General features: G+C 67.2%; 54 protein-coding genes, 4 tRNA genes and 1 other RNA gene (2 of these 59 cut by a window edge). 26 read left to right on the plus strand and 33 right to left on the minus strand.

Translation table 11 applies throughout. The features are described 5' to 3' along the window. Positions 1 to 653, minus strand: partial view of a glutamine synthetase family protein gene (locus L5G33_RS12880; protein ID WP_236998576.1) — the 5' portion only. Its footprint begins 685 nt before the window's first position; only the first 653 of its 1,338 coding nucleotides appear in the window; it begins with the start codon at positions 651 to 653; its stop codon lies beyond the left edge, outside the window. A 218-nt stretch (positions 654 to 871) separates the two neighbouring features. Here L5G33_RS12880 and panB point away from each other — a divergent pair, with 218 nt between their 5' ends. From panB to L5G33_RS12895, 3 genes are read left to right on the plus strand one after another with little or no spacing between them, the layout of a single operon-like run. Beyond that, positions 872 to 1,714, plus strand: coding sequence for a 3-methyl-2-oxobutanoate hydroxymethyltransferase (gene panB, locus L5G33_RS12885; protein ID WP_236998577.1), 843 nt, complete (start codon positions 872 to 874; stop codon positions 1,712 to 1,714). Positions 1,715 to 1,766: 52 nt separating this feature from the next. Beyond that, on the plus strand, positions 1,767 to 2,723 hold the full coding sequence (pip, locus tag L5G33_RS12890; protein ID WP_236998578.1) for a prolyl aminopeptidase: 957 nt from the start codon (positions 1,767 to 1,769) through the stop codon (positions 2,721 to 2,723). A 19-nt stretch (positions 2,724 to 2,742) separates the two neighbouring features. Then, positions 2,743 to 4,239 carry a CYTH and CHAD domain-containing protein gene (locus tag L5G33_RS12895; protein ID WP_236998579.1) on the plus strand — a complete coding sequence of 499 codons (1,497 nt, stop codon included), beginning with the start codon at positions 2,743 to 2,745 and terminating at the stop codon, positions 4,237 to 4,239. Here the strand turns inward: L5G33_RS12895 and L5G33_RS12900 are convergent. From L5G33_RS12900 to cobC, 6 genes are all read right to left on the minus strand, one after another. After that, entirely contained in the window at positions 4,224 to 5,663 is a 1,440-nt protein-coding gene (locus tag L5G33_RS12900) for a ribonuclease catalytic domain-containing protein (protein ID WP_236998580.1), read from the minus strand. The two genes, L5G33_RS12895 and L5G33_RS12900, sit on opposite strands and share 16 nt — an antisense overlap. A 31-nt stretch (positions 5,664 to 5,694) precedes the next feature. Continuing rightward, positions 5,695 to 6,110: RNase P RNA component class A (gene rnpB, locus L5G33_RS12905), an RNA gene on the minus strand. Between the two features lie 51 nt (positions 6,111 to 6,161). Further along, positions 6,162 to 6,830 carry a histidine phosphatase family protein gene (locus L5G33_RS12910; protein WP_236998581.1) on the minus strand — a complete coding sequence of 223 codons (669 nt, stop codon included), beginning with the start codon at positions 6,828 to 6,830 and terminating at the stop codon, positions 6,162 to 6,164. Further along, positions 6,827 to 7,585: a zinc ribbon domain-containing protein gene (locus tag L5G33_RS12915; protein WP_236998582.1), complete on the minus strand. Its 759-nt coding sequence runs from the start codon at positions 7,583 to 7,585 to the stop codon at positions 6,827 to 6,829. The genes L5G33_RS12910 and L5G33_RS12915 overlap by 4 nt, the downstream gene beginning before the upstream one ends. Positions 7,586 to 7,598: 13 nt before the next feature. Then, positions 7,599 to 8,723 carry a Nif3-like dinuclear metal center hexameric protein gene (locus tag L5G33_RS12920; protein ID WP_236998583.1) on the minus strand — a complete coding sequence of 375 codons (1,125 nt, stop codon included), beginning with the start codon at positions 8,721 to 8,723 and terminating at the stop codon, positions 7,599 to 7,601. Beyond that, positions 8,720 to 9,796, minus strand: a complete 1,077-nt coding sequence (cobC, locus tag L5G33_RS12925; protein ID WP_236998584.1) for an Rv2231c family histidinol phosphate aminotransferase CobC — start codon at positions 9,794 to 9,796, stop codon at positions 8,720 to 8,722. Before cobC ends, L5G33_RS12920 begins: the two co-directional genes overlap by 4 nt. A gap of 30 nt (positions 9,797 to 9,826) precedes the next feature. Here cobC and L5G33_RS12930 point away from each other — a divergent pair, with 30 nt between their 5' ends. The 3 genes from L5G33_RS12930 to L5G33_RS12940 are packed head-to-tail and all read left to right on the plus strand — an operon-like array spanning position 9,827 to position 12,006. Next, positions 9,827 to 10,525 (plus strand): HAD hydrolase-like protein, encoded by a 699-nt coding sequence (locus tag L5G33_RS12930; protein WP_236998585.1) that lies wholly within the window; start codon positions 9,827 to 9,829, stop codon positions 10,523 to 10,525. Beyond that, positions 10,518 to 11,021, plus strand: coding sequence for a low molecular weight protein-tyrosine-phosphatase (locus tag L5G33_RS12935; protein WP_308191573.1), 504 nt, complete (start codon positions 10,518 to 10,520; stop codon positions 11,019 to 11,021). The genes L5G33_RS12930 and L5G33_RS12935 overlap by 8 nt, the downstream gene beginning before the upstream one ends. Before the next feature lie 16 nt (positions 11,022 to 11,037). Further along, the gene (locus L5G33_RS12940; protein ID WP_236998586.1) at positions 11,038 to 12,006 is read left to right on the plus strand and encodes an SURF1 family cytochrome oxidase biogenesis protein; all 969 of its coding nucleotides are present in this window, start codon (positions 11,038 to 11,040) and stop codon (positions 12,004 to 12,006) included. Here the strand turns inward: L5G33_RS12940 and L5G33_RS12945 are convergent. Then, on the minus strand, positions 11,994 to 12,920 hold the full coding sequence (locus L5G33_RS12945) for a cobalamin biosynthesis protein (protein WP_236998587.1): 927 nt from the start codon (positions 12,918 to 12,920) through the stop codon (positions 11,994 to 11,996). The two genes, L5G33_RS12940 and L5G33_RS12945, sit on opposite strands and share 13 nt — an antisense overlap. A 37-nt stretch (positions 12,921 to 12,957) precedes the next feature. On the opposite strand from L5G33_RS12945, the gene L5G33_RS12950 reads away from it, so the two are divergent. After that, positions 12,958 to 13,773, plus strand: coding sequence for a spermidine synthase (locus L5G33_RS12950; protein WP_236998588.1), 816 nt, complete (start codon positions 12,958 to 12,960; stop codon positions 13,771 to 13,773). Between the two features lie 12 nt (positions 13,774 to 13,785). Here the strand turns inward: L5G33_RS12950 and L5G33_RS12955 are convergent, their stop codons facing one another. After that, positions 13,786 to 14,598, minus strand: coding sequence for a maleylpyruvate isomerase family mycothiol-dependent enzyme (locus L5G33_RS12955; protein WP_236998589.1), 813 nt, complete (start codon positions 14,596 to 14,598; stop codon positions 13,786 to 13,788). Between the two features lie 114 nt (positions 14,599 to 14,712). On the opposite strand from L5G33_RS12955, the gene L5G33_RS12960 reads away from it, so the two are divergent. Next, positions 14,713 to 14,784, plus strand: a tRNA-Val gene (locus tag L5G33_RS12960). Positions 14,785 to 14,935: 151 nt separating this feature from the next. Here L5G33_RS12960 and L5G33_RS12965 read toward each other — a convergent pair. From L5G33_RS12965 to L5G33_RS12975, 3 genes are all read right to left on the minus strand, one after another. Next, on the minus strand, positions 14,936 to 15,208 hold the full coding sequence (locus L5G33_RS12965) for a hypothetical protein (protein WP_236998590.1): 273 nt from the start codon (positions 15,206 to 15,208) through the stop codon (positions 14,936 to 14,938). A gap of 70 nt (positions 15,209 to 15,278) precedes the next feature. Beyond that, the gene (locus L5G33_RS12970) at positions 15,279 to 15,482 is read right to left on the minus strand and encodes a cold-shock protein (RefSeq protein WP_236998591.1); all 204 of its coding nucleotides are present in this window, start codon (positions 15,480 to 15,482) and stop codon (positions 15,279 to 15,281) included. Between the two features lie 135 nt (positions 15,483 to 15,617). Next, positions 15,618 to 15,688: transfer RNA gene (locus L5G33_RS12975), tRNA-Cys, on the minus strand. Between the two features lie 157 nt (positions 15,689 to 15,845). Here L5G33_RS12975 and L5G33_RS12980 point away from each other — a divergent pair. Beyond that, complete coding sequence (locus L5G33_RS12980; RefSeq protein ID WP_236998592.1) at positions 15,846 to 16,721, plus strand: GDSL-type esterase/lipase family protein; 876 nt, start codon at positions 15,846 to 15,848, stop codon at positions 16,719 to 16,721. Positions 16,722 to 16,934: 213 nt separating this feature from the next. Continuing rightward, positions 16,935 to 19,418, plus strand: a complete 2,484-nt coding sequence (locus tag L5G33_RS12985; RefSeq protein ID WP_236998593.1) for an acyltransferase family protein — start codon at positions 16,935 to 16,937, stop codon at positions 19,416 to 19,418. A 14-nt stretch (positions 19,419 to 19,432) separates the two neighbouring features. Here L5G33_RS12985 and L5G33_RS12990 read toward each other — a convergent pair whose 3' ends face one another. From L5G33_RS12990 to L5G33_RS13000, 3 genes are all read right to left on the minus strand, one after another. After that, positions 19,433 to 19,921 (minus strand): peroxiredoxin, encoded by a 489-nt coding sequence (locus tag L5G33_RS12990; RefSeq protein WP_236998594.1) that lies wholly within the window; start codon positions 19,919 to 19,921, stop codon positions 19,433 to 19,435. Next, positions 19,918 to 20,337: a DUF3052 domain-containing protein gene (locus tag L5G33_RS12995; protein ID WP_236998595.1), complete on the minus strand. Its 420-nt coding sequence runs from the start codon at positions 20,335 to 20,337 to the stop codon at positions 19,918 to 19,920. Before L5G33_RS12995 ends, L5G33_RS12990 begins: the two co-directional genes overlap by 4 nt. A gap of 144 nt (positions 20,338 to 20,481) precedes the next feature. Then, positions 20,482 to 20,994: an Rv2240c family protein gene (locus L5G33_RS13000; RefSeq protein ID WP_236998596.1), complete on the minus strand. Its 513-nt coding sequence runs from the start codon at positions 20,992 to 20,994 to the stop codon at positions 20,482 to 20,484. A gap of 224 nt (positions 20,995 to 21,218) precedes the next feature. Here L5G33_RS13000 and aceE point away from each other — a divergent pair, with 224 nt between their 5' ends. The 7 genes from aceE to L5G33_RS13035 all read left to right on the plus strand — a co-directional run bounded on the left by aceE (position 21,219) and on the right by L5G33_RS13035 (position 30,433). Further along, positions 21,219 to 23,993 carry a pyruvate dehydrogenase (acetyl-transferring), homodimeric type gene (aceE, locus tag L5G33_RS13005; protein ID WP_236998597.1) on the plus strand — a complete coding sequence of 925 codons (2,775 nt, stop codon included), beginning with the start codon at positions 21,219 to 21,221 and terminating at the stop codon, positions 23,991 to 23,993. A gap of 126 nt (positions 23,994 to 24,119) precedes the next feature. Then, the gene (locus L5G33_RS13010; protein ID WP_236998598.1) at positions 24,120 to 25,388 is read left to right on the plus strand and encodes a PucR family transcriptional regulator; all 1,269 of its coding nucleotides are present in this window, start codon (positions 24,120 to 24,122) and stop codon (positions 25,386 to 25,388) included. A gap of 194 nt (positions 25,389 to 25,582) precedes the next feature. Then, positions 25,583 to 26,494 carry an ACP S-malonyltransferase gene (locus tag L5G33_RS13015; protein ID WP_236998599.1) on the plus strand — a complete coding sequence of 304 codons (912 nt, stop codon included), beginning with the start codon at positions 25,583 to 25,585 and terminating at the stop codon, positions 26,492 to 26,494. 110 nt (positions 26,495 to 26,604) lie between these two features. Beyond that, the gene (gene acpM, locus L5G33_RS13020; RefSeq protein WP_236998600.1) at positions 26,605 to 26,907 is read left to right on the plus strand and encodes a meromycolate extension acyl carrier protein AcpM; all 303 of its coding nucleotides are present in this window, start codon (positions 26,605 to 26,607) and stop codon (positions 26,905 to 26,907) included. After that, positions 26,907 to 28,172 carry a KasA/KasB family beta-ketoacyl-ACP synthase gene (locus L5G33_RS13025; RefSeq protein WP_236998601.1) on the plus strand — a complete coding sequence of 422 codons (1,266 nt, stop codon included), beginning with the start codon at positions 26,907 to 26,909 and terminating at the stop codon, positions 28,170 to 28,172. The genes acpM and L5G33_RS13025 overlap by 1 nt, the downstream gene beginning before the upstream one ends. Before the next feature lie 26 nt (positions 28,173 to 28,198). Beyond that, positions 28,199 to 29,650 carry an acyl-CoA carboxylase subunit beta gene (locus tag L5G33_RS13030; RefSeq protein WP_236998602.1) on the plus strand — a complete coding sequence of 484 codons (1,452 nt, stop codon included), beginning with the start codon at positions 28,199 to 28,201 and terminating at the stop codon, positions 29,648 to 29,650. A 261-nt stretch (positions 29,651 to 29,911) separates the two neighbouring features. Further along, complete coding sequence (locus tag L5G33_RS13035; protein WP_236998603.1) at positions 29,912 to 30,433, plus strand: DUF3145 domain-containing protein; 522 nt, start codon at positions 29,912 to 29,914, stop codon at positions 30,431 to 30,433. A gap of 13 nt (positions 30,434 to 30,446) precedes the next feature. Here the strand turns inward: L5G33_RS13035 and L5G33_RS13040 are convergent, their stop codons facing one another. The 5 genes from L5G33_RS13040 to L5G33_RS13060 all read right to left on the minus strand — a co-directional run bounded on the left by L5G33_RS13040 (position 30,447) and on the right by L5G33_RS13060 (position 35,431). Then, on the minus strand, positions 30,447 to 30,809 hold the full coding sequence (locus L5G33_RS13040) for a hypothetical protein (RefSeq protein WP_236998604.1): 363 nt from the start codon (positions 30,807 to 30,809) through the stop codon (positions 30,447 to 30,449). Positions 30,810 to 30,826: 17 nt separating this feature from the next. After that, positions 30,827 to 31,639 (minus strand): serine hydrolase domain-containing protein, encoded by an 813-nt coding sequence (locus L5G33_RS13045; protein WP_236998605.1) that lies wholly within the window; start codon positions 31,637 to 31,639, stop codon positions 30,827 to 30,829. Positions 31,640 to 31,661: 22 nt separating this feature from the next. Beyond that, positions 31,662 to 32,792, minus strand: a complete 1,131-nt coding sequence (locus tag L5G33_RS13050) for an NDMA-dependent alcohol dehydrogenase (RefSeq protein WP_236998606.1) — start codon at positions 32,790 to 32,792, stop codon at positions 31,662 to 31,664. 161 nt (positions 32,793 to 32,953) lie between these two features. Then, positions 32,954 to 34,552, minus strand: coding sequence for a fatty-acid--CoA ligase FadD5 (fadD5, locus tag L5G33_RS13055; protein WP_236998607.1), 1,599 nt, complete (start codon positions 34,550 to 34,552; stop codon positions 32,954 to 32,956). A gap of 81 nt (positions 34,553 to 34,633) precedes the next feature. After that, on the minus strand, positions 34,634 to 35,431 hold the full coding sequence (locus tag L5G33_RS13060; protein WP_236998608.1) for an enoyl-CoA hydratase-related protein: 798 nt from the start codon (positions 35,429 to 35,431) through the stop codon (positions 34,634 to 34,636). Between the two features lie 178 nt (positions 35,432 to 35,609). Here L5G33_RS13060 and L5G33_RS13065 point away from each other — a divergent pair, with 178 nt between their 5' ends. Then, a complete protein-coding gene (locus L5G33_RS13065; RefSeq protein WP_236998609.1) occupies positions 35,610 to 36,812 on the plus strand; it encodes a TetR/AcrR family transcriptional regulator in 1,203 nt (400 codons plus the stop codon). A gap of 16 nt (positions 36,813 to 36,828) precedes the next feature. On the opposite strand, the gene L5G33_RS13070 is transcribed toward L5G33_RS13065, so the two are convergent. Then, positions 36,829 to 37,494: an Rv1363c family protein gene (locus tag L5G33_RS13070; RefSeq protein WP_236998610.1), complete on the minus strand. Its 666-nt coding sequence runs from the start codon at positions 37,492 to 37,494 to the stop codon at positions 36,829 to 36,831. A 137-nt stretch (positions 37,495 to 37,631) separates the two neighbouring features. Between L5G33_RS13070 and L5G33_RS13075 the strand changes: the two genes are divergently transcribed. The 3 genes from L5G33_RS13075 to L5G33_RS13085 all read left to right on the plus strand — a co-directional run bounded on the left by L5G33_RS13075 (position 37,632) and on the right by L5G33_RS13085 (position 39,336). Continuing rightward, positions 37,632 to 37,703: transfer RNA gene (locus tag L5G33_RS13075), tRNA-Asn, on the plus strand. A 315-nt stretch (positions 37,704 to 38,018) separates the two neighbouring features. Next, positions 38,019 to 38,546, plus strand: a complete 528-nt coding sequence (locus L5G33_RS13080; protein WP_236998611.1) for an Ltp family lipoprotein — start codon at positions 38,019 to 38,021, stop codon at positions 38,544 to 38,546. Positions 38,547 to 38,841: 295 nt separating this feature from the next. Next, on the plus strand, positions 38,842 to 39,336 hold the full coding sequence (locus tag L5G33_RS13085) for an FBP domain-containing protein (protein ID WP_236998612.1): 495 nt from the start codon (positions 38,842 to 38,844) through the stop codon (positions 39,334 to 39,336). Between the two features lie 15 nt (positions 39,337 to 39,351). On the opposite strand, the gene L5G33_RS13090 is transcribed toward L5G33_RS13085, so the two are convergent. Next, the gene (locus L5G33_RS13090; protein WP_236998613.1) at positions 39,352 to 40,482 is read right to left on the minus strand and encodes a flavin-containing monooxygenase; all 1,131 of its coding nucleotides are present in this window, start codon (positions 40,480 to 40,482) and stop codon (positions 39,352 to 39,354) included. Positions 40,483 to 40,553: 71 nt separating this feature from the next. Here L5G33_RS13090 and L5G33_RS13095 point away from each other — a divergent pair, with 71 nt between their 5' ends. Both L5G33_RS13095 and L5G33_RS13100 read left to right on the plus strand, forming a co-directional pair. Continuing rightward, complete coding sequence (locus L5G33_RS13095) at positions 40,554 to 41,144, plus strand: TetR/AcrR family transcriptional regulator (protein ID WP_236998614.1); 591 nt, start codon at positions 40,554 to 40,556, stop codon at positions 41,142 to 41,144. Then, positions 41,141 to 42,838, plus strand: a complete 1,698-nt coding sequence (locus tag L5G33_RS13100; protein ID WP_236998615.1) for an MDR family MFS transporter — start codon at positions 41,141 to 41,143, stop codon at positions 42,836 to 42,838. Before L5G33_RS13095 ends, L5G33_RS13100 begins: the two co-directional genes overlap by 4 nt. Positions 42,839 to 42,870: 32 nt before the next feature. Here L5G33_RS13100 and L5G33_RS13105 read toward each other — a convergent pair whose 3' ends face one another. The 7 genes from L5G33_RS13105 to dnaG form a co-directional block, all read right to left on the minus strand. Further along, positions 42,871 to 44,247, minus strand: a complete 1,377-nt coding sequence (locus L5G33_RS13105) for an ABC transporter permease (protein WP_236998616.1) — start codon at positions 44,245 to 44,247, stop codon at positions 42,871 to 42,873. Next, positions 44,244 to 45,002, minus strand: coding sequence for an ABC transporter ATP-binding protein (locus tag L5G33_RS13110; RefSeq protein WP_236998617.1), 759 nt, complete (start codon positions 45,000 to 45,002; stop codon positions 44,244 to 44,246). Before L5G33_RS13110 ends, L5G33_RS13105 begins: the two co-directional genes overlap by 4 nt. Positions 45,003 to 45,119: 117 nt before the next feature. After that, on the minus strand, positions 45,120 to 45,764 hold the full coding sequence (locus L5G33_RS13115) for a response regulator transcription factor (RefSeq protein WP_236998618.1): 645 nt from the start codon (positions 45,762 to 45,764) through the stop codon (positions 45,120 to 45,122). Beyond that, the gene (locus L5G33_RS13120; protein ID WP_236998619.1) at positions 45,761 to 46,930 is read right to left on the minus strand and encodes a sensor histidine kinase; all 1,170 of its coding nucleotides are present in this window, start codon (positions 46,928 to 46,930) and stop codon (positions 45,761 to 45,763) included. Before L5G33_RS13120 ends, L5G33_RS13115 begins: the two co-directional genes overlap by 4 nt. A gap of 1 nt (position 46,931) precedes the next feature. After that, positions 46,932 to 47,006, minus strand: a tRNA-Ile gene (locus tag L5G33_RS13125). A gap of 9 nt (positions 47,007 to 47,015) precedes the next feature. Continuing rightward, positions 47,016 to 49,034 (minus strand): OPT family oligopeptide transporter, encoded by a 2,019-nt coding sequence (locus tag L5G33_RS13130; RefSeq protein ID WP_236998620.1) that lies wholly within the window; start codon positions 49,032 to 49,034, stop codon positions 47,016 to 47,018. Between the two features lie 135 nt (positions 49,035 to 49,169). Then, on the minus strand, positions 49,170 to 51,062 hold the full coding sequence (gene dnaG / locus L5G33_RS13135; RefSeq protein ID WP_236998621.1) for a DNA primase: 1,893 nt from the start codon (positions 51,060 to 51,062) through the stop codon (positions 49,170 to 49,172). 125 nt (positions 51,063 to 51,187) lie between these two features. On the opposite strand from dnaG, the gene L5G33_RS19300 reads away from it, so the two are divergent. Next, positions 51,188 to 51,484 (plus strand): DUF4262 domain-containing protein, encoded by a 297-nt coding sequence (locus L5G33_RS19300; RefSeq protein ID WP_265742869.1) that lies wholly within the window; start codon positions 51,188 to 51,190, stop codon positions 51,482 to 51,484. Next, positions 51,481 to 51,669: a DUF4262 domain-containing protein gene (locus L5G33_RS19305; RefSeq protein ID WP_265742871.1), complete on the plus strand. Its 189-nt coding sequence runs from the start codon at positions 51,481 to 51,483 to the stop codon at positions 51,667 to 51,669. The genes L5G33_RS19300 and L5G33_RS19305 overlap by 4 nt, the downstream gene beginning before the upstream one ends. Here the strand turns inward: L5G33_RS19305 and L5G33_RS13145 are convergent. The 4 genes from L5G33_RS13145 to L5G33_RS13160 are packed head-to-tail and all read right to left on the minus strand — an operon-like array spanning position 51,647 to position 56,322. Then, a complete protein-coding gene (locus L5G33_RS13145) occupies positions 51,647 to 52,633 on the minus strand; it encodes a FecCD family ABC transporter permease (RefSeq protein ID WP_236998622.1) in 987 nt (328 codons plus the stop codon). The two genes, L5G33_RS19305 and L5G33_RS13145, sit on opposite strands and share 23 nt — an antisense overlap. Next, a complete protein-coding gene (locus tag L5G33_RS13150) occupies positions 52,630 to 53,634 on the minus strand; it encodes a FecCD family ABC transporter permease (protein ID WP_236998623.1) in 1,005 nt (334 codons plus the stop codon). Before L5G33_RS13150 ends, L5G33_RS13145 begins: the two co-directional genes overlap by 4 nt. After that, the gene (locus tag L5G33_RS13155) at positions 53,631 to 55,325 is read right to left on the minus strand and encodes a siderophore-interacting protein (RefSeq protein ID WP_236998624.1); all 1,695 of its coding nucleotides are present in this window, start codon (positions 55,323 to 55,325) and stop codon (positions 53,631 to 53,633) included. The genes L5G33_RS13150 and L5G33_RS13155 overlap by 4 nt, the downstream gene beginning before the upstream one ends. A 4-nt stretch (positions 55,326 to 55,329) precedes the next feature. Continuing rightward, a complete protein-coding gene (locus L5G33_RS13160) occupies positions 55,330 to 56,322 on the minus strand; it encodes an ABC transporter substrate-binding protein (protein ID WP_236998625.1) in 993 nt (330 codons plus the stop codon). A 151-nt stretch (positions 56,323 to 56,473) separates the two neighbouring features. On the opposite strand from L5G33_RS13160, the gene L5G33_RS13165 reads away from it, so the two are divergent. Then, positions 56,474 to 57,073: the 5' portion of an AraC family transcriptional regulator gene (locus L5G33_RS13165; protein WP_236998626.1), read on the plus strand. 123 nt of this gene lie beyond the right edge of the window; 600 of the gene's 723 nt are visible here — the first part of the coding sequence; it begins with the start codon at positions 56,474 to 56,476; its stop codon lies off the right edge, out of view.

The following is a 57,073-nucleotide window of genomic DNA, read 5'->3' on the forward strand; positions in this document are numbered from 1 at the left end:
TTCACCAGATAGCGGAACGTCATCACGTTGTCGGCCATCGACAGCGCGTCGGCGTACCGCAGGTCGATCTCCTGTTGACCGGGCGCGGCCTCGTGGTGGGAGAACTCGACGGAGATCCCCATCGATTCGAGTGCGTCGATCGCATGCCGACGGAAGTTCGGGGCCGAGTGGTGGAACGTCTGATCGAAGTAGCCGCCGCCGTCCGCCGGGATCGGTGGCGTGCCGTCGTCCGGAGTGTCCTTGAGGAGGAAGAATTCGATCTCCGGGTGGACGTAGCAGGTGAATCCCTGGTCAGCTGCCTTGTTCAGCTGGCGACGCAGGACGTTGCGCGGGTCGGCCCACGACGGTGTCCCGTCAGGCATCGCGATGTCGCAGAAGATGCGCGCGGAATAGTTCTTCTCGTCGCTCGTCCACGGCAGCACCTGGAACGTCGACGGGTCGGGTTTGGCGACGGTGTCGGCCTCGGACACCCGGGAGAGTCCTTCGATCGCCGAACCGTCGAAGCCGATGCCTTCGGCGAACGCGCCTTCGAGTTCGGCCGGCGCGATCGCCACCGACTTCAGATAACCGAGAATGTCGGTGAACCACAGCCGGACGAAGCGGATATCGCGCTCCTCGAGGGTGCGCAGCACGAATTCCTGTTGGCGATCCATACCCGAACCTTAGTGCTCCGCAGTTACGCCCGTGTTACACCGTCCAGTTCGTGTCGCCGCGGCGCGTCAGGCCACTCGCTGTGACTAACGCCACCGACCAGCCCCTGCCGGTCCTGCCGCGACGGTGGAAGAATCGAGGTCGTCCACACCAACCCGGGTACCCGCGCCATGCGGGACTCGAGGCAGAAATGAGGCAAGTCATGTCGGAGAATCAAGTCGTGTCGGAAAACTCCGTCTACGGATCCAGCTCCACCCCGTCGTCGCCGCGCCGTCCGGTCCGCATTCAGCATCTCGCGAAGTGGAAAACCGAAGGCCACAAGTGGGCGATGCTCACCGCGTACGACTACTCCACCGCCCGCATCTTCGACGACGCCGAGATCCCCGTCTTGTTGATCGGCGACTCTGCGGCCAACGTCGTCTACGGGTACGACACCACGATCCCGATCACCCTCGACGAGCTCATCCCGCTCGCGCGTGCGGTGGTCCGCGGCGCGCCGCACGCGCTCGTCGTCGCCGATCTCCCGTTCGGCACATACGAGGCGAGCCCGCAGCAGGCTCTCGAGTCGGCGGTGCGGATGTTCAAGGAGTCGGGCGCGCACGCGATCAAGATCGAGGGCGGGGAACGCATCGCGCCGCAGATCGCCGCGCTCACCGCTGCAGGCATCCCGGTAATGGCGCACATCGGTTTCACACCGCAGAGCGTCAACGGTCTGGGCGGCTACCGGGTCCAGGGCCGCGGAGACGCCGCCGACCAGTTGATCGCCGACGCGATCGCCGTCCAGGAGGCAGGCGCGTTCTCTGTCGTCATGGAGATGGTGCCGGCCGACGTCGCCGGACAGATCACCCGCAAGCTCACCATCTCGACTGTCGGGATCGGGGCGGGCAACGAGACCGACGCTCAAGTCCTCGTCTGGCAGGACGCCGCGGGTTACACGCACGGCAAGACCGCCAAGTTCGTCAAGCGGTACGCGTCGCTCGGCGACGCGTTGGGCGCGGCAGCACGTCAGTACGCGAGCGAGGTCGCGTCGTCCTCGTTCCCCGGGCCCGAGCACTCGTACTGACGGCACACGCACACTGATGACTCACGCACACTGATGATTAGGGGTTGGGCGCATGCGCACGTTGTATCCAGCGATCGAGCCGTATGCGTCCGACCATCTGTCAGTCGGGGACGGACAGGAGATCTACTGGGAGACCACCGGTAACCCCGACGGGAAGCCGGTGGTCTTCGTGCACGGCGGTCCCGGCGGCGGTACAACGGCGGATCAACGCCGATTCTTCGACCCTGCGCGGTACCGGATCGTGTTGTTCGATCAGCGAGGGTGTGGGAAGTCGCGCCCCCACATCAGCGACGGCGCCGACCTGTCGGTCAACACGACCGACCATCTGATCGCCGACATGGAGTCGTTGCGTACGCATCTCGGCATCGACCGCTGGCAGGTGTTCGGCGGCTCGTGGGGGTCGACGCTCGGTCTGGCGTACGCGCAACGGCACCCCGACCGTGTCACCGAACTCGTGTTACGCGGCATCTTCCTGCTGCGGCGCAGCGAGATCGACTGGTACTACAACGGCGGCGCCGCGAACATCTTCCCCGACGTGTGGGAACGCTATCTCGAACCGATCCCCGACGACGAACGCGACAGCGACCTCGTCGCCGTCTACCACCGACTGTTGAACGGCGACGACCCGCAGGTCGCGCAGCGCGCGGCGAGCGCGTGGGCCGACTGGGAGGGACGGACGAGCCACCTCGCACCACGCCCCGCGTCGGGCGACGGCGGACCGTGGGATCTGGCGTTCGCCACCATCGAGAACCACTACTTCACCCACCACGGATTTCTCGACGACGGACAACTCCTGCGTGACATCGCGACCATCGACCACATTCCGGCGGTGATCGTGCAGGGCCGTTACGACGTCGTGTGCCCGATGCGTAGCGCGTGGGATCTACACCGCGCGTGGCCGTCCGCCGACCTCCACATCGTCGACGACGCCGGTCACGCGTCGTTCGAGCCCGGCATCGTCCACCACCTGGTGGCAGCGACCGACCGTTTCGCACAACCCGCAGGCTGAGCACAGGAGCATTGACGCCATGAGCGCCCACGAGTCTCTCGAGATCGAGTTGAAGTTCGACGTGGACGCGGGCCTGCCCGCGCCCGAACTGGCGGGGCTCGTCGCCGACGGGAGTGTCGGAACTCCGCAGACGTACCTGCTCGAAGCCACCTATTACGACACCGCCGACACGGTCCTCGCCCGCAACCGCACCACTCTGCGGCGCCGAGCCGGAGGCGTCGACGACGGATGGCACCTCAAACGTCCGTCGACGGTGAAATCGGCCCGTCGAGAGCTCGGTGTCTCGTTTGACGACGCAGTATTTGACGGCGGTGTTCCGACGGTGCTGCGCGATCAGGTGGCGTCGATCGTCCGGCTCGGTGAGCTCGTCCCAATCGCGACGATCACCACCGACCGCACGATGACGAGCGTGTTCGACGCCGACGGTCGTGAACTCGCAGTGTTCTGCGAGGACCTCGTCTCCGCGGAGTCGCTGCTGCCCGGCGGCGGCGTCGAACGCTGGGCCGAGTGGGAGTTTGAGCTGGTCGACGGCGACGGACCGCTCCTCGCCCGGGCGAAGGCGTACCTGCGGGAGGCGGGCGCGCGGAAGGCATCGAGCGTGTCGAAGCTCGCGCGGGCGATCGGTCCGCTGCCCGCCGCCACCGAATCCCGCGCGGTCGAATCCCGCAGCGTCGGCCGCAAGGCGACCGCTCTGGACCTCGTCGTGTTCGATCTGGCGACGCACCGCGACACTCTCGTCGCCTACGATCCGCTGGTCCGCGAAGACGCCCCGGACGCGGTACATCAGATGCGGGTGGCCGCACGGAAACTCCGGTCGATCCTCACCTCGTATCCGCAGGTCCTCGCGCAGGGTGCGGCCGATCCGGTCTCGACTGAGCTCAAGCTTCTCGGTGGGGTTCTCGGCGACGCCCGAGACCTGGAGGTCTCGTTGGAGACCAACGAGCTGATGCTGGCGCGCGAGAACGCTCCGGCCGATCTGCGGGAAGCTCTCATCGAAAACGAGCGCATCCGCCGCGAGCGGGCGGTCCGGTCGATGCGTTTCGCGTTGTCGACCGACCGGTACCTGACGCTGTTGGACGATCTCGACGCACTGATCGCCGATCCGACGCCCGGGCTCGATGCGGACAGCCCGGCCCGCGACGTGGCGGCCGAAGCGATCGCCGCGTCGTACCGACGGCTCCGCCGTGCCCAGAAGGCGCTGCGCGACTTCGACGCGTGGTCGCCGGAATGGGTGGAGCAACTGCACACGATCCGCAAGCGTGCCAAGGCAGCCCGCTACACCGCCGAGTCGGCGTCCACCTTGCGCCGGTCGTCGTTCAAGGAGATCGGCTCGTACGCGAAGGCGGTCCAGACCCATCTCGGTGTCTTCCACGACACCGTCGTCAACCGGACGCGACTGGCCGAGGTCGCCGAACACACACCGCTGAGCCCCGCCGCCCTCTTTGTACTCGGTCGCCTCGACGCTCGCGAAGAGGCCCGCGGCCGCAAAGCGGTCAAGGCCTACCGCAAGCTCTGAGCGGCGGACGCGACTGCGCGGAAACCGATCGCCGCGCTCTCGGTGTCAGCGACGGTCACCTCGACGGTGCAGGCGGCGCCTGCTGCGGGAGCGTCGGCGCACGGACCGACGATCGCGGGCGCGGAGACGAACACCTCGGCGGGCCGTTCGCCGTTCGGGTCACGCATGACGACGGCGTCGAATCGGGCGCCGATCTGGTCGGCGAGGACGACCGCCTCGGTGAGGTCGACGCTGCGACGTTCAGCGGTGGACGCACGCTGGTCCGACGAGGCCATCGTCTTACGCAGCGAGCCGAGCGCGGTTGCCACCCAGTCGGGGACGTCGCGGCCGCTTGTGACGGCGAGGCACACTTCGGTCACGTACCGGTCACCGAGCCGCCGTAACGGCGCCGTGGCGTGCGCGTAGACGCCGCCCACGCCGGCGTGCACGACGTCGGCGTCCCGATAGTCGGTGCCCGGCTCGAGCGACAGATAGCCGGATCCGCGCATGAGGCGAGAGCCGACCGTCATCAACGCGAGGGTCGTCGGCGCGTCGGCAGGCAGGGCAGCAAGGAACTCTCCCGGCGACGCTCCGTCCGCCCATGTGACGCCGAGATGCTGTGCGGCGGCACGGAGTTCAGTGATCGCCTGATCGGAGGCCGGTGGCACCGTCCGCAACAGACCAATCCCCGCTTTGCGCTGGATGTCGCCTGCGCACATGCCGACGAGCAGGGAGACCTGGGCGTTCCAGTCGTCAGCTGGGGTGCGCGGCGCCATCTGCAACGTCCACGCGCGACCGCCTTCGTGCGGCACGATCTCTTGATCCGGCAGGTCGAGTTGGACGGCGCCGCGCTGCAGCGACCAGTCGCGTCGGGTCCGCCCGAACGCGGGTAGCGCGGCGATCGACGGGTGCAGGGTGCCTGCGTCGTAGGCGGTCATGACGTCCGTGTAATCGAACCGTTCCCGGGAGCGGATGGTCGCTCGTTCGACGTCGACGGCGATCACGTCGCCGGAGCCGTCGACTCGGACGGTCCACAGCACCGCGGGACGGACCTGGTCGGGCAGCAGGGATCCGATGCCTTCGGACAGCGGCCGCGGATGGAGCGGGACGCTGCCGTCGGGAAAGTACATCGTCTGGCCGCGTTCGTGACTCTCGGTGTCGATCGCACCGCCGGGTTGGACGAGCGCGGCGACATCCGCGATCGCGTAGTGCACGAGGAATCCGTCGCCGTCGGCCACCACGTGGAGTGCTTGGTCCAGGTCTTTGGAGCCGGGCGGGTCGATGGTGACGAACTCGATGGCAGTGCGGTCGACACGTCCATCGCCGAACCGGTCCGCGGCGCTCTGGGCCTCCGCGGTCGCCTCCGGCGGGAAGTCGGCGGTGAGATCGAGTTCGCGGCGAATGCGGTCGAAGTCGAGGGTCGGGGCGAACACTCTGCGCTGCATGCCCCTGAATGTAGCGCTCCCCCGGTGTGCGCGAACGAGCCGACGTGTAAGCCGGATCCTGTCCCGGTCCGTCGAGGACCGGTGGCGACCATCCATCTGGACACACCGTCGCCGGGTGCCTCAAGCGGCCAACCCGCGAGTTCGGACGAGCAATCCTCGAACACTCGCGCACCCGCACCGGCTCGCGGTGCGGACTTCGGCCTTGCTCCGGGTGGGGTTTACCGAGCCGTCACGGTCGCCCGTGTCGCTGGTGCGCTCTTACCGCACCGTTTCACCCTTACCGTCCCGCGGACGGGACGGCGGTCTGTTCTCTGTGGCACTGTCCCGCGGGTTACCCCGGGTTGCCGTTAGCAACCACCCTGCTGCTGTGGAGTCCGGACTTTCCTCGGCTGTCGGCCTGCGCAGTGGTCTGCGTGGTCCCGTCGCCGCGGCCGCCCGGTCGGCTCGTTCGCCGTTCGAGAATACCGCCTTCGGGTCCGTCGAGCGAAGTCGAGACGGCTACTGCAGGTGCGCCGTATCGTTCACCAGCCGAACCACGGACCCGCCGTCCGGGTAGAACTCGACGATCGAGTACGAGGCGAGATCCAGATGCAGGCGAAACAACAGTTCTGGGCCAACGCCGAGCGCACCGCGCAAAAACGTCTTGATCGGCGTCACATGGCTGACGGCCAGGATCGTCCGCCCGGCATACTGGTCGACGAGGTCGTCGCGGACCTGTCCGATACGCTCACCGACCTGCGCGAAACTCTCCCCGTTCGGCGGGGTGACGCTCACGTCACTCAACCACCGACGATGCAGTCGTCCGTCGTTCTCGGCGGCTTCGGAGAACGTCAACCCCTCCCAGTCGCCGAAGTCAGTCTCGATCAGACCGTCGTGGACGGTCACGTCGAGCCCGAGGACGCGGGCCGCGAACTCGGCGGTAGCACGCGCTCGCGTCAACGGCGACGACACGATGGCGTCGATCTGCCCGAACGGCGCGGCAGCGAGCCGTGTGGCGGCAGCAGCCGCCTGCTCGAGGCCGATGTCGCTGAGGGCCGGGTCGCCGTGACCGGAGTAGCGACGTTCCACCGAGAGCGGCGTCTGCCCGTGACGCAGCAGCACGAGGCGAGTCGGCGGTGCGGTCTGGCCGTGCCAATCCGGGCTGCCACCGGCTGCTGATCTGCTCACTCCGGGCGTCCCTGTCCCGGGAGCCCGGAGTGGTTCGTCCGCACCATGATCGCGCCGCACTCCTCGCAGCGAAGTACCTCGTCCTCGTCGGCTGCGGCGATCCGCGAAAGGGTGCGCGGGTCGAGTTCCATGCGGCACGCACCGCAGCGGCGCGCCTGCACGAGGCCCGCACCGACCTGGCCGCGGCCACGGAGACCTTCGTAGATGCCGACGAGATCGGCGTCGATCGACGCCGTCAACGCGGTGCGCCGCTCCGCGAGGTCGGCGGTCCGGGCATTGACGGCCGCTGCGCTCTTGTCGCGTTTCGCGACGAGTTCGAGTTCGTTCTCGGTCAACGTCAGCAGGGTGGCCTCGGCGCGGTCGGCCTCGGTAGCCGTCGCCTCCTGCTGTTCCATCAGTTCGAGCATCTCGCCTTCGAGGTCGTCGCGGCGGCGCTCAAGCGATTCGAGTTCACGCTGGAGTTCGGCGACCGCCTTGTGCCCCACCGTGCCCGCGTCGATGGACGCCTTGTCCCGTGCGACGTGCTCGGTCATGCCGGCGAGTTCACGCTCGAACTTCTCGTAGACCGCCGCGAGATCGTCGACGGCGACCCGCGATGACGCGACGTCCTCGCGAGCGGCGTCGAGCCTGGTCGCCAGGTCGGCGAGTTCGGCGTCCTCGGGCAGGTTCTTTCGGCCGTGCGCGGTCTTGGCGAGCTCCGCGTCGAGATCGGCGAGGTCGAGCAGCATTCGCTGCGCGGCGGCAGAGGCTTTCATTGGCACACTCCTGTCACACGGGTCGTCGGGCGACGACGCCGAAAGGGTCGGTAGGCGGCGCGAAGACACTCGTCTCGCAGCCGAAATCGCTGAGCAGTGCGGCGGCCTGGGCGCACCACGGAAACTCGGTCGACCAGTGGCCCGCGTCGACGAGGGCTGGGCCGCCGTCACGTCGTGCTTCGTCCACCACGTGGTGGCGGAGGTCGCCCGTCACGTAGGCGTCCACGCCCGCGCGGGCCGCGGCCGATACGAGCGAGTCGCCCGCGCCGCCGCACACGGCGACGGTCTCGATCATGGCTGACGGGTCGCCCGAGGCACGCACCGGCCAGGCCGACTTCGGAAGCGACGCGTCGACGTGGGCGACGAACTCGTCCAACCGCATCGGTGCCGGGAGCCGTCCGATCCGGCCGAGTCCGAGGTCGCTGTCGACGGGCGCCTGCTCGAAGACGTCGAAGGCGGGTTCCTCGTACGGGTGCGACGAACGGAGTGCGGCGAGGACGGCTGAGCGCGCACGTCGCGGCGCGACGATCTCGACGCGTTCCTCGTCGACGCGGGTCAGTTCGCCGACACCGCCGATCGCCGGGGACGCGTTCCCCACCGGCACGAACTGTCCGGTGCCGACCACTCCCCACCGGCAGTCGCGGTAGTCGCCGACCGCGCCCGCGCCGACCGCGAACATCGCTTCACTCACCTGGTCGACGTTGGCTTCGGGAACCATCACGACCCACTTGTCGAGGGGCGGAGCCGGTTCGGTATCGAGGGGGGCCGTGTCGGAGAGCCCGATCGCGTCGGCGAGTGCGTCCGACACGCCGGGGCGGGCCTTGTCGGCGTTCGTGTGCGCCGAGTACAAGCCGCACCCCGCGCGGATCAGGCGGTGCACGAGCCGGCCCTTCGCCGTGTCGACGCCGACGCTGGTCACCCCGCGCATCAACAGCGGGTGGTGCGCCAACACGAGCCGGGCCCCGGTGTCGACGGCTTCGTCGACGACGGCGTCGGTCACGTCGACACACACCAGCACCTTGTCTGCGGCTTCGGAAGGGTCACCGCAGACCAGGCCGACCGCGTCCCACGATTCGGCGAGCCGAGGCGGATACGCGTGCTCCAGTCGGGCGATCACGTCCGCGAGCGTACGAGTCATCTCGTCGGGGCTCCTGTCTCGAGTCGGTTCTTCACATCTTGCATGGCGTCGACGAGCGCGTCGCACACTTCACGCGGACGCACCGCCAGCCGCAGGTGGTCGCCGGTCAACCCGTGAAAGTTGGCACAGCTGCGCACGGAGAATCCTCGTGCGGCGAGCTCGTCTTTCCACCACCACGCGTCCGGCACCCGCACCAGCACGTACGGGGCGCGCGGATCGGCTTCCGGCGTCAACCCGATCGCCGCGAGCCGTTCGAGGAGGTGAAGTCGTTCGGCGGCCACCGCGTGCGCCTGACCGCGGGCGTACTCCTGCCCGTCGGGCCCGAGGCACGCGGCGAGCGCGGCGAGCGTCAATGTCCCGACCGCCCAGTGTCGCCGCCCAGCCGTCATCGCGGCGATGAGTTCCGGTGCCGCCAACAGGTATCCGGCGCGCAGCCCGGCCAGCCCGTAGGTCTTGGTGATCGACCGCACGACGATCACATCGTCGGCAGGCACTCGGGCGACCGACTCGGGCTCGAGGCGGTCGCCAGCGAGTGTGAGGTCGGCGAACGCCTCGTCGACAACGACGAGCCGGCCCGGACGTCGCAGCGCGAGCACGTCCGCGGCCGGGTGCAGCACCGAGGTCGGGTTGGTCGGATTGCCGAGCACAACCATGTCGGCGTCGTCGGGCACCGCCGCGTCGGCGAGCAGCCACGGCACGGTCGGCGTGACGTGGCTGATCCGCGCGCCCGACGCTGCGAGCACGCGTTCGGGCTCGGTGAACGAGGGCTGGATCAACGCGACGTGGCGGGGCGCCAGGCCGGCAAGCAGTTCGAACCCCTCCGCAGCACCGCCGAGGAGCAGCACCTCGTCGGGGCTACGCCGATGCAGGTCAGCGGCCCGCCGGACGACGTCTTGCGTCTCCACCGCGGACGGGTACGCCGCAAGGTCGGCGATTCGCCCGTGTAACGCCCGCGCGACGAACTCGGGCGGTCCCGGACGGACGTTGACCGCGAAGTCGACGAGCCCCGCCTGTACGTCGGCGTCACCGTGCCGACCACGGTCGTACAGGTGGGCGGGCACGTCGACTGTCATGATGGTCCAGCCTACGTGCACGATGGAAGCATGATTCCGGCCCCGACCCCCACGATGACGGACACGGTTCTGCTGTTCGACCTCGACGGCACCATCACCGACAGCTACCCGGGGATCAGCCGTTCGTTCCTGTATGCGCTCGACGTCCTCGGCGAACCCGCTCCGCCGGCCGAGTTCCTGCAGACGATCGTCGGTCCGCCGCTGGTCGAGTCAATGCGTGCGCTCGGATACGACGAGGCGACGTCGGCGGCCGGGGTACGCGCGTATCGCGCCCGCTACGACGTGACCGGCTGGCTCGAGAACTCGGTGTACGACGGGATGGCCGAACTGCTGGCCGACCTGGCGGACGACGGTCGCACGTTGGCGCTCGCGACGAGCAAGAACGAACAGATCGCCCGCAACATCGTCGACCATTTCGGTTTGACCTCGTATTTCACGTTCGTCGGAGGCGCAGACGATGGCGCGGGCCGGATCGGCAAAGAGGCTGTGGTGAGGCATGTTCTCGGCGCCCTCGACATCACTGGCGAGACCGAACGGGTGCTGATGATCGGCGACCGGTCGCACGACGTCGACGGTGCGGCGGCATGCCGGGTCCCCGCGCTCGGCGTCCGGTGGGGTTACGCTCACGCAGGAGAGTTGGAGGCCGCCCTCGATCGTGCGGGCGCCCCGGGACAGAACGAGCGGATCGTCGAGACGGTTCCGCAACTGCGAAAGGTACTCGGTGTCTGACAACGCGGGAGCTTCGGCTGCAGGCCGCGTCCTGCACATCTGTTTCGTCTGCTCGGGCAACATTTGCCGGTCCCCGATGGCGGCGTCGATCTTCACGCACGCCGTCGAACAGGCCGGACTGTCCGACCGGGTCCGCGTGACGAGTGCGGGAACCGGCGGCTGGCACGTCGGCGATCCCGCAGACAACCGTGCCCGCACCGAACTGTTGGCGCACGGCTACTCGGATGCGCACGTGGCGTCCGGGTTGACACCCGACCACCTGTCGGCTGATCTGCTCGTGGCCGCCGACCGAGGGCACGTGGCGGAGTTGGAGCGCAAACGTCTCGGCGACCGGGTCCGACTCCTGCGCAGCTTCGATCCCGACGCCGACGGGGAGGACGTTCCCGACCCGTACTACGGGACGCCGGACGACTTCGAGCTGGTGCGCGAACAGGTGGAGGCGGCGATCCCCGGCCTGCTCGCGTGGACCGACGAGACGCTGGCCACTCGCGACTGAGACGTATCCTGAGTATGTGCGCGTCCTTCGTTCGTTCCTCAAGCCCGGATGGCTACTGCTCCTACTGTTCGTAGTGGCATTCGCGGCGGCCTGTTTCGCGATTCTCGCGCCGTGGCAGCTCGGGAAGAACAGCGACACCGAACACCGGAACGACCTGATCCGTGCCGCAGTCGACACCGACGCGGTCCCGATCGATCAGCTGGCTCCGCCGGGGCGGCCCCTCGACCCGAACAACGAGTGGCACGAGGTGACGCTGCGCGGGCGGTATCTGCCCGACGATCAGGTGATGCTGCGCTTCCGCTACTCGCAGGAACGGCCCGCGGTGGAAGCGTTGACGCCGTTCCGGATCTCCGGCTCGGACCGGGTGATCCTGGTGAACCGCGGCATCGTTGCGAACAGCGAGAACGGTCAGGTCAACGTTCCGGCGACGCCGTCGGACGAGGTGACGATCGCGGCTCGGCTCCGCAAGTCCGAGGGCACCAGTCCCGGCAAGGAGCCGCGAGCAGAAGGCGGCCAGTCGACGGCGTACACGATCGACACCGCGCAACTGTCGCGTCTCACCGGGTTGATGATGGATCCGTACTACCTGCAGTTGTCGCCGAACCAGCCGGGATCGCTGGACGAGATCGAACTGCCGCAGCTCGAGTCGGGCCCGTTCCTCTCCTACGGTCTGCAGTGGTTGGCGTTCGGTGTGATGGTTCCGCTCGGTGCCGCCTACTTCATCTACAGCGAGGTCAAGGCCCGGCGCGCTCGCCGCGGGGCGGACAACGGTGACGGGGACCAGGACGAGGTCGCCGTCGTCGAGGCTCCTCCGGCGACGAGTCGGTCCGAACGTGACCGCGTCCGGCAGAGCCTCCGCGAAGTGGGCTCCCGGTCGGGTAACGACGTCGACATCACCTCCGGCGGTCAGATCGGCGACGGTTCCGCGTCCACCGCTGCCGACGACGCCGTCAGGACGAAACTCGCCCAGCGCTACGGCAAGTGACGTCGTCCTTCTCCGACGATGATTCGCAAGGCGACCGCGGCCAACGCGCTCGCGCGTTGCACGCGCCGTGACAGCGTGACCGCTGCCCGCAGGTCGGCGGCGCGGGGTCCGGGCCCGGCCCCGAGTCGCGGTCGGTCCTCTACGCCGTGCGGGTACTCGGTCCGCCCGCCGAGGCCGATCCCCAGCGCTCCGGCGAACGCCGCCTCCACGACGCCCGCGTTCGGGCTGGGGTGCTGCCCGGCGTAGCGGCGGACGGCGATCCACGCGTCACGCGGTCGGCCCGAGATCACACCGACCAGAGCGGCCGTCGCGCGGGCCGGCGCGTAGTTCGCGGCGTCGTCGAGCCGCGCGGACGCCCACCCGAATCGCAGATACTTCTCCGACCGGTACCCGACCATGGCGTCGAGTGTGTTCGCCGCGCGGTATCCGAGCAGCCCCGGCGCTCCGGCGATGGCGCCCCAGAACAGCGGTGCGACGGCCGCGTCGGACGTGTTCTCGGCGATCGATTCCACTGCGGCACGGCAGATCCCGGCTTCGTCGAGTCGTGTCGTGTCCCGTCCGACGAGGCCTGCGACCCGAGTTCTGGCGCCGTCGACGTCACCTGCGTCGAGTGCGTCGGCGATCTCGTCGCCGATCCGGCACAGGGACGTCCCGCCCAGCGCGCTGAACGCCGCCGCCGTCGTCCCTGCGGAGCCGAGACGACGGGCGAGTACGCCTGCCAGCACACCGATGCCGATCCACCACCCCGCGAACACCGCGCCGCGTACTCGATCGTCGCGGTAGAGGACCTTCTCCGACGCTGCGACGCCACTCCCGAACACGGCGACGGGATGACCTCGCTGCGGGTCGCCGAACAGCGCGTCGAACAGAGTTCCGGCAGCGAGCCCGGCGGTGTCGGCATTGCGGTGGCGCATCGGGTGATCGTATCGATCGCCGATATGATCGGTCCTCATGGCCGCCTCCCGCCCGACGCCCGAACCCGGCGTCTTCGACATCTCAACCGGCACAGCCGAACTAGTGCACAGTGTGGACGGCGGCTGGCTGCTGTCGATCAACGGGGCGCAGAGCAGCCACATCGACCCGGACCGGCCGGACCAGCTCGACTTCGAGTACATGCGGCAGGCGTCCGCCGCCATCGCCGACAAGTACCGTGATCCCGCGACGCCGCTGCGCGTCCTGCATCTCGGGGCGGCCGCGTGTGCGCTCCCCCGGTATCTGTCGCACGTGTACCCGCAGTCCCGGCACGTCGCCGTGGAGATCGACGCTGAACTGGCCCGCCTCGCCCGTGAATGGTTCGACCTGCCGCGTGCTCCCCGACTGCGCATCCGGGTCGGCGACGCACGCGAGGTCACGGAGAGTCTCCGCGAGCAGACGCGCGACGTGGTGGTGCGTGACGCGTTCAGCGGCAGCGTGACTCCGGAACATCTGACGACGGTCGAGTTCACCCGTGCGGTTCAGCGAGTGCTGGTGCCGGGCGGACTCTACATCGCGAACTGCGGCGGTCGCCGAGATCTGGCGTCGGTGCGTTCGGAGGTGTCGACGATCGCGGATGTCTTCGCGAACGTCGAGCTGATCTCCGACCCGGCGATGTTCAAGGGGCGGCGCAGTGGGAACGTCGTCGTCGTAGCCGGCGACGGCGCGCTGCCCGACTCAGCCGACCTGGAGCGGGCTCTGCGATCGGATCCCGAGCCGTCCAGGCTGATGACCGGTCGCGACGCCACCGCGTTCGGATCCGGCAAAGTCCGGCACGATGAGTCGCCCGCGTAGGCGGCGGGTCGTTCAGATCATATAGTGCAGGGTGTCGACGATCGCTGAGCCGAGCGCGACGTCACCGTCGATGTGGACGGTGGCCTGCGCCGCTCGGGGTCGGCCGCCGGCGAGTCGCGTGTAGTCGGCGACGGTGGTCCGCAGCGTGACGTCGGCGGGGCCGTCCAGCGCCGGGACGAGGGCAGCGCGGTCATCAACGGCGACGTGCACCCGTGTCGGCACGAGACCGGTGAACTCGAAGGCGACGCGGGTCCCCTTCGGCGCTGCTGCCTTCTTGCCGACCAGGTAGGGCATCACGGCAGCCATCTCGTCCAATGCGAAGCCGGCAGGCACCGGATCGCTCGGTTCGTCGAGGCCGAGCGCGTCGCGGAGGTCGAGTTCGTGCACCCAGCTGTCATAGGTACGCACTCGCATGAACCGCCCGTATGTTTCGGGGCCGACCGGCGTAACGGCGTCGGCGTTCCACTCGTCGTCGCCCATCGCTGTCAGGTCGGCGATGCGTTTCGCGGTCACCGCCCGGTAGTCGGCCATGACCTCGGCCCGGGTACGGGTTCGATAGTGGTCGAGCCAGTGTTCGTTGAGTTCGCCGATTGGGTTCTTCACGTGATCGAGTCCGGCGACGTCGCGGCCTGCGTCGGGTTCTTTGCCGTCGAGCATGTTCTCGGTTCCGACGATGTGTGCGACGACGTCGCCGACAGTCCATCCCGGTAGGCCCGACTCCGCCGACCAGTCCACGTCCGACAGCCCGCTGACGAGGTGATCGATCGCCCGCCACTCCGCAGCCAGCGCGTCGATGATCGGAGCCTTCTCGACTCGAGTCTTCACACGATTCCCTCTCGCTAGTACACGACCCACTGAGTCTACGAACACCGGTTTGGGCATGCCACCGCCGAGAAGATATTGTTCACTCCGAGCCGTTGCTCGCACGACGACGGCCCGGCGCGTATAGCTCAGCGGTAGAGCTCTGGTCTTACACACCAGCGGTCAGGGGTTCAAATCCCTTTGCGCGCACCTTTCGATGGCCGATCGCCACGCCAGTCTCGCCGGTGAGGCTGGTGATCGTCCCTCCCCGCCGGACTACCCTCGACCACTCGAACCAAACGAGCGCCGATCTCGCGGTGGGAGACTTGGGAGCGCAAACCTACACCGCTCAGCGGAGACGTCACCGTGACGGTGTCGTAGGCGCTGAGCGGTGTAGGTTTGCGACTTCGGTCCCTGCGGCTTCGATCACTGCGAGGACACCCTCGACTCCGTGCGGACGCGTGCTGGCCGCGTACAACTGGGTCGCGACACTGAGCTGGTAAATCGTGGCGCGGCTCAGTCCGAGGGAGACGATCGCGTCGCGTTCGAGGGCCTCGATCTGCGAGAGGGTGTGGCGGCCGAACGCGCGGCACACCGGTGGCGGCTGATCGACTTCGACATGTGGGGAGATCATCCCCGCACATAAACGAGACCGCCCCCGATCCGTGAACGGATCGGGGGCGGTCTACGCGTAAGCTTTGGGTTTAGAGCGCGCTCACGTTCGTCGCCTGGGGGCCCTTGGCCCCTGCCTCGAGGTCGAACTCGACGCGCTGCGACTCCTCCAGGTTACGGAAGCCGTTACCTGAGATCGAAGAGTAGTGGACGAACACGTCGTCACTACCGGAGTCGGGAGCGATGAAGCCGAAGCCCTTTTCGCTGTTGAACCACTTGACGGTTCCTTGTGCCATGCTGATTACTGCTTCCTTCAGAGAGCGGGGACAAAACCTGTCTCCCACACGTATATGGTCTCACACTTTCGCCGCTACCGGTATTCCACCGGCCGACCAGGCGCGCCGCGCGGACTCGCGGCGCGCTGGACTCCGAGCGGATGGCGGGATTCGAACCCACGTAGACGGTTTTGCAGACCGCTGCTTAGCCTCTCAGCCACACCCGCATGTTGACGGCTCCCACTCTGTCCCGACGCCGCTGGCCGCGTCGAGGGTTTGACGCAGCGTCGCGCAAATCACCGCGCCACTCGAGCGTCCCGTGACCGTTCCGCAACCTGCCAACAGTTGAAACGGGAGTGACTGCTGTTGTCTACTGTGAATATTGTGACTACTGGGAATTGGAACCGCACTGCCCGACGCCACTCGACCTGGCGTCGACGCGTCGTCGCATCGGTGAGCACTGTCGGCGTCGCCGCTGCGCTCGCCACCGCGAGCACCGGACAGGCCGCCGCGGAGCCGACGATCGGCGAACTCATGGACAGCGCAGGTTCTGTACTGCAGGAGCTCCCGATCGATCCGAACGGCTCGATCGACCTGTCGTCACTGTTCAACCTGCTCGGCCCGCAGACGCCCGGAACCCCCGGCACACCGAAGACTCCGACCGGCGAGCGCCGCACCTCCTGCACCCAGGTGGTGCAGATCGGCGACTCGACGTCCATCGGCATCGACAGCGCGTCCAAAGTCTCCGTCGAGGGCGACCGGTTGACCCCGCAGTATCAGCGCGTCGGCGTCGAGAGGGTCACGCTCGACGCAGGGGGCGGCCGCTCCATCGTCGAGAAGGTCGACGGCGAGCCCAACGCGGTCGACGCCATCGACTCCCAACTCGCTCGCGGCAACCGAGGCTGCTGGGTCATCGCGACGGGCGTCAACGACGCCGCGAACATCGCCGTCGGATCGAAGGTCAAAGCCGACGAGCGCATCGACCGCGTCATGAAGAAGCTTGACGGGCAAAACGTCCTGTGGCCGACCGTCATGACCAGCGATCCGAGCAACGCCGCGTATGCGCCCAAGAACATGACCGCGTTCAACGACGCGCTCAAACGAGCAGCCGCCAGGTACCCAAACCTCAAGATCTACGATTTCGCCGCCGAATCGCAGCCGTCCTGGCACACCGACGACGGGATCCACTTCAACGCGACCGGGACTGCTCAACGGAACCGCCTGTTCGCGACCGCACTCGCGACCGCCTTCGGCGACTGACGTCGCCGCGAACACGCCGCAACCAAAGCCGGCGAGTCAGAGCGCCCGGGTCATACGGACGCACGACGTGTCGGACGCACTCTGAGCGGTGCCTATGATGGACGATCGGTGCCGTCGCGGTGACGCGGCCGAAGACCTGTACCGACGTCGTCATCGAGCGGTTGTCGGCGGCACCGCGCAACGGTCCGCAGCGACAAGGGGTACCTTCCGCCAATGCCACGTCCTACCCACGGTCAGTCGACGTATCTGCCTGGCCTCGACGGCATCCGCGCGGTAGCCGTCATCCTCGTTCTGCTGTATCACCTGCAGGTCCCGGGCTTCGGCGGCGGACTCCTGGGCGTCGGCGTCTTCTTCACCCTCAGTGGCTTCCTCATCACGTCGCTGCTGATCGCGGCACGCGAACGAACCGGCGGCCTCGGATTGAAGACCTTCTGGATCAGGCGCGCACGGCGTCTGTTTCCCGCCGTCGCCCTCGTGCTCGCGGCGACCATCGCGACCACAGCCATCTTCGTTCCGGACAAACTCGGCACGTACACCGGGCAGGCGCTCTCGGCATTGTTCTACGTGAACAACTGGCAGACCATCGCATCCGACACCTCGTACTTCGACCGCTTCGGCGGCCCCAGTCCACTGAGCCACATGTGGTCGCTGTCGATCGAGGAACAGTTGTACATCGTGTGGCCGCTGGTGCTGGCACTGTTCTACCTCACGCTGCGCCGCCGCTGGCTGATGAGCCAGGTGACGCTGCTCCTCGCGCTCGGTTCGTTCTATCTGCTCGCCACACTCGCCGAGGCCGGCTTCGACAACACGCGCGCCTACGAGGGCACCGACACCCGCGCGGGCGGACTGCTGTTGGGTGCCGTCCTCGCCTTCTGGTGGCCCGCACGCGCGCACCGAGCGACGCACAACCAACGGTGCTTGATAGACGCCCTCGGCATCGCCGGACTCGGCACGATCCTCTATCTCAGCACGACGACGACCGACAGTTCGCAGAGCCTGTACTCCTGGGGTATCGCCGTCCTGACCGTCGCTACGATGGGCGTTCTCACAGCCGCAGTCACACCCTCGACGTTCATCGCGACCCTCCTGTCGACACAGCCGTTCCGGTGGATAGGCGAACGCTCGTACGGCATCTACCTCTGGCACATGCCGCTCGTCGCGTTCCTCCCCAGCGTCGTTCGGGGAGACTCCGCAGTGGTCAGTTCCATCGTGGTCGTATCCGCGACGCTGGTCTTGGCGTCGCTGTCATGGCGGTACGTCGAAGACCCGATCCGCCGATACGGTTTCCGCGCCGCCCTCACCACTCCCCGACTCCCGGAGGACACCTTGCGCGCTGCACTCCTGACAACGCTGATCTCCATGTTCACTGGCATCGCCCGCGTGCTGGACAGGCTGCGCCGCCGCATCACCCCAGAACCCCTTAACCCAGAACCCGTCACCGAGCAGCCCGTCACCGACGAGCCTGCACCCGAACTCGAGGCCGACGCTGACCCGGCTCCGCTCGCCGAACCCGCGACCGCCTGGGACGATCCCCACCGCGCCCAGCTCGAACCGGCTCCTTTGCGCGAGGAACCGGTCGACGTCGCCGCGACCCGCATCGTCGAAGAGCCCGTCGACCTGTCCCCGGCCGAACCCGCGGCCCCGGGCGGGTCGATCGAACCGTTGGCTGCGGACACACGCCGCTTCGCCGCACCGACGGAGATCACCGTCCTGCAGTCCGCACCGAGCGTGCTGAACCTTCCACCCGCGCCCCAGGCCTACTCCGCCATCGGACCCGACTCGGCCACGGCCCTCGAGCGGGTGCCTGCCGTCGGCGAGTCCACCCACCGCACGCGACGCTCCTCCCCTGCCCGCGCCGTCATGGCGACCCTCATGGTGGTGGGGCTCGCGATCGGCGCGATGGTCGGCGTCTCCTACCTCAATCCCGATCTCCCCGTCGTGTCAGCGCTCTACCGACCCGACACCGGAGGCAGCGGCGTCGACGACGGGGTCGACGACGCACTCAACCCCGACCGGTACGGTCCGACGATGCCCGCGGCGCAACGCCGGACGAAGTGCTCCACCGTCATCCACGTCGGCGACTCGACATCCATCGGCATGAACGACGTCGGCATGCAGCCGAACCCCGTGTTGCGGCTGTCCGGCCGGTATCGCGAGTACGGCGCGGATAGGTACGTCTCCGACGTCGTGGGCGGGCGTTCCAGCATGGAGCGCCTCAACGGCGAACCGAATGCGACCGAGTCGATCACCAGCGACCTCGCCCGCGGCCTACGCGGCTGCTGGGTCGTCGCGATGGGTATCAACGACACCGCCAACGTCGAAGTCGGCGGCCAGGGGCCGGTCGACATGCGAATCGACAATCTGATGAAACCGCTGGCCGGCCAACCCGTGATGTGGCCGACCATCGCGACCAACGCGCTGAACGAGAATCCCGCCTACGACAACGAGGCCATGCGCAACTTCAACCGCGCACTCGTCCGGGCATGCGAGCGCTACCCGAACCTGCGGGTGTACGACCGGGCGGGCGAACTGCATCAGGACTGGTTCCTCGACGGCGTGCACTACACCCAAGCCGGCTACGTCGAACGCGCTCGCCGCTTCGCGGTAGCGCTCGCCACCGTGTATCCGGCGACGGATCTGCCGCCTGCCGGCTGCGTCCTCAGGTCGACGGACGCGGTCGTCGCCCCGCACCACTGACACCCGGCGGACAGTCAGCTGCGCGTGGCCAGGGCGGCCGTCCACGTCTCTTCGGTGCGGGCTTCGCCCGGACCGACCATCGCCGCATAGCGGACGAGTCCGTCGCGACCGACGAGGAACGTGCCCCGGTTGGCGTAGCCACGCCGCTCGTCGAGCACGCCGAAACTCCGGGCGACGTCGCCGTGCGGCCAGAAGTCCGACAGGATCGGGAACAGGTAACCTTGCGCCGACGACCAGACCTTATGGGTGGGCGGCGGGCCGACGGAGACCGCGACTGTCGTCAGAGTATCGTCGGCGAACCGTGGCAGATTGTCGCGGATGTGCCCGAGTTCGCCCTCACAGGTTCCGGTGAACGCCAGCGGGAAGAAGACGACGAGCACGTCGCCCTTCTCCCGCAACCCAGACAGGGACACGCGACGATTGTTCTGATCGCGCAAATCGAAGTCCGGTGCGACCGAGCCGACCGGTACGGGACCGGCGACAGCGATCTCGGGACTGGTCATGCCTTCTTGCCCGGCCTGGCCTTCGGCGTCACCAACCGTGCACCGGACCAATCGTCCAAGTTGATGACGGATGTCTGAGTGAGGCCTGCCGTCGGGGCTGCTTCGGCGATGACTGCCGGATCGACGTGCCCGTCGAGACCAGTCTTCGGCGAGAGGACCCAGATGAATCCGCCTTCGGCGAGAGGTCCGATCGCGTCCATCAGCGCGTCCACCAGGTCACCGTCGTCGTCACGCCACCAGAGGATCACCGCGTCGACGACGTCGATCGCATCCTCGTCGAGCATCTCGGCGTCGATCACGTCCTCGATGGCGGCCCGCAGGTCGTCGTCGGTGTCTTCGTCCCATCCCCGTTCCTGGATCACCATTTCTTTGGTGAATCCAAGCTTGCTCGCCTTGTCGTCCGTGGCGGCTACCACCGCGTGCATCCTCCCGATCGCTGAAATATTCCAAGTCCCGCCGAAGCGAACCGTAGGTCAAGCGTAGAGGGTCCAGCCGCTTACCGACAGTAGACACACAAGTTCGGACCAACCGCCCGGCCGCGAGGCACCCGACCGGACCCGTCACGCGGTCGGCAGATACTCTGCGCACCGGTCGAGCGCGGCCGTGCGTTTGTCGTCCCACTCCTTGGATGCGCGGTTCAGCCCGGCGCGCTGCTCCCGCTCGATGCGTTCGGCGAGTTGCTCCGAGGTGTCGACGAAGTCCGACACGTCCTCGACGAGGTCCGCGGGCGTCGCAGGCGAGATCGTTTCACGCACCACACCGGCCCCCGTATCGAGAGTCTCGACGGCCCAACGGTCCTCGGACCCGACCTCGGCGTACGACTGCGTCTTGTTGAGCACCTTCATGAAGGTGTTGTAGTCGCGGACCATGACGCCCGCCGACGTGATGACCTGACGACACACCTGGATGGCGGCCACCTTCTCCACTTCCGGGCGCTCGGCGGACGGCACGTTCGACGACGCGGATCCCGAGGACGACTCCTGCGTGTCGGAGCCCGAATCGGAGCAGCCGACGAGAAGTGTTGCGGCAGCGACCAACGCAAGACCGACGACTATTGAACGAACGCCGTTCATGCGACTCCCCCTCGCGTGGACACGGATGCGTTGAGGTTACCGCAGAGTAGAACGTGTGACTCGGCACATCCGTTTCTTCGACTCGTGATTTGGGGCACGATAGTGGTGACAGTACGCCAGAATCCTTGCGTACTCGAAAACGAATCGGACCGTCACCACCCCGACGGTCATGTACATGCGCGCCGCCGACACTTGCAGTGCGCCAGAGGAAGATTGGTGGATAAGTGACTGACCTGACCACGAGCACACCGAACGCCGGAACGCGGTCGAGCCGCGTAAAGGTGATCCGCGACGGTGTGGCGTCGTATCTGGCTGACAGCGACCCGTCGGAGACCGACGAGTGGCTCGAATCGTTCGATGCGATGCTGAGCAATGCAGGCCCAGAACGGGCCCGCTATCTCATGCTCCGCATGCTCGAGCGTGCCGACGACAAACGTGTCCCCCTCCCCCAGCTGACGTCGACGGACTACGTCAACACGATTCCGACCGATCTCGAACCAGACTTTCCTGGCGACGAGGACATGGAGCGACGTTTCCGCGCCTACATCCGCTGGAACGCGGCGGTCATGGTGCACCGCGCGCAGCGACCCGGCATCGGAGTCGGCGGCCACATCTCGACCTACGCGTCGTCGGCATCGCTGTACGAGGTCGGTTTCAACCACTTCTTCCGCGGACTGGATCATCCCGGCGGCGGCGACCAACTGTTCATCCAGGGACACGCCTCCCCCGGCATCTATGCTCGCGCCTTCCTCGAAGGACGCATCGACGAGCACCGCATGGACGGCTTCCGTCAGGAGCACAGCCACGCGGGCATGGGTGGCGGCCTGCCGTCGTATCCGCATCCACGGCTGATGCCCGAGTTCTGGCAGTTCCCGACGGTCTCCATGGGCCTCGGCCCGATGAACGCCATCTACCAGGCGCGATTCAACCAGTACCTGCACCTCAACGGGATCAAGGACACCTCGCAGCAGCACGTGTGGGCGTTCCTCGGCGACGGCGAGATGGATGAAGCGGAATCGCGAGGCCTCGCGCAGGTCGCCGCATCCGACCACCTCGACAATCTGACGTTCGTCGTCAACTGCAACCTGCAGCGACTCGACGGCCCGGTCCGCGGCAACGGAAAGATCATCCAGGAACTGGAGTCGTTCTTCCGCGGTTCGGGCTGGAACGTCATCAAGGTCGTCTGGGGCCGAGAGTGGGACGCTCTGCTCAACGCCGACCAGGACGGCGCGCTGGTCAACCTGATGAACAGGACCTCCGACGGCGACTACCAGACGTACCGCGCCAACGACGGCGGCTACATCCGTGACAACTTCTTCGGCCGGGACCCCCGGACCAAGGAGCTCGTCAAGGACTACAGCGACCAGGACATCTGGAACCTCAAGCGCGGCGGCCACGACTACCGCAAGATCTTCGCGGCCTACCAGGCCGCGCTGAACCACAAGGGCCAGCCGACGGTCATCTTGGCGCACACGATCAAGGGCTACACGCTCGGCGGTCATTTCGAGGGGCGCAACGCGACCCACCAGATGAAGAAGATGACCCTCGACGACCTGAAGGCGTTCCGCGACACGACGCACGTCCCGATCTCGGACGCAGAGCTCGAAGCCGACCCGTACCTGCCGCCGTACTACCACCCGGGTGCCGACTCGCCGGAGCTCCAGTACCTGGTGGACCGCCGACGCGAACTCGGCGGGTTCCTCCCTCGTCGCCACCTGACTCCGGCGCCACTGAAACCCGACACGTCGCGAGCGATCAAGGCCGTCTCGGGCGGATCGGGCAAGCAGGAGGTCGCCACCACGATGGCGCTCGTCCGCATCTTCAAGGAACTGATGCGTGACGAGGAGATCGGCAAGCGGATCGTGCCGATCATCCCCGACGAGGCTCGCACGTTCGGCATGGACTCGTGGTTCCCGACGCTGAAGATTTACAACCCGAACGGCCAGCACTACCGGTCGGTCGACGCGGAGCTCATGCTGGCCTACAAGGAGGCCGAGAACGGCCGGATCATGCACGAGGGCATCAACGAGGCGGGTTCCACCGCGTGCTTCACCGCCGTCGGCACCTCGTACGCGACACACAACGAGCCGATGATTCCGCTGTACATCTTCTATTCGATGTTCGGCTTCCAGCGCACCGGCGACGGACTGTGGGCCGCCGCCGATCAGATGGCCAACGGGTTCGTGATCGGTGCGACTGCCGGCCGTACGACGCTGACAGGTGAGGGCCTGCAACACGCGGACGGCCATTCACATCTGCTTGCCGCGACCAACCCGGGCGTCGTCGCATACGACCCCGCGTTCGCGTACGAGCTCGCGCACATCGTCGACGACGGCCTGCGACGCATGTACGGACCCGCTCCGGAGAAGGTGTACTACTACATCACCGTCTACAACGAGCCGATCCACCAGCCTGCCGAGCCCGCCGATCTCGATGTGGCGGGCGTCTTGAAGGGGATCTATCTCTCCCGCCCGGCCGAGCAGGAACGCGAGCTGCGCGCCGGGATTCTCGCGTCCGGCGTGACGATGAACGACGCCATCCGAGCGCAGGAGCTTCTCGCCGAGGACTGGAACGTCGCAGCCGACGTCTACTCGGTGACGTCGTGGAACGAGCTCGCGCGCGACGGAATCGCTTGCGACCGTGAAGAACTGCGTGAAGGCACGATTCGAACCCCGTACGTGACCGATGTGCTGAGTCAGCGCGCCGGTCCGTTCGTGGCGGCGTCGGACTACATGCGTGGTGTACAGGAACAGATCCGCGCGTACGTGCCGGGCACCTACCTGACGCTCGGCGCGGACGGTTTCGGATTCTCCGACACTCGTTCGGCCGCTCGCCGGTATTTCAACATCGATGCGGCGTCTATCGCCGTCGGCGTGCTCGTCGCACTCGCGCGCGACGGCAAGATCGACCGTTCGGTCGCCACGGACGCCGCCGCGAAGTATCAGATCACCGACCCGATGGCCGCCCCGGTATCGACTGCGGACCCCGGCGTGGCGTAATCCACGAGCAGATGAGAATCCTCTGAAGGGCCGGTCGACTCGCCGACCGGCCCTTCCGGGCTAGATTGGGGCTGTACCCCGAACTAGATTGACCCGAACTAGATTGGCCCAGAGTAAATTGACACTGTGTCCGACCAGCCGCTGAAGTCCACCCGCGCGACCGACGTCTTCGCCGACAAGGGTGCGCATGTGCCCGCTCCTGCGACGGTGCACGATGCGCTGCCCGACACGCTGCTGCGCCGGATGAAGCAATACAGCGGCCGACTCGCGACCGAGGCCGTGCACTCGATGTCCGACCAACTCCCCTACTTCAGCGAGTTGGATGCGGCGCAGCGCGCGAGCGTCCAACTCGTCGTGCAGACGGCCGTCGTCAACTTCGTCGAGTGGATCCAAGACCCGGAGGGCAACGTGAAGTTCACGGTGCAGGCCTTCCAAGTGGTCCCACAGGATCTGGCCCGCCGTATCACGCTGCTGCAGACCGTCGAGATGGTTCGCGTGGCGATGGAGTTCTTCGAGAAGTGGCTCCCGCTCCTGGCGCGCAACGACGCACAGCTGCGTGCGCTCACCGAGTCCGTGCTCCGATACGGTCGCGAGATCGGATTCGCCGCGGCTGCGATCTATGCGGCGGCTGCCGAGTCGCGGGGCGCCTGGGACTCGCGCATGGAGGCGCTCGTCGTGGACGCCGTGGTCCGCGGCGACGACGACGCACAACTCCTCTCCCGAGCAGCGGCATTGAACTGGCCGAGCGACTCGCCTGCGACGGTCATCGTGGGAACGCCTCCTCCGGAACAGAACGTCTCGGTTCCGCTCGCCGTCCACACGACCGCGAAACAGTACGACCGCGCGACGCTGTCCGTCGTTCAGGGCAGCACGCTGGTGGCCATCGTCGGCGGCTCGCTGCGGCCGACCGACCGTTTCCTCACCGACCTCTTGGAGCATTTCGCCGAGGGGCCCGTCGTCATCGGTCCGACGACGCCTAATCTGACGGCGGCGCACGCCTCCGCTGTCGAAGCCCTCGCAGGGGTACGCGCCGTCAATGGATGGCCAAGCGCTCCGCGTCCTGTCCACAGCTCGGATCTGCTTCCCGAGCGTGCGCTCACCGGCGACACGGACGCGGTCCGGATGCTCATCGACTCGACCGTCACGCCGCTGCGCGGCGCCAACGACACCCTGATGACGACACTCGAGGCGTACCTCGACGGCGGCGGCTCGATCGAGTCGTGTGCGCGCGAAATGTACATCCACCCCAATACTGTTCGATATCGACTAAAAAAAGTGACGGATGTCACTGGGCGTGACCCAAGCAACCCGCGAGACGCCTACATCCTTCGGGTGGCATTGACCGTTGGACGGTTGACACATTTCCACCAAGAATCACAGTCACAAGCCACTTGAGTCACACATGTCACGGATCCCAGGGACGAAAGTCCATTTCTAGGAACGAGTGCGGCTTACACGTAACGGATAACGAGCCGATGACGATGGAGGTGCCACTCAGAACACTTTTGTAGACACCCCACAAAGATCACGGTTGAGGTTCATACGACTCGACACCCACACCGAGGCGCTGAAGGGTGTTCGCTAGTCACGTGCTTTCGTTGCTTGCGCCCGGCCAGGGCTCCCAGAAGCCCGGAATGCTCGCCGAATGGCTTGAGCTTCCGGGAAACCGCGACCGCGTTGCGGCGTGGTCCGAGACGATCGGACTGGATCTCGCACGCCTGGGGACCACCGCGACCGCCGAGGAGATCACCGACACCGCGGTGACCCAGCCGCTCGTCGTCGCAGCCGCACTCCTCGCGTTCGACGAACTGGTCGACCGTCACGGCGCGATCCCCTCCGACACCGTCGTCGCGGGCCACTCGGTCGGCGAACTCGCGGCAGCGGCTATCACCGGCGTGATCACGGCCGACGAGGCCGTCCTCCTGGCAGGCATCCGCGGCCGCGAGATGGCCAAGGCCTGCGCGATCGAGCCCACCACCATGGCCGCGGTCCTCGGCGGCGACGAGAGCACCGTCCTCGACCGCCTCGCCGAACTCGACCTGGTGCCTGCCAACCGCAACGCCAAGGGGCAGATCGTGGCCGCGGGCTCGGTCACGGCCGTCGACGAACTCGTGGCGGCCCCGCCGGACAAGGCACGCGTCCGCAGGATCGCCGTGGCGGGTGCGTTCCACACCGAGTACATGGCTCCCGCCCAGGAAGCCGTCGCTGAAGCGGCCGCCGAGATCACACCGAACGATCCGACGCACACTCTGCTGTCGAACTCCGACGGTCAGCCAGTCGGCGACGGCGCCCTCGCGCTCAAGAAGCTCATCACTCAGGTCACCAGTCCGGTGCGATGGGATCTGTGCTCGCAGACTATGCTCGCTGCGGGCGCCGACGCCATCGTCGAACTCACGCCTGCAGGCACTCTTGTCGGAATCGCCAAGCGCGAACTCAAAGGCGTGCCGTCGCGCGCCGTCAACGTCCCCGCTGATCTGGAGGACGTCCCAGGACTTGGATAGCGGTCGGGTACCACCCGGCCACCGGAGAGTCGATCATCGATTTGTCCAGCAGCGAACCCGCTGATCTCCGGAAACACGTAACGCATTACGAACTAGAAGGGAGCCACATCGTGGCTGCAACTCAGGAACAGCTCGTCGCCGGCATCGCCGAGATCATCGAAGAGGTCACCGGCATCGAGCCGTCGGAGGTCACCCTCGATAAGTCGTTCGTCGACGACCTGGACATCGACTCGCTGTCGATGGTCGAGATCGCCGTTCAGGTCGAGGACAAGTACGGCGTCAAGGTCCCCGACGAGGACCTCGCCGGTCTGCGCACCGTCGGCGACACCGTCGCATACGTCCAGAAGCTCGAGGCCGAGAACCCCGAGACCGCTGCCGCCATCGCCGCCCAGATCGAGGCGAGCCAGGCCTGATGACCGAGCTGCGCGACTTTTCCACTCGCGGTGGGGATTTTCCCAGCGTCGTGGTGACCTCGATGGTCGCTACGACGTCCTTGGGTGCTGATCTGGACACGACCTGGGAAAATCTCGTCGCTGGCAAGTCCGGCATCCGCGAGCTGACCGACGACTACATCGACGACTACAAGTTGCCGGTCCGTATCGGCGGGAAGCTCGTCGAGGATCCGACGCTGGAGGTCACCCGTATCGAGGCGCGCCGCATGGCGTACGTCGAGCGTGTCTCCCACATCATGAGCAAGCGACTGTGGGCGCAGGCCGGCGAGCCGGAGGTCGATCCCGACCGTCTCGGCGTGGTGCTGGGCACCGGCATGGGCGGCGCGGACGCGATGATCGACGCTGACAACGCCATCAAGCAGACGCGCAACTACCGCAAGGTGTCGCCGCTCGCCGTTTCGATGACGATGCCAAACGGTCCCGCCGCGGTCGCCGGACTCAACGTCGGCGCTCGCGCAGGCGTCATCACCCCGGTCTCGGCCTGCTCGTCCGGCGCCGAGGCCATCGCGCACGCGTGGCGGCACATCGTCTTCGGCGACGCCGACATGGTGGTGTGCGGCGGCGTCGAAGGACACATCGACGCCGTGCCGATCGCGGCGTTCTCGATGATGCGTGCGATGAGCACGCGCAACGACGATCCGGCCGCGGCTTCGCGTCCGTTCGACAAGGCACGCGACGGTTTCGTCTTCGGCGAAGCAGCGGCCATGCTCATCATCGAGCGCGAAGATCACGCGAAAGCGCGTGGTGCGCACATCCACGCCCGTCTTCTGGGCGCGGGCATCACGTCCGACGGCTTCCACCTGGTGGCCCCGGACCCGTCCGGTCAGGGCAACGCACGTGCGATGACCCGCGCACTGCAGACTGCCGGACTCGCCAAGTCGGACATCACACATGTGAACGCACATGCGACGTCTACTCCGATCGGCGACACCGCAGAGTCTGCGGGCATCCAGGCGGCCGTGGGCAGTCATGCGGCCATCTACGCGCCGAAGTCGGCGCTGGGCCACTCGATCGGCGCCGTCGGCGCTCTCGAAGCGGTCCTCACGGTGAAGTCGGTGGAGGACTCGATCATTCCGCCGACGCTGAATCTCGACGAGCTCGACCCGGAGTGCGGCGACATCGACGTCGTGCACGGCGAGGCTCGACGCGGCCAGGTCGACTACGCGCTGAGCAACTCGTTCGGATTCGGAGGACACAACGTCGCTTTGACGTTCGGTCGCTACTGATTCACTCCCCCGCATAGGAGAAACCGATGACCACACTGGCACCCATCCCCGGCCGTGAGGAAGCGACGGATCCCCGTGACCCGCTGCTTCGGTTGACCACCTTCTTCGACGAGGGAACTGTCGAGCTGCTGCACCCCCGCGACAGATCGGGTGTGCTAGCAGCCGTCGGTGAGGTCGACGGTGTCCGCACCGTCTCCTATTGCACTGATGGCACCGTGATGGGCGGTGCCATGGGGGTGGTCGGTTGCGCACACATCGTGAACGCGATCGACACCGCCATCGCCGAGCAGACTCCGGTCATCGGCATCTGGCATTCGGGCGGCGCACGCCTGGCGGAGGGCGTCGAAGCATTGCACGCCGTAGGCGGCGTCTTCGAGGCCATGGTGCGTGCCTCCGGCTACGTTCCGCAGATCTCCGTCGTCGTCGGCTTCGCCGCGGGCGGAGCGGCATACGGCCCCGCCCTGACAGACGTCGTCATCATGGCGCCCGAGGGTCGCGTCTTCGTGACGGGCCCCGACGTGGTCAAGTCGGTCACCGGCGAGAGCGTGAGCATGGAGGAACTGGGCGGCCCGCACACGCACGGCAAGCGTTCGGGCGTCAGCCACATCACCGCCCAATCGGAGACGGACGCCTATTGGCGCGCCCGTCGCCTCGTCTCCACATTCTCCAAACAGGGCCAGGTCGATCGGGCCCGCGCTGCGGCAGGCGACACCGACCTGCGCGCGCTGCTTCCCGAGTCGAACCGCCGGGCGTACGACGTCCACCCGATCGTCGAGGCACTCCTGGACTCCCAGTTGGCCGAGGACTGCGTCACCGAGATCTCGACGTTCGAAGAGCTGCAGGCCAAGTGGGCGCCCAACATCACGATCGGTTTCGGCAGGCTCGCCGGCCGGTCGGTCGGCGTCATCGCTAACAACCCGCTGCGCATGGGCGGCTGCCTGAACTCCGAAGCGGCGGAGAAGGCGTCGCGCTTCGTGCGCCTGTGCGACGCGTTCGGCGTCCCGATCGTCGTCTTGACCGATGTCCCCGGGTATCTGCCTGGCGTCGGCCAGGAATGGAACGGCGTCGTTCGACGCGGTGCGAAGCTTCTGCACTCGTTCGCCGAGTGCACGGTCCCCCGGGTCACGCTGGTGACCCGCAAGATCTACGGCGGCGCCTACATCGCGATGAACTCGCGCGCGCTCGGCGCGACGGCCGTCTTCGCGTGGCCGGGCTCGGAGGTCGCCGTCATGGGCGCGAAGGCCGCGGTCGGCATCCTGCACAAGAAGGCGCTCGCCGCCGCTCCAGACGAAGAGCGGGACGCCTTGCATGAGCGGCTGGCCGTCGAGCACGAGCAGATCGCGGGCGGGGTGGGACGCGCCCAGTCGATCGGCGTCGTCGACGAGATCATCGATCCGACAGTCACGCGCAGCCGTATCGCCGAGGCGCTCGCCGTCGCTCCCGCCCGCCGCGGCCGCCATAAGAACATCCCGCTGTAGACCCCGCGTTGTCGCTCAGGGCACGAACTCTTGTGCCCTGAGCACGACTTTGCGCTCAGGGTTGAACCATGGGCGCAATGGTGGTGCCCAGGGCGCAAACGAAGCCTCCGCCGTTCCCCGAAGGGCTCCCCACCACATCGCAACAAAAAGAACTAGCGCAACACGCACCTCACAAGGCATAATCTCTAACAGCAGTGTGCTACCGATTCGACGCGGTGCCTTGGGGAAGACGTTCCTCGTCGAACCGGAGGTGAATGACCAGTGCGCAATCTCAATCAGTTTGCGGACCTGACGACAGGCGTGGTGTACATCCACGCCTCTCCCGTCGCGCTGTGCCCGCATGTGGAGTGGGCGCTGTCGTCGACGTTGGATGCACGCGCCGACTTGAAGTGGTCGGGGCAAGATGCAGCCGAGCCGAGTCGCATGCGTGCGACCGTCGACTGGACCGGTCCGGTCGGCACCGCCGCGCGGCTCGCCTCTGCGCTGCGCGAATGGCCCGGACTCACCTTCGAGGTGACCGAGAACGCCAGCGAAGGGGTCGACGGCGAACGATTCAGCCACGTCCCGGGCCTCGGACTCTGGCGGGGCTCCACGGGCGCCAACGGCGACGTGATCATCGGCGAGATGCAGTTGCGCGCCATGATGGACAACCAGCCCGACAGCGCAGGACTGGCAGCCGAACTCGACACCGTCCTCGGCACCGCGTGGGACGACGCCCTGGAGAACTACCGGATGGGCGGCGCCGGGGCCGAAGTGACCTGGCTACACCAGCGAGTCGGCTGATAGCCCCCGGCGGTCATCCCCGTTGATCGACGAGCGGCTCCTCGCGTTCGGCACTGAGGATGTGCAGTATCCGCGACCCCACCGACTCGATAGTGAGCAGGACGGCGCACACGATCGCGATCGTGCCGGGAACGAAGACGAGTAGGTCGTCGATCCTGTCCCACGCCGCCGGGCTCCACAACGCCACCCATGTCAACGTCAGCGCGATCACCGTCGACAGTTCGCCGAGGAACGACAGTCCGACAAAGGCGAGCGCGGCCTTCCGGTGTCGCCGAACGGACTTGCGGGAGAAGTGAAAGTTGGCGCCGAACGCGAGCAGTAGCACCGCGAACAGCGACAGGAGTAGGCCGAGATCATCGGCCGTCAGTGTCCGCACGGCACCGCCCTCATCGGTCAGGAATCAAGTGCGTCCAGTATGCCCTGATTGAAATCGCGCCACAGCGGCTTCGCCCACGGCCCGAACGCGCGATCGGTCAACACCACGCACGACGCTCCCCGGACCGGGTCGACCCACAGGAACGTACCCGACTGCCCAAAGTGACCGAACGTGGACGGCGAATGCGACGGCGCCGTCCAATGCTTGTCCTTGGCGCCCTTGATCTCGGGCCCGAGCCCCCAGTCGTTCGGCCTGAACCTGCCGTATCCGGGCACGAAGCCGTCGATGCCCGGGAAGTGGACCGTACGAGCCGTCACCGCCGTCTGCGGCGACACCAGGGTGGGGGCGAGGAGGTCTGCGGCGAACCGAGCCAGATCGTCGACGTTCGATCGAGCCCCATGCCCGGCGGGACCGACCAACGCCGTCGACGTCATACCGAGCGGTTCGCAGATTGCCTCGCGCAGGTACTCGGCGGCCGCGATCTGCGTCTCGGTGGCCACCAGATCGGCGAGTAATTCGTACCCGCGGCTCGAGTAGATCCGCTGCTCCCCCGGCGCCGCTTGGACGTCGTCGCTGTCGAACGCCAAACCCGACGCGTGCGACAGCAGGTGCTCCACCCGTGCGCCGTTCGGCCCCGCGGGAGTCGCCAGGTCGACGGCGCCCTCTTCGACTGCGACGAGCACGGCCTGTGCGACGAGGAGTTTGGTCACCGATGCCAGTTCGTACACACGAGCGGTGGGGGGGGTCGATGGGGGGGCACCGCGCGGGGGGGGGGGAGGGCGGGGGGCGTGGTCGACGGGCCAGGACTCCAACTGCGCCAGCGCTTTCACCGCACCGACGTTACTAGGTGGGTCAGCGATCGGCGTCGGTGTAGCGGATGACGCCGCGGATGTTCCGTCCCTCCAACATGTCGGTGTAGCCCTCGTTGATCTGGTCGAGGGTGTACTCGCGGGTGATCATGTCAGCGATGTTGAGCTTGCCAAGCTTGTACATCGACAGCAGGTTCGGGATGTCGAGCTTGGGATTCGCACCGCCGAAGATCGAGCCCTGCAGGTTCTTCTGGAGCAGCGTGAGCATCGCCAGATTGAGCGTCACGTCGCTCTCCATCATGTTGCCCATACCGGTCAGCACGCAGGTGCCGTTCTTCGCGGTGATACCCATCCACGTGTCGACGTCCTTGCCGTGTACTTCACCGACCGTGACGATCACCTTGCGGCACATCCCGCCCGCCGTGATCATCGCGATCTCGCCTGCCGCTTCCTCGACGGACGCGAACACGTGGGTGGCACCGAACTTGAGCGCCTGCTCGCGCTTCCATTCGATCGGGTCGATCGCGAACACGTTGCGAGCACCCGCGATCACGGCGCCCTGCAGGGCCGCCGTACCGACCCCGCCGACGCCGACGATCGCGACGTCTTCGCCGGGACGGACGTCGCCGCTACGGGTGGACGATCCGTAACCGGTCGGGATGCCGCAGCCGCATAGCGCGGCGACCTCGAACGGGATGTCCTTGTCGATCTTCACCACGGACGCCTCGTGCACCACCATGTACGGCGAGAACGTGCCGAGGAGCGTCATCGGGTAGACGTCTTCGCCCGCCGCGGTGTGGATGCGGAAGGTGTGGTCGGAGACGGCTTCGCCCTGCAGCAGCATGGCGCCGAAGTCGCAGAGGTTTGCGACGCCTTCCTTGCACGACGGGCACTTGCCGCAGGACGGGATGAACGAGAGGACGACGTGGTCGCCTGGCTCGAAGTCGGTCACGCCTTCGCCGACCTCCTCGATGACGCCTGCACCCTCGTGGCCGCCGAGCACCGGGAACCCGGCCATCGGGATGCCACCGGTCATCAGATGGTGGTCCGAGTGGCACATGCCCGCGGCTTCCATCCGGATCTTGACCTCATGGGCCTTCGGGTCGCCGATCTCGATCTCTTCGATCTTCCACGGCTGGTTCAACTCCCGCAGGAGCGCACCCTTCGTCTTCACTCTCAACCTCGCTTCGCCTGAGTCGGCAACGTCGAATCACTTGGACGCGCAGCTATTCGCGCTCCCTTGTGACAGTAGTCACCTGAGACGAAAATTGGAACACGTTACAGAATATTTCTGCAACGTGTTCCAATTTAGGTTCGATCGCGGTCGCGAACCGGCTAGCTCTTCAGTGCCTCGTCCTTGCTGCCGAACTCGGCGCGCAACGTCGGCTTGACGACCTTGCCGCCCGCATTGCGCGGCAGCTCGGGCACCACGACGACGTCCTTCGGATGCTTGAAGCGCGCCAGGTTGTCGTTGAGGTACGGCTCGAGGTCGTCGATCGTCAGATCCTCGACGCCGTCGGCGAGTACAACCACGGCCACCGGAACCTCTCCCCACTTCTCGTGGGCGCGGCCGATAATCGCGGCCTCACTGATGCTCGGATGCCCGAACAGGACGTTCTCCACCTCGGCGCAGTAGATGTTCTCACCGCCCGAGATGATCATGTCCTTGGCTCGGTCGACGACGTAAATGAAGCCCTCCTCGTCCTGGCGGACGAGGTCACCGGAGTGGAACCAGCCGCCGTGGAACGCGTCGGCGGTCCCCTGCGGGTTCTGCCAGTAACCGGCCATCATGTTGGGACCGCGGTAGACGATCTCGCCGACGTCGCCCTGCTTCACGTCCTTCATCTCCGGGTCGACGATGCGCGCAGTGACGCCCGGGACCACCTTGCCGATGGAACCGATCTTCCGCAGCGCATCCTTGCCTTCGAGGACGCAGGTGATCGGCGACATCTCGGTCTGGCCGAAGACCGCGACGTTCGTCGCGTCGGGGAATGTCTCGTTCATCGCATTCAGCACGGTGTCCGACGCAGGCGCCGCGCCCCAGGAGATCACTCGCAGTTTGAGGTCTCGCGGCTTGGCCTGCTGTGCGGCGCACACGGCCTGCCACTGAGCGGGCACCAGGAAGATCGAGGTGGTGCCCTCCCGCTCGAGAGTGTCGAGCATGTCATTCGGGTCGAACGCGCCAAGCGGATGAATGACCGACAGCGCACCAGTGTAGAACAACGGCGTCATTGCGCCGAGCCCGGCGATGTGGAACATCGGCGCGACGCACGAGCCGATGTCGTCGGCGCTGGTGCTCAGCGCTTGCAGCGTGTTCAGCGCCTGAGCCTGCAGGTTCTGATGGGTAAGCATGGCGCCCTTGGGTTTTCCGGTGGTGCCCGAGGTGTACATGATCAGCGCGACGGTGTCTTCCGGAATGTCGATGTCCGGGAGTTCCGACGAATCCTCAGCGATGAGCGCCTCGTAGTCGAGATGCCCTTCGTTCTGTGCACCGCCGACGACGATCGTGTGGTCGATGGCGCCGGTCGACGCGGAGACGGCGTCGGCCAACGGCGCGAGCATCGTCTCGGTGGCGATCACCTTGGCGCCCGAGTCGGCGACGAGGAACCCGATCTCGGGCGGCGTCATGCGAATGTTGACCGGAACGGGGATCGCGCCGATCAGGTTCGCGGCAAGGGTGACCTCGACGTACTCGCTGCGGTTGAGCATGACGACGAGGATGCGATCGCCGAACTCGACGCCGCGGCGGCGGAATGCGGCCGCGAGCGCATGCGTGCGCTCGTCGAGTTCACGCCACGTGGTGGTCTTGCCGAGGAATCGGAGGGCGCCGTTGTCGGGACTCATCGCCGAGTGGCGACGGACCTGATTGTTCCAGTGATTGCGGCGCGAGCGCTGAGGCTCGGCATTCAGGGCGAAGCCCAGGGCATCGGTCATGGGGTACTCCTCGGTGTTGTGCGCTGCGCGCGGGGATCTTCTGGACGTGGTCGGGTCGACGCGCCGGTGCTCGGCGGCGGGTCAGTGCGTGCCGAAGCCGGCAAGCACACGGTGAAACTCGGGCGATTGGAGAAGTCGGGTCTGGCCGGCGATCTCACGGTCGATGGCGGCGTCATAGCCGGCCAACGCATGCGCATCGAGGGCGGCCTTGGTGACGGCGAGGGCGTTCGGCGGGTTGCGGAGCAGACGCGTGGTCGCCCGCGCGACGAGCTTGTCGAGGGCGTCGGCGTCGTCGGCCACATCGGTGAGCAGCCCAGCGCCGTACGCGTCGGGCGCATGGAGTTTCTCGCCCAGCAGCGCCATCGCGTTCGCCCGTGCTCGGCCGAGTGAGACCGTGAACAGTGCGCTCGCGCCGCCGTCGGGCATCAGACCGATGTTGACGAACGCCAGCAGGAAGTACGAGCGAGTGGTCGCGTAGACGAGATCTGCCGCGACAGCCAGGGAGGCGCCGATGCCGACTGCCGCGCCGTCGACGGCAGCGATTACGGGCATGGGAAGCGAGCGGAGCGCACCGATGAGGTTCGAGCCGTTTTCGATGATTCTGCGAGCCTGCGACTCGTCGAAGCCGCCACCCGTGGCGGAGTCAGCGGCCATGCCCGCCACGTCGGCCCCTGCGCAGAACGACCCGCCGCGACCGGACACCACAACGACGCGGACGTCCGAGCGCTCGGCCCATTCGTGGCACAACTCGATGAGGCGGCCCGACGCCGCACCGTCGAGCGCGTTCATCTGCGCCTGCCGATCGATCTCGATGCGTGCGACGCCGTCGTCGTCGATGCCGTCCCATACTCCGCCTACACAACGGGTCTCGCTGATCATCACACCTCGTATCGGATCCGTACCGTTCGCGAATTGCCCACACACTACCACCGACAGTGACCGAGGTCATGCGACTACTTGTTAACTTTTTCCGCCCGTAAGTTTTCTTCACCTGCACTTACTGCGTGTATTAGCTCTCGGCGAGAAGTTCATCGGTCATTCGCTAGCATGGATCTCCATGACCTCCCGAACACCCGCGGACGCCGCTGCGCAGCATGCTCGCATCCGTCCGTCCGATCGGCGCGAGATCGTGCTGCGGACCGCGTCGGACGTGTTCGGCACGCGCGGTTACGCCGCGACACGCCTGACCGACATCGCCGAGGAGGTCGGCATCTCCGCTCCAGCCCTGTACCGCCACTTCTCGAACAAGTACGACCTGTTCGCCGCCGCGGTCGACCGGCTCTCGGAGGGGGTGGACGCGGCGGTCTCCGGGGTCGCCCACCGCGATGACCCACGTGAGGAACTGCGCGCCGTCCTCGCCGCGTTCGCCGACACGGTGATGGAGCACCGCAGTTCAGGCAATCTGTATCGCTGGGAGCGGCGGGTCCTGCACGACGCCGACCGCACGCGCACCCGCGATGTCCGGGTGGCATTGCACCGTCGGCTGCGCTCGTTGATCGAGGCCGCCCGGCCCAACCTGCCGAGGCCCCTCACCGACCTTCTCGCAGTCGCGACCCTGTCGGTCGCAGCGAGCCCCGCGACGCACCGGATCGCGATGGGCCGCCGCGCCGCGACCGAACTCGTGTCGACGGCCGCGGTCACCCTGCTCGACGTCGACTTCCCCGATTCCCCGCCGACCGCCGACCGACCGCCAGGCCTGGCGCCAGCCGGTCGCCGGGAATCGATCCTCGCGGCCGCCGTCACCCTGTTCGCGCAGCGAGGGTTCCACGAGGTGACGGTGGAAGACATCGGCGCAGCGGTCGGGCTGCCCGCGTCCGGCGTGTACCGCCACTTCGAGTCGAAGGTCGCGATCCTCGCCGCGGCCCTCTGGCGGACCGCGGACCGCGCGACCGACGCAGTCGCCGTCGCCCTGTCGCAGGCGCAGACGCCGCGCGAAGCGCTGGTGTCCCTGACTGCCCGCTACAGCGAACTATGCGTGGATGACCCGGACATCATGGCGATCTACCTGTCGGGGACGGGAGCCCTCGACGACGGCGACCTGCACGCCCTGCGTCGCCAACAGCGGACGACCGTCGACGAGTGGGCCACCTGGGTGGTGCGCGCACGGCCGGAATGCTCGAACGCGGCCGCGCGCTACCTAGTCCACGCCAGCCTCAACCTCGCCAGCGACCTGGTCACCGGCAGGCCCGGAGTCGATGCGCCGACCGTCGCCGCGGCCTCCGCCGCCATCCTGCTCGGCGACGGCGCGCACGGTCGGTGACGTCGACGACCTGCGCTCAAACCACCTCGAAGTCGGAGACGAGCCACGTCCCGTCGTCGCGCGTGAGCGTGACCTTCACCCGCGACTCGTACGCACCGCTGCCCGCTCCGAGGGCGGGTGCCTGCGGGCTGGTCACGGTGTTGTCGAGCGCGACGAGCACGACGGCCTCACGGTCGTCGATCGACATGATTCCGGCGTTCTCGGCGCTCCCCTTCGACGACGCCTGCGCAGCGTCGTTCGCGGTACGCGCCTGCTGCGAAGACTTGATATAGGTGTCGGCGAACTCCGGAGTGGCGATTTCCCGGATCCGTCGGTCGAGGTCGTCGTACTTGCCTGCCTCGTAGGTCAGCATCTGCGCGGCGTAGGATTTCGCGTCGCGCAACGCGCCCGCCCGGTCGAGGTCGCCGCTGTCGTCGGAACTTGAGCCGAACGCCAGGTAGGCGAAGACCCCGGCGGTGACCGCGAGGACGACGACGGCCGCGATGAGCGACGCGACCAGGGTCTTCGACGTGCTCGGCCCATCGCTACGGGGCTCGGCGGCCTGCTCGCCGGGTCCGGTCTTGTCTGCCCGCTCCGCCTTCGATGCCTCTTCCGCACGGATCTGTTCACGCTTGGCTCGGTTGGCGGCAAGGAAGTCGCCGCCGTCGCGAAAGGTTGGGTCGCCGCCGGAAGTTGAGGACATGCGCCCCAATGTAGCGGTAACCACCGGTTGCACCCGCCCAACGGTGCCGCGCCCTCCGCAAAAACTACCCCGACCAGCTGTTTTGCACGCGGCGGGATCGGTGCGCTAGAGTTTCATCTCGGTTCACGAAAGAGCAATCCCCCATAGCTCAACGGCAGAGCACTCGACTGTTAATCGAGCGGTTATTGGTTCGAATCCAATTGGGGGAGCAACAAAACCCGCTGGCAACAGCGGGTTTTCTGCTTTCTGCCCCGCGTCGGCCGTCCTCAGGCACATCCGCGGTACTCGTTGACATCCGCGGCCTCTCTGAATGCCGCGAACGTCGCCCAACCCCGCGGATGCGTTGAGCGGAGCCGACCCTGTTCCGACACTGGTCCCTCGTTCAGGTGAAAACACGTGATCACAGTTGAACCCGCAGGTGAGAGGAGTTATTCACGCATAGTATTCCCAGGTATACGACCCCCTCCCCGAAAGCTGGGACCGCCATGAGAACCGATCACGTTCGCACAGCCACTGTCGTGTTCGTGGCCTCCGCTGCACTGTCCGTTCTCGCAGCATGCGGATCGACCGACACCGAAGCCGCTCCTCCGACAACTGTGACCGTGACCGTCCCTGACGTCGCGACCGAGACGGTCACAGCCACACCGGATCCGCAGTCGACTGACGACGATCCCACAACCACCGCGACCGATGCCGGCGCTACCACGACTCGGCTCCACACCGCGACTCGCGCGCAGACCACGGCGACGACCACTGCGGATTCGATGACCGCCGCACAACGGAATGCGATCGACAAGGGCCGTGAGTACCTGTCGATGTCCGCCTTCTCGCGGCAGGGCTTGATCGATCAGCTCGCGTATGAGGGGTTCAGCAGCGCCGACGCGGGTTTCGCAGTCGACTATCTCAACCCCGACTGGACCGACCAGGCGACGAAGAAGGCAGCCGAGTACATGGAGATGAGTGCCTTCTCCCAGCAAGGTCTCGTCGATCAACTCGTCTACGAGGGCTTCACGCGGGCGCAGGCCGCCACGGGTGCCGCGAGCCAGTTCTAGACATCGATCGCAGCGAACCGCCTCGCCGCGCCTCTACCCGCGCCTCCACCGGCCGCCCTCAAGCACATCCGCGGCACTCGCTGATGTCCGCGGCATCTGTGAATGCCGCGGACGTCGCCCAACACCGCGGATGCGTTGAGCGGAGGTACGCTAGTCCTCGTGTCCCTTCGCATTCAGGGAGTTGACGGCGCGCACAGCGCCGCTTCCAGATGACCGTGCCCCGCAGCCGATCCGTGTGATCGGCGGCTACCGCATACCCTCATCACCCCTCTGACACCAGAAGGCCACTTCCGACATGCGTACTCCCACCCAGCAGCAGATCCTGTCCGCATTCCGCGGCGCCACTAAAGGCGAGATCGCCAAGATCTCATTCGACAAAGGGTTCGACGACGTCGACTTCGACAAGATCGAGTTCTACGGATGGCGCGACCGCAAGATCCCGCGCCGCGCGTATCTCGTCATCGAGCACGACGGCGAACTGGTCTCACTGCTACTCAATCGGTCCGAGGCCAAACCTCGACGTCGGGCCATGTGCTCATGGTGCCGCGACGTCGAACTCGTCCAGGACGTGATGCTGTACGCGGCGCGACGCGCCGGGTCGCGCGGAAGGCGCGGCGACACCATCGCTGCGCTCATCTGCGAAGACTTCGCATGCCCGAAGCGCGCGCGGAAACTGCCGCCCGCCTACCACAAGGACACCGACCTCGACGCGATCCGCGCAGGCCAGGTCGACGAGATGTCGCGGCGCGTACACGCATTCGTCACCGAGGCCCTCTCGACCGACGGCTGACCCGACAACCGCCGGTCAACCGAGGTCGGCGGTGAAGTCGACGGCCCGACGCGCGGCACGCCGCCCCGCCCGAGTCGCACCGAGCGTCGACGCACTGCGTCCGTAACCGACGAGGGACACGCCGGGAGCCTTCACCACGCTCACGTCGTCGTCGGCCATGACCACGCCGCCGGTCCGTTCTCGAATACCCAACGGCGCAAGGTGACTCAAGGACGCACGGAATCCGGTGGCCCACAGGATCACGTCGACCGCCTCATGCGTGCCGTCGGCGAAGTCGACGCCGTCGGAGGTCAGCGCACGGATCGGTCCGCGCGAGACGAGTACTCCCCGATCGATCGCGTCGAGGACGGACGGGCTGGTGGGCAGCCCGGTCTCGGCGACGACGCTGCGCGGCCGGAGTCCGGCCCGCGTCCGTGCCGCCACCCGGTTCTCCACGCCGAGCCCGGCCTCGGTGTCGAACGGGCAGTCGCGCCAACGCGGCGGTGTGCGCGTGGACCACAGGGTGTCGACGCCGTGCTCGTCGAGCAACTGCACGAACTGGATCGCCGAGATGCCGCCGCCCACGACCAGCACGCGTCGGCCGGCGAAGTCGCCGGGCGCGGTGAAGTCCCGAGTGGTGAGCTGGCGGCCGCCGAAACGACCGCGGTACCACGGCACGTACGGCTGGTCCCATGTGCCGGTCGCCGAGACGACGGCCCCGGCCGCGTACTCACGGAGCGCACCGTCGGGACGTTCGGCAACGACACGAAAACGCGCGCCGGGATCGTCGACGGCGCGCACCGAGCGGACCCGCCACGGACGTTGGACGCCGAGCCCCTTCTCCTGCTCATAACGCCCGTAGTAGCGCGTGACCACGTCCCTGGCGGGTTCTGCGGGGTCGGCCGCACCGAGCCGTGAGTCCGGCAGGTCGTGCAGGCCGTTGACATGGTCGAACGTCAACGCGTCCCACCGATGGCTCCATGCGCCGCCCGCTGTCGGGTTCGCATCGAGCACTTCGAGGTCGACGCCCGGACGCAGGCCGGCACGTTTCAGAAAGTAGGCCGCCGACAGACCGGCCTGCCCCGCTCCGATGACGACGACGCGGCGTCGGTGGACAGTGACGTCCGCTGATGGATTCACGTCGGTGACAACCGAATTCTCCGCCACTGCATTCCGCGCCCGTCTGGTCCATCACACTCACTTGCGGAAAAACATTGCACTCGTGCAATAATGCACTAGTGCAAGAAACTCATGGTGGACTCCGGGACCGGCAACGCGCCGAGACGCTGCTCCGTCTGCATGATGCGGCCATCGACCTCGTACAGGAGCACGGCCTCACCGAGACGACGGTCAGCGAGATCGCCGACCGCGCAGGCGTCTCCCGCCGAACGTTCTTCAACTACTTCGCGAGCAAGGAGGACGCCGTCCTCGGCGCAGGCGAACCGACGATCCCGGCCGACGCCGTCGACCACCTCCTGGACGGGCCCGAGCAGTTCGACCGTGCGGTGCGGATCGTCTTCTCGGTCGCGTCGAGCGGCCGGCACGTCCGCAACCGACCGGCCGAGCGACGTGCCCTCATCATGGCGCATCCCGAGCTCAAAGCCCGTACACAGCATCACGCGATGATCGCGCACGACCTCCTGGCGAAGGCGCTCGCCGAACGCTACGACGGCGCCGACGCCGACCGAGCCCTAGCTCTGCTCCTGCTCGCCACAGCCGTCCTGCGCTTCGCGTACAGCCGAGATCCAGACGTGCTCGACACCCCGGACTCACCGGCCGTCGGCACCGCGATCAACGTCTTCCGCACTACCATCAAGGACCTTTCATGACCTCGACTGACGCATCCGCGGCCACCCCGCCGCAGGCCTCGGACACCCCGACCGGGATGTCACAGAAGAACATCATCCTGCTGTTCATCGGCTTGATGATCACGATGCTCCTCGCTGCACTCAACCAGACCGTCCTGTCGACGGCACTGCCCACCATCGTCGGCGAACTCAACGGCGTCGACCAGATGACGTGGGTGATCACCGCCTACATCCTCGCGATGACGATCGTGATGCCCGTCTATGGTCGTATCAGCGACCTCATCGGCCGCAAACCCGCGCTGCTCTTCGCGATCAGCGTCTTCATGGCCGGTTCGATCGTCGGCGCACTGGCCGGCAACATCGTGTGGCTGATCGTCGGCCGCATCGTCCAGGGCCTGGGCGGCGGCGGACTCATGATCCTGGCGCAGGCCGCGATCGCCGACGTCGTCTCCCCGCGTGACCGCGGACGCTACATGGGCTTCATGGGCGCCGTCTTCGCGGTCGCCTCGGTCGCCGGGCCGCTCCTGGGCGGATGGCTCACCGAGGGCCCCGGCTGGCGCTGGGCGTTCTGGATGAACATCCCGCTCGGTGCACTCGCGATCGCCGCGACGCTCGCGTTCATGCGTCTGCCCAAGCCCGACCACGCACAGCGCCCGAAGCTCGACTATCTGGGCATGACTTTGATCGCCGCAGCGACTACGACACTGGTCCTGATGTGCACCTGGGGCGGCCACACCTACGACTGGACGAGCCCGCAGATCATCGGCCTCGGAGTCGCGACCATCGTCCTCGCCGTCATCTTCGTGTTCGTGGAGAAGCGCGCCGCGATGCCGGTGATCCCCATGCAGCTGTTCAGCAACCGCAACTTCACCCTCGTCACGATCGCCGCCCTGATGGTCGGCATCGCGATGTTCGGCGCGCTCGGCTACATGCCGACGTACATCCAGATGGTGACGGGCGTCGACGCGACTGTCGCCGGCCTCTACATGACGCCGATGATGGGCGGTCTGCTGATCACCTCGGTCATCTCGGGCCAACTGATCTCCCGCTTCGGAAAGTACAAGCTCTACCCGCTCGCGGGCGCCGTCGTCATCGGGATCGCGCTCGCGCTCATCTCGACCATGCACCCGTCGACGCCCAACTGGCAGATGTGCATCTACTTGGCGATCTTCGGTATCGGACTGGGCCTCATCATGCAGATCCTCACCCTGATCGTGCAGAACGAGTTCCCCGGTGCGTTCGTCGGCACCGCGACCGCCTCGAACAACTACTTCCGTCAGGTCGGTGCGACGCTGGGTTCGGCGATCGTCGGTTCGATCTTCGCGTCCCGTCTGGTCGACCTGTTGAAGGAGAACCTCGGCGGTTCCGCAGACAAGCTCAGCAGTTCGGGCGGCGGACAGAACAGTCTGACCCCTGCACTGGTCGACTCGCTGCCCGACCAACTCCGGGTACCGATCGTCGAGTCGTACAACGACGCACTGCTGCCGATCTTCCTGTTCTTCGTGCCGCTGGCCGTCGTCGCCTTCATCGCCCTGCTCTTCGTCGACGAGCGTCCGCTGTCGACCAAGGTGCGTGGCGAAGCGGAGATCGAAGGCCTCGGCGAAGGACAGGTGCTCCCCGAGCCGTTCGACGTGCCCGATCACGTCGACGGTGACGAGTCCTCCACCCGGGTTCGGACCGCTGCAGCGAGCGCGACGAAGGATCGAGCGCACTGAGCTGATCGAGCGCACCGAGCCGATCGAGCGCGCTAGGCCACGGCCAACGCGTCGACGGGTGACACCCCGACGGCGCGTCGGCTCGGCGGGAGCGAGGCGGCGGCGACGAGCACGACGGTGCACGCGATCACAGCCAGGAGTGCGGGCACCGGCAAGCCGATCGAGAAGCCGTCGGTCATCGCGCCGATGAGCGACTGCGCACCGACGGCGCCGAGCACGATCCCGAGCAGCAGGCCGACCACGACGGCGGTGCCGCTGAGCGCCACCGATTCGAGGGTGATCATCGACCGGATCTGCTTGCTGGTGAACCCCATGGCGCGCAGCATGCCGATCTCGCGGGTCCGGCTGATGACGGTCAACGACATGGTGGACACGAATCCGACCGCGGCGATGACCGCCGAGATCGCGATCATGGCGATCAATACACTCGACGTCACCGAGAGCACCTGTTCGGCCTCTCGGACCTCGTCGGGTGACAGCCCCTCCCAGCTGTGCACCGACTCGGTGAGCGCCCGCATCCCACCCGCGATCGTCGTCACGAGGGTCACGCCGATGAGCAGTCCGATCGTCGACCGGGTGGTCCGCTGCGGATCGCTGACCGCGTTCTTTCGCGCGATGACCGCGGCGGGTGAACTGCCGACCAGCCTCCCGGCGAGGGCGACGAGGGCAGGCACGATACGCCCGGCGCCGAGCATGATCCCGACGGCGAGGACGGCCGACCCGATGAAGGCGACGACGAATCCGGCCGTGCTCGCCTGCTCGCCGAGATAGCAGGCTCCGACGAGCAGCACCGCTCCCCCGGCGATGAGGACGGCGCCGACGAGGTCGCGCAGCCACGACCGGACGATGCGAGTCGACCGGACGGCGGTCACGCTCGACAGCGCTGCCCGCGATCCGATGAATGTCGCGGCGACGGCGGTGGCGACCACCGCGAGCGCTCCGAGTAGGACGAGGGGCGGCAGGACGTCGTAGTGCACGCGTGGCAGAGTGCCGCGGCGGACGAGCAGCACTCGACCGATCCACGCACCGGCGACGCCCACGACGACGCCGACTCCCGCGCCGATCACCGCGACCTTCCCGACCGCGGAGACGAGTGAGTCGCGCAACTGTCTGCTGCTGGCGCCGACGAGTCGGAGCAGTCCGAGTTCCGTGCGCCGTCCCGCGATCACCGTGTCGACACCGTTGCTGATGACGACCGCGGCGACGAACAACGCGATCATGATGAATACGCCCGCCACCACGTCGAGGAGAAGACCGACGCTTCCGCCCTCGGTTTTGGCCATGGTGCTCAGGATCGTGGACGCGCACACCAGCGTCGTCGCGTACAGGGAGCTGAGTCCGCAGACGACGCCGATCGCGGTCAGCTCACGGAGCGAGCCGATCGTCAGCCGCGCACTGGTCGCCCTCATGCCGTCGCCCCCTGCAGAGTGATGAGCAGGTCGGAGATCTGCCGAGGATCCAGGCCTCGGTACTCGCCGACGATGGCGCCGTCGGCCAGTACCAGGATGCGGTCGGCGTACGACGCGGCGACGGGGTCGTGGGTGACCATCGCAATCCCCTGCCCGTATTCGCGGGCCGCCGTCGTCAGGAGGGTGAGGACTTCGCGGCTCGTCCGGGTGTCGAGGGCCCCGGTCGGCTCGTCGGCCAGGATGATCGTCGGACGTCCGGCGAGGGCACGCACGATGGCGACGCGCTGCTGCTGTCCGCCGGACAGTTCGGACGGGAGATGACCGAGCCGGTCGCGTAGGCCGAGGGAGGTCACCAGGTGGGTGATCCACGACTCCTGCTCGGCGGTCGGCCGATGGCCCGCGAGGATGAACGGCAGCCGGATGTTCTCGTCCGCGGTCAAGGTCGGCACGAGGTTGAACGACTGGAAGACGAATCCGATCATGGTGCGGCGCAGAATGGTCCGCGCGGTGTCCCCGAGCCCGACGATCGGGTTGGCGCCCAACCAGATCTGACCGGCCGACGCCTCGTCGAGGCCGGCCATCACGTTCATGAGCGTCGACTTGCCGGATCCGGACGGGCCCATGACGGCGGTGAACTCGCGCCGGTTGATGTCGACGCTCACGTCGCGGAGCGCATGGATCGGGTTGGCCGGGTCGCCGTATGTGCGGGACACGTTGCGGAGCGTGACCGCGGCGGTGCGTTCGATGGTGTTCATGAGGCCAACGATATGACGCTGACCTGCACGAAAACATCCGCCGGATGGCTGGTCCGGCGTACATCTCACGATGTACGCCGGAGGCGGTTCCATCTCACGATGTACGCCGGAGGCGGTTCACACCAGGTCGTGCTCGTACGCGTACACCACGAGTTGTACGCGGTCACGGAGCCGCAGCTTGGCGAGGATCCGCGAGATGTGAGTCTTGACGGTCGCTTCGGACAGCCACTCGGCCGCCGCGATCTCGGCGTTCGACAGACCTCGGGCGGCGCGTACGAGGATCTCGCGTTCCCTCGGCGTCAACCCCTCGTACTCGGGCCCGGGATCGGTGGCGCGGCGCGTGCGATGCCGTTCGAACAGTTGGCGGGTGGCGGACGCGGCGACGACCTGGCTTCCGTCGGCGACGGCCCGGACGGCCGCGAGCAGGAAGTCGGGCTGCGCGTCCTTCAAGACGAACCCGCTGGCGCCCGCCTCGATCGCCGACGCGGCGGCCTCGTCGACGTCGAACGTCGTGAGGACGAGGACGCGTGGAGCGGCCTCACCCAGTTCTCGGACCAGCGCTGACGTGGCGGTGATGCCGTCGACACCGGGCATCCGCACGTCCATCAGGATCACGTCGGGCCGCGCGGCCTCGACCATCGTCGTCACCGCGAGCGCAGACGACTCCTGTGCGACCACCTCGATGTCGGGTTGGCTCTCCAGGATCATCGCGATGCCGCCGCGGAACAACGGTTGGTCGTCGACGAGGGCGACACGGATCATCGTGTGGGTCCTTCCGAGGCGGGGATGGTCAGGACGACGAGCCAGCCGTCGTCGGTTCGAGTGCTCGACAGGCTGCCGCCGACGTGGGCGGCGCGCTCGGTCATCCCGATGATGCCGTGCCGCGCGCCGCCCGGGGCCAGCGGGTCGGCGGCCACCGTGTTGCCGACGGTGAGCCGACAGCCGTCGGTCCAGTCGTGCGCGACCCGGACCGGCCGTGCGAGATCGCCGTATTTGAGTGCGTTGGTCAGCGATTCGGTGAGGACCGCGTGGGCGACGTGGACGGTCGCCGCGTCGGTGTCGTCGGCCGATCCCGTCTCAGTGGCCTCGATCGTCATCCCGGCGGCCCGCATCCGCGCGAACAGCTGGTCGCGGTCGGCGCGGCTGACTTCACCGACCGTCTCGGTGCTGCGCAGTTCCTCGAGGACGGTGCGCACGTCGGCGAGTGCGTCCCGCGCAGTGTCGGCGATGACTCCCAGAGCGTCTCGCGCCGCGTCGGGGTTGGCCGCGAGCGTGTATTTGGCGCCCTCGGCCTGCGCGATGACGACGGCGAGCGAATGCGCGACCACGTCGTGCATGTCGCGCGCCAACCGCGACCGCTCGGACTGCTCGTCGTACAGATCGAGCATTCGTCGCCGTTCCAGTTCGGCGATCGTCTCGCTCACCTCGGCCGCAGCCACACTGCGGCGCTGATATCCGACGAAGCCCGCCGTCCACCCGCCGACGACGAAGACTGCACTGCCGACGATCCCGAAGGCCGTCCCCCACACGGTGTCGCCGTCGCCGAGCGCGAAGTCGCCGTACGCGTGCGGGAGAATCCCTCCGGCGACGATCGATCCGACGACCGCGACACCGAACGAGCCTCGCCGGACGCGCCGATCGGGATGCCCGCCCGCGGTGAAGAACATCGGCGCGTACATCACCGACAGCGCGGTGACCTGGAGCATGGCGACCTGCACCACCGCGGACGCGACCGCGGCGGTCATCATCGCGCTGGGCGCGACACGCCGGACAGCGAGCGCGACCGTGATGAGTCCACCCGCGATGTAGGTCTGCGGACCCGTGCCCGCGTCGGACATCGCCACGACGAATCCGACGAGCCCTGCGACCACGACGTCGAACGCGACCGACGACCGGCGCAGGTCGGGCGCGGCCAACGGATCTCTCACGTGCCCCGTGTCGGGCTCGAACCGACGAATGACCGCTTTATGAGAGCGGGGCCTTAACCAACTTGGCTAACGGGGCGGTCCCACATTACCGGGACATCTCCGCGAAGTCGCGCTGGGCCCGCTTCTGCGTGTACCGGTACAGACCCCCGACGAGCAGAACGAAGACGACGATGCCGACCAGCTGCGCCGAATCGCCGTAGCCGTCGCCGAGCACCGACATCGGTGCGTCGTCACCGGTCGCCGCGACGACGCCGGCGAAGATCACACCGTAGATGCTCTCGCCGACGATTAGCCCAGTCGCGAGGAGCACGCCGAGCCGCTTCTTCCGTGTCCCGTCGACAGCGTCCCGGTCGGCCCACTTGTCGTAGTAGCGCCCGATGAAGGCGCCGATCGGGATCACCAGCGTCAACGCCATCGGCAGGTACATGCCCATGCCGACGGCCAGCGGCGGCAGGCGCAGAGTCGACGTGCTGCGTTTGAGCACTTCGTCGACGATGATCACGCCGACGCCGATGAGCGCGCCGAGCCCGACGAGCGCCCAGTTGAGGTCACCGCCGAACACGCCCTTGGCGAGCGTCGACATCAGGTTCGCTTGCGGCGCGGACAGTGTGCCGTCGGCGCCGTTGGCGTTGGTGCTGCCGACGAACCCGAACGCGTTGTTCATCAGGCTCAAAATCGGCGGAATGATCGCCGCACCGAAGAGCACCCCGACGATCAGCGCCACCTGCTGCTTCCACGGGGTGGCGCCGACGAGCTGTCCGGTCTTGAGATCCTGCAGGTTGTCGTTCGAGATGGTCGCGACTCCGAACACGACGGACGCGGTGAACAGCGTGTAGGCCACCAGCGCCTCGATCTCCGACGGGTCGCTCGTCGACCCGTGCGTCACCTTGATCAACAGCGCCGCGCACAGGACGACGAGGATGCCGACGCCGGAGATCGGGCTGTTCGACGAACCGATCAGACCGGCCATGTAGCCGCAGACGGCGGCGACGACGAGACCGATGAGCAGGACGAAGGCGATGCTGACGGCGACGATGCCGCCGAGTGAGTCGGAGATGTGCGAGTCGGCGGCGAAGTCCCACAACAGCCAACCGATCGGGATCATCGCGACGACCACGGTCAGACCGACCCACTGGATCGGGATGTCGCGTTCGGTGATGTCGACTTCGGTGCCGCCTCTGCGGGCCTTGGAACTGGCCATGGCGGCGATGATGCCCTTGAGGATGGGACCGATGACTGTGGCGAGCGTCCAGATCGCGGCAACGGCGATCGCGCCCGCGCCGACCATCCGGACTTCGTTGGAGAAGACGCTGTCGACGAAGTCGAGTAGCGACTCGTCGCCCTGCCCCACACCCCACGTGCGGATCGGCAGCATGACGAAGAACGAGATCACCAGGCCGACGAGCATCGCGATGCCGACGGCGACGCCGACGAGGTGGCCGACGCCGATGAGCGCGAGCGACAGGCTGCCGCTGAGCATGGTTGCGCCCGATCCCACCTTGAACGCGACGGACGCTTCGGTCGCGAGCAGCTTCAACGATCCCAGCAGGGAGAAAATCGCCGCGCCGAGCGAACCGACCACGATCGCCCGCATGCCGCCGCGGTTCTGGTCGACCCCGTTCGTGTCGCTGCCCGATTCGTGATCGGTTGCCGCTTCACCGACTTTGAGGACTTCCGCGGCGGCGACGCCTTCGGGGTACGGCAGATCCGATCCGGTGACGAGCGCGCGCCGCACGGGGATCGAGTACATGACGCCGAGAATGCCGCCTATCGCACAGACCGCGACGGTCGTCCAGTACGGGAACCCGCTCCACCAGCCGATCATGATGAGACCGGGCAGCACGAACACGATCGCCGACAGGGTGCCCGCAGCGGAAGCGATCGTCTGGACGATGTTGTTCTCGACGATCGAATGATCACGGAAGTACCGGAGCACTGACATCGAGATGACGGCGGCGGGGATCGCGGTGGCGAACGTCAGCCCGACCTTCAAGCCGAGATAGACGTTGGCGGCGGTGAACACCAGTGTGATGAGTCCACCGAGGACGACGGCGCGGCCGGTCAGCTCGCGCGCAGTCGACCGCGCCTTAGTAGGTGCAGACAAGTTCTTCTCCCAACGGGTTGCACTTCACGTCCGCGCCGAGGTCGCCGGCGCTGAACGAAACACGGTGTTACACGTTAATTCCCGTGCCGTCGGCGCGTGAAAGACCTCTCCGAATCGGGGGGCTTTGCCCGAATACTAGGCACCGGCCTCGAACGTCTGCTCGAGCAGGCTCCGCCGGTACGCCTCTAGTGCGACGAGGTCCCCGAACAGCGCGTTGTATCCGTCCGCATCGCCCCCCGGGGACATGCGACGCAGCTTGGACTTGATGTCGGCGATCTGCGATCCGATCCACACCTCCTGCGAGCGTGCGAGGACGCTCGAGATGTACCGCGGGATCTTATCCTCCTCCACCGGCATCGGCTCCACCGCCAGCTCCGTGACGAGCGGTGTGAACGCCTGATCGTCGACCGCCTGGATCACCGCATCGACCCAAGTGGGACCGCTGAGTCCGCTCGCGGCGCCGCCTGCGGCGGCGACCGCCCGACGCAGCCGCAGGTACGCCGGATCCGAGAAGCACTCGCCGGGCAGGGAGTCGAAGACGGTGCCCGCGATTGACGGGTACTGCAGTGCCGCTTTGAGTGCTTCGCGCTGGGCCCACAGGCGCGGATCGTTGGGCAGCGGTCGCGCGGTGGGCGGCGGCGACATCGCCTCGGGGCGCACCCGACCACGGCCGCCGCGTCCGCTCTGGCTGCCGCGACCGGATTTGGCCATTCCACGCACGCGAGAGAGCACCTGGCCGACGTCGTCCCAACCGACCCAGCCGGCGAGTTGGCGGGCGTACTCGTCACGGAGTGCGACGTCGCGGATCCGGGACACCACCGGGACGGTGTCGCGCAGCGCGGCGACTCTCCCCTCGGCTGTGTCGAGGTCGTGCTTGCGCAGCAGCGCCTTGATCGCGAACTCGAACATCGGGATGCGCCGTGCGATGAGGTCCCGGACGGCGGCGTCGCCCGACCGCTGCCGCAAATCGCACGGGTCCATGCCGTCGGGAGCGACGGCGACGAACGTCTGACCCGCGATCGACTGTTCGCCTTCGAACGCCTTGAGCGCGGCCGCCTGCCCCGCCTCGTCTCCGTCGAAGGTGTAGATCACCTCGCCGCGGAAGTACGAGTCGTCCATCATCAGGCGGCGAATCAACGCGAGGTGGTCCTCGCCGAACGCGGTGCCGCACGAGGCGACGGCGGTATGCACGCCTGCCGCCTGCATCGCCATGACATCGGTGTATCCCTCGACGACGACCACCTGATGGCCCTTCGCGATGGACTTCTTCGCGAGGTCCAGCCCGAAGAGCACCTGCGACTTCTTGTACAGCATGGTCTCCGGCGTGTTCATGTACTTGCCGAGCTGATCGTCGTCGAACAACTTGCGGGCGCCGAAGCCAATGACGTCGCCCCCCAGGTTGCGGATAGGCCACAGGAGTCGACGGTGGAACCGGTCGATGGGGCCTTTGCGCCCCATTTTCGCCAGGCCTGCGGCCTCCAGTTCGGCGAACGTGAATCCCTGCGACTGCAGCGCACGGGTCATGGTGTCCCAGCCGGCCGGAGCGTACCCGCAGCCGAAGGTCTGCGCGCTCGCCTCATCGAATCCGCGTCCGGCGAGAAAGTCTCGGGCGACCTGGGCGTCGGGGGTGCGGAGTTGTTCCGCGTAGTACCTCTGTGCGGCCGCGTTCACCGCGACGAGCCGGGCGCGGGTGCCGCGGTCGCGGTTGATCGCCGTCCCGCCACCCTCGTAATTGATGCGGTACCCGATCCGGTCGGCGAGCTGTTCGACGGCTTCGACGAAACCGACGTGCTCCTGCTTCTGCAGGAACGAGTAGACGTCCCCGCCCTCGCCGCACCCGAAACAGTGGAAGTGCCCGTGATTGGGACGCACGTGGAACGACGGACTCTTCTCGTCGTGGAAGGGGCACAGACCCTTCATGCTGTCGGCGCCCGCGTTACGCAGAGCGACGTAGTCGCCGATGACGTCCTCGATACGCGTCTGTTCACGGATCGCCGTGATGTCGCTATCTGGAATACGTCCTGGCACGCCACCACTGTAGCCATTGGCGTCGGGCGTCCCCCTGGCGACACAGTTCTGTCGGACCCGCCCCCTATAGTTCCTCTCAAGATCGAACACATGAACGAACACATGACCGGATGAAGGAGTTGACCATGTGTGAATTCGACCCCCGCTGCGGCGGGTCCGACGATCTGATCGGTCATGCGCTGTCGCTGATCGCCTCCGGTTCGTGGGCGGTGACCGGCGTGTACGGCGACGAGTCGTCCGCACCCGTCGCCTACACCTCGGGACTCACCGAGCTCGGCCGTCCCGAACTCGTCGTCACCGGCGTCGATCCCGAACACGCGGGCCCGGTGCTCAATGAGGCAGCCGCGCGTGTGGTGTTGACGCCGCGTTCGGCGCGGGCACGACGATCGACGGCCTGCGATTCACGAACGGCTATCGATTGACCGCGATCGACGTGATCGACGCATCGCCTATGCGCGTGACGTCGCTGCTGTTCGGCCAGTCGTTCCAGGCCGTGCAGTTGGTCTGGCCCGATCGTGACGGCCGCCTGCCGTGGGACCGTGGTTACGCACTCGTCCCGGACGAACAGCCGCTGCTCGGTGTCGCTACTCCTTCAGCAGGAGCCTGATGAGGTAGAGACCGCCCAGGGTCACCGTCACGGCGCCGACCGGCGGCGACACGTCGCCGAGCAGGTGTTGCGCGGTCAGGTCGCCGACAGCCAGGACGGCCGCGCCGACCAAGGCCGACCCGGTCACGCTCAACGACGGGCTGCGCACCAAGCGCTTCGCGATCTGCGGAGCTGCCAGCGAGACGAACGCGATCGGTCCGGCGACCGCGGTCACTATCGCGGTGAACACGACACCGACGAGAACCATCACGAGCTTGGCCCGCTCCACTCGGACGCCGAGCGACGCGGCCGTCTCCTCCCCGAGTTCGAACGCTCGCATCACGTGCGACAGCGGCCCGAGAACGCACGCCATGACGAGCGCAATGCAGGTGACGGCGACCAGCGGGGCCCACGTCATCCCGTTGAGGCTGCCCGCGCCCCAGATCGCGGCACGCATCGACTCGTCCAGATCGGCGCGAACCGCGAACCACTGGTTGAACGACGAGAGCACCGCGCTGACGGCGATGCCGACAATGATCAGCCGGAAGCCGGCGAGACCGCCACGGTAGGCGAACACGAACACCGCGAAGGCAGCGACGATGCTGCCGACGACCGCGCCGACCGCGACTTCACCGAACCCCGAACCACCGACCATGAGGACGATGATGACGCCGGTGTACGCGCCCGAGTTGAGTCCGATGACATCCGGACTGCCCAGCGCGTTCCGGGTGAGGGACTGGAAGATCATGCCGCTGACGCCGAGGCACGCGCCGAACACTGGAGCCGCCAACGCACGCGGCGCGCGCCATTCGAAGACGAGTCGATCACGTGCACTTCCGCGCCCGGTCAGCAGCTCGACGATGTCCGCGATCGTCAGGCCCGACCGGCCAACCATCAACGACACGGCGATGCAGACGACGATCACGACGATGGCCAGGAGATTGACGGTCCATATCCGTGAGCGCACCGCTGTCCGAGCCGTCACAGCTTCGCCCTCCGACGTACCAACCAGATCAGGATCGGTGCGCCGATCACCGGCATCACCACGCCGACCTGCAGTTCAGCCGGCCACACCACCAGCCTGCCAATGATGTCCGCGGCGAGCAGGAGCGACGGACCGACCACTGCGGAGAACACGATCACCCACCGCTGATCGGCGCCTGCGACGAGGCGGACCGCGTGGGGCACCATGAGCCCGACGAAGGCGATCGGGCCTGCTGCCGCTGTCGCCGCACCGCACAGCAGAACCAGGGACACGAGTCCGGCGATCCTCGTGGCGTGCACGCGTGCTCCGATCGATCGGGCGACGTCGTCACCGAGTGCGAGCGCGTTCAACGATCGCGCGCCCGCGATCGCCAGAACCAAGCCGACGACGATGAACGGCGCGATGAACGCGACCGTCCCCGTCGGCCGATCCGCGATGGTTCCGACCCCCCAGAAGCGGACGTGTTCGAAGCGTGCGGGGTTCACCAGCGACAGGCTCTGACTCATCCCGTTGAACACCGCGGTGACCGCGACACCGACGAGGGTTAACCGGAGCGGGGTGGCCCCGCCTGCCCCTCGCGCGGACACCGCGGCCACCAGGAGCGCGGCGACGACCGCTCCGATCAGGGCGAGCCAGATGAACTGTCCGACCTCGGTCAACCCCAGGTACGCGACACCGACGGCGACCGCCAGCCCGGCGCCGGCGTTGACGCCGAGGATGCCGGGGTCGGCGAGTGGATTCCGCGTGATCGCCTGCATGAGGGCGCCGGCGACACCGAGGCCCGCGCCGACCATGATCGCGATGAGCGTGCGGGGCACCCGGACATCGACGACGGTGATGTGATCGATCCCACCGTCTGAGCCCGTCCCGTCCGCTCCGCGCAACGCGTCCCACACCGTCGACAGCGGCAGCTGCGCCGACCCGATCGCGAGGCTGAGAGCGCACAATCCCGCGAGGACGACGAGCGCCGCAGCCAACGCAGCGAATCGCCGGGCTCTCACGAGACCTTCGGGTCCCTCCGCAGCGTGGTGGCAGTGGTCCCCCACCCGACGGACACAGTGTCGGTCACCACCCAGTCAGCCGCAGCCGCCAGGTCCGCGACGCGAGAGCCGTCACGCGGCGCGCACCCGACCGTCGCGAGATGGACGAGTGCGTGCTCGGTCGGATCACCGCCGAGACCGTCCGGCGACGTCGACTCGATGAGCACCGCCTCGTCGGTCGCGCCCCGCAGGTCGCGAAGGAACGCCACGACCTCGTGGTCGGTGCGGCTCGCGAGCGCGTCGGCGCCCACGACGGCGTCGTACGTCCCGCTGAGCGGCTCGACAGTGCGGCCGACGCCCTCGGCTACGACGCCTGCGCCGGGCCCGCAGAAGCCGATCCGTTCTCGGCTGAATACGGGCAGCGTGGTGATGGCCGGCAGAAGGTAGACGCGGCCAGCGCTGCGATCCACCAGCTCGTCTCTGACGTCGTCGTGTGCGACGGCGGCTTCGGCGAACGTCTGTCCGGTCCGCACCTGCCACGCTGGGCGTCCCGTGTCGAGCGCATCAGCGAGGTCGACCAGCGCCAACACCTGATCGGCGGCCACCCCGTCGAAATCCTCGGCGACATGCTCGTCGACGAGCAGCATCTCTCCGGTGTCGGTCAACCACAGTGCACCGTCGCGGTCGACGAGGACGTCGCACGCGAGCAGCACGTCAACGAGCGGCGCTTCCTCGACGAGGCTCAACCGGAGCGGGTGGTCGATGTCTACGACTTCCAACAGTCCCGATCGCAGGGCCGCGCGCACCGCGAACCAGGTGACCGGTGATGTGACCAGCGGCAACGTGGGGGCATTCTGCGGCTGGTCGTCGGACGCGGCCTGCTGTTCGACATCCGTCAGGTGCCAGTAGCCGGTGATGTCGGTGTGGGACTTAGCCGCACCGAGCCGACGGGACGCGAACTTTCGAATCGGCAGGAGCGCCCGGCTCTCCGCTGCCGCCCAGACGTACGGCCGGCCCGCGAGCGGAGCAACGTCGGCGACGGCTGCGGCCAGTGTCTCGCGATCGTCTGCCGCTGCCAGGACCCAGGTGATCTCGTCGTCGGGCCCGAGGTCGAAGTCCCGTCGGGCCGACTCGTCGCAGATCGCCAGCACGATGCGCGCGGGCACGTCGACGGGCCGCTCGGCCAGGAACCGCTCGACGGCGGGCTGCGCGGTCTCGTCTCCGGCCAGGAGGATCCAGTCGACGTCGTCGGGTTTCTCGGTCGACGACTTGGGGCCGACGATCCACAGCTCGTCGCCCGGTCGCGCCGCGCAAGCCCACGCCTCGCCGATTCCCGCCGCAGGACCGGACTCCTGACCTGTACCCGCTGTGTGGACGACGAAGTCCAAAACCAGTTCACGACCGTGGACGTCGAGTCGCACGGGCGTGTAATCCCTAGTCTCGAGGGCATCGGACGCGCGCCATTCGATCCCCTGCTCCACCTGCTTCGGCAGCACGTCGGCGACGTCGCCGCTCGATGCGAAGATCAGTTTGACGTGGTCGTCGAAGCCCGGGCAGACGAGCGCGGGCAACGTCAGTCCGTCCCGCTCGAACTCCCCAAGTTCCGGGCCGCCCAACCTCACCCGCTGCATGCGCGGCGTGATCCGCTCAGTGCTCGACACGGTGAGGCGCCGCAGGGTGAGCGGGAGCGGGACGATACGGCGATGGGTCATGAGGCTACTTCTTCCCGAACTTCGCCTCGATGATGTCGAGGGTCTTCATCGCTTCGTCGTAGTCGCTGCGCTGCGTCCAGTACGGCAGATCGTATGCCTGGTTCTTCTGGAACGACGGGAGCGCCGCCCAGATCGGCTGTTTACGCATCTGGTCGATCGACGTGACGTCGGCGTTGAATCCCGCGGCGAAAAGGGTCGGCTGCGTCAGCACCTGCCCGACCTGCTCGGTCGACAACTCGAAGCTGTCGCCGTCCTTGGTGTACGGCTGGTACTTTCCGGTCGCGAACAGCGGCGCGGGACGGAATCCGACCTTGGCGAACTCTTTGGGCAGTCCCCGGTCTTCGATGAGCACGTAGGCGCGACCGTCAGCGAGCATCGACAGGAACACCGAATCGCCGTCAGGCACGGTGATGTTGTTCTTGACCTCACCGATGCGGGCATCGTACTCAGCGACTGCGTCCTGGTAGACCTCGGGCTTGCCGACGACTCGGTCGGCGATGAACTCGTACTGGGACTGCCATTCGGTGAGGTCGTCACCGACGACGACGGTCGGCGCGATCTTGCTCAGTTCGTCGTACGCGGTGGTCGCGTGTTTGAACGGGAAGCCGATGCCACCCGCGACGATCAGGTCGGGGTCCTGCTCGAGAATCGCTTCCATGTCGAAGCCGTCGACGCTCCACGGGAGGAGGACCGTGCCCTGCTCCTTCGCGTCGTCGGCCCACTGCTCGGCGAACTCGCCCTTCTCGTCGGTCGACTCGGTCGTGGTGGCGACGACGGGGACATCGAGGTCGAACAGATATCCGGCGAGAGCGTAGTTCAACACCACGACTCGTTGTGGGTCCGCGGGGATCGCCACGTCACCGTTGATGGTCGGCACCACCCGTTCACCGCCGTCAGATTCGGCGGAGTCGTCAGCCGACGAACATCCGGCGACGGCGAGGACGAGGACCGTCAGGAGCGCGATCATCGCGGCTCCGGAGGAACGAAGGGAACGCATGTGAACCTACTTCTCGTTGTCTGTCAGGCGAAGCCTATTAGGCTAGACTAAGCTAATCGTATATTCGTGTCTCTTCGGTCCGTACCTGACACCAATCGCGAACCAACCCGACACGATGCCGGCGCAGCCCACTGCTGGAGGAAGGGATCGCATGGACCAGGTGCCCGGGCGCCTCGCGACGATCGTGCCCGAGAACTCGATTCGGTTCCTCGGCCACGACACCCACACGCACAGCGAACCCCATCTCGTTTACGTCGGAGCGGGATCGGCGCGCCTGGCGATCGACGGTGAACAGGTGATACTCGGCGTGCACGAGTCAGTCTGGCTGGCGCCGAACGTGCCGCACTCGGCGCGCTACTCCCCCGGAAGCCTCGTCCTCGGTCCGATCCTGTCCCCGTCGACGCTCCCACCCGAACCCGTGCATCGCCTGGGCTCGATTCCGGCAGTCACCGCCGTGATGACCGCGATCCTCGGGGCAGCGCCGACGACGGACACCGAGGTGCAGGTGTTCCGCGCCGCACTCGACGACGTCCTGACCCGGCTCCGCGGGCCGTGGTTCTCACTGCCCGCACCGACGCACCCGGTGGCGGCCGCCGTGGCCCGCGAACTCCCGTTCTCGTCGGAGTCGCTGGATCAGATCGCGGCACGCCATGGGATCAGCGGGCGCCACCTGCAGCGGATATTCGTCAGCGAGACCGGTATCGCGTTCCGGCAGTGGCGGGTCCGCGCGCGCCTGAACGTGGCGATCGGC

The sequence above is a fragment of the Gordonia liuliyuniae genome (assembly GCF_021738805.1).
Lineage (GTDB): Bacteria > Actinomycetota > Actinomycetes > Mycobacteriales > Mycobacteriaceae > Gordonia > Gordonia liuliyuniae.

Excerpts from the sequence above, each read along its gene's own strand:
- fadD5 (WP_236998607.1), bottom strand. The coding sequence starts at position 34,552 with ATGACCGATGCCCTGGGCTTCGCCCTGAATGCCGAGCCTCAGCGCTCG.
- cobC (WP_236998584.1), bottom strand. The coding sequence starts at position 9,796 with ATGACAGTCGACGTGCCCGCCCACCTGTACGACCGTGGTCGGCACGGT.
- L5G33_RS12895 (WP_236998579.1), top strand. The coding sequence starts at position 2,743 with ATGAGCGCCCACGAGTCTCTCGAGATCGAGTTGAAGTTCGACGTGGAC.
- L5G33_RS12945 (WP_236998587.1), bottom strand. The coding sequence starts at position 12,920 with ATGCGCCACCGCAATGCCGACACCGCCGGGCTCGCTGCCGGAACTCTG.
- L5G33_RS13160 (WP_236998625.1), bottom strand. The coding sequence starts at position 56,322 with ATGCGTTCCCTTCGTTCCTCCGGAGCCGCGATGATCGCGCTCCTGACG.
- pip (WP_236998578.1), top strand. The coding sequence starts at position 1,767 with ATGCGCACGTTGTATCCAGCGATCGAGCCGTATGCGTCCGACCATCTG.
- L5G33_RS13105 (WP_236998616.1), bottom strand. The coding sequence starts at position 44,247 with ATGAGGGCGACCAGTGCGCGGCTGACGATCGGCTCGCTCCGTGAGCTG.
- L5G33_RS13030 (WP_236998602.1), top strand. The coding sequence starts at position 28,199 with ATGACCACACTGGCACCCATCCCCGGCCGTGAGGAAGCGACGGATCCC.
- L5G33_RS13025 (WP_236998601.1), top strand. The coding sequence starts at position 26,907 with ATGACCGAGCTGCGCGACTTTTCCACTCGCGGTGGGGATTTTCCCAGC.
- L5G33_RS12930 (WP_236998585.1), top strand. The coding sequence starts at position 9,827 with ATGATTCCGGCCCCGACCCCCACGATGACGGACACGGTTCTGCTGTTC.
- L5G33_RS12950 (WP_236998588.1), top strand. The coding sequence starts at position 12,958 with ATGGCCGCCTCCCGCCCGACGCCCGAACCCGGCGTCTTCGACATCTCA.
- L5G33_RS13070 (WP_236998610.1), bottom strand. The coding sequence starts at position 37,494 with ATGTCCTCAACTTCCGGCGGCGACCCAACCTTTCGCGACGGCGGCGAC.
- L5G33_RS13060 (WP_236998608.1), bottom strand. The coding sequence starts at position 35,431 with ATGATCAGCGAGACCCGTTGTGTAGGCGGAGTATGGGACGGCATCGAC.
- L5G33_RS13100 (WP_236998615.1), top strand. The coding sequence starts at position 41,141 with ATGACCTCGACTGACGCATCCGCGGCCACCCCGCCGCAGGCCTCGGAC.
- L5G33_RS12990 (WP_236998594.1), bottom strand. The coding sequence starts at position 19,921 with ATGACCAGTCCCGAGATCGCTGTCGCCGGTCCCGTACCGGTCGGCTCG.
- L5G33_RS12970 (WP_236998591.1), bottom strand. The coding sequence starts at position 15,482 with ATGGCACAAGGAACCGTCAAGTGGTTCAACAGCGAAAAGGGCTTCGGC.
- L5G33_RS12985 (WP_236998593.1), top strand. The coding sequence starts at position 16,935 with ATGCCACGTCCTACCCACGGTCAGTCGACGTATCTGCCTGGCCTCGAC.
- L5G33_RS13000 (WP_236998596.1), bottom strand. The coding sequence starts at position 20,994 with ATGAACGGCGTTCGTTCAATAGTCGTCGGTCTTGCGTTGGTCGCTGCC.
- L5G33_RS12900 (WP_236998580.1), bottom strand. The coding sequence starts at position 5,663 with ATGCAGCGCAGAGTGTTCGCCCCGACCCTCGACTTCGACCGCATTCGC.
- L5G33_RS13155 (WP_236998624.1), bottom strand. The coding sequence starts at position 55,325 with ATGACCCATCGCCGTATCGTCCCGCTCCCGCTCACCCTGCGGCGCCTC.
- L5G33_RS13115 (WP_236998618.1), bottom strand. The coding sequence starts at position 45,764 with ATGATCCGTGTCGCCCTCGTCGACGACCAACCGTTGTTCCGCGGCGGC.
- L5G33_RS12920 (WP_236998583.1), bottom strand. The coding sequence starts at position 8,723 with ATGACTCGTACGCTCGCGGACGTGATCGCCCGACTGGAGCACGCGTAT.
- L5G33_RS13065 (WP_236998609.1), top strand. The coding sequence starts at position 35,610 with ATGACCTCCCGAACACCCGCGGACGCCGCTGCGCAGCATGCTCGCATC.
- L5G33_RS13085 (WP_236998612.1), top strand. The coding sequence starts at position 38,842 with ATGCGTACTCCCACCCAGCAGCAGATCCTGTCCGCATTCCGCGGCGCC.
- L5G33_RS12915 (WP_236998582.1), bottom strand. The coding sequence starts at position 7,585 with ATGAAAGCCTCTGCCGCCGCGCAGCGAATGCTGCTCGACCTCGCCGAT.
- L5G33_RS12965 (WP_236998590.1), bottom strand. The coding sequence starts at position 15,208 with ATGATCTCCCCACATGTCGAAGTCGATCAGCCGCCACCGGTGTGCCGC.
- L5G33_RS19300 (WP_265742869.1), top strand. The coding sequence starts at position 51,188 with ATGTGTGAATTCGACCCCCGCTGCGGCGGGTCCGACGATCTGATCGGT.
- L5G33_RS13110 (WP_236998617.1), bottom strand. The coding sequence starts at position 45,002 with ATGAACACCATCGAACGCACCGCCGCGGTCACGCTCCGCAACGTGTCC.